Source organism: Halobacillus halophilus, from assembly GCF_020171985.1.
Lineage (GTDB): Bacteria > Bacillota > Bacilli > Bacillales > Halobacillaceae > Halobacillus > Halobacillus halophilus_A.
This window is the reverse complement of sequence record NZ_JAIVAL010000012.1, coordinates 115,343-168,412: the sequence shown is the minus strand read 5'-3', so window position 1 is coordinate 168,412 and position 53,070 is coordinate 115,343. Positions and strand designations below refer to the sequence as shown.

Sequence of the window (53,070 nt, the reverse complement as noted above, 5' to 3'; positions counted from 1 at the left end):
TTGATTATGTGCATTGGTTTAATAATATCCGAACTCATAGTACTCTGGGCTACTTAAGTCCAGTAGAATACAAATCTTACCACCTTAATTAAGTTGTCCAATCAAGTGTTGACATTCCAGGAGCTAGGCGAGACCCCACAAGGAGTGTTAACGACTGAGGAGGCTTGCCAGTTCCCCCGCAGGAAAGTGTTCAAATGTGGAATCACCCCGAAAGACACGACCAGCATAAGCCGACCATCAAAAGGATGGCGATTTTTCAATCCGTTGATGAGCGGCTTATGTCTCGAGTGTCTGGGTGGTGGAACAAGACGAGTTGTTTCCGTAGCCATCCCTCCTCTGTATTAAGTATCGGGCCAAAGATATCTCGAAACTGAGTCTTCAACTATCCGGCCCTATTCTTTAATAAGCTGCTTATGAAAACAACAACATACAAGAAGATTATAAAAAAAGCAAGGCCCGCTTCATAAGGGCCTTGCTTTTATTGTTATTCTATCGGCAGGTAGAGAGAATATTTCGTTTTAGACCCTGTATAAGGATGATAAACTTCAAAACCAAAACCCTCTATGGGAGTATATCCTTTTTCCTTTATCCATTTATGCAGGTAAGGATAAGGATCAAAGTCATGGACGGACGGGTCGTATTCTATAACCGCATAGGTGTGAGCCGGGATCGTTTTCGTAATCATATCCTGCGGAATCTTCTCATAGCTATCCACTTCTACAGCAGCAATCCAATAAAAACACTCAGTGTCTTCATTCCAATTAGGAGGATCTACAAACATACCGATGGAAGAAGGACGGTTAATGCGGTTCTTTACTTCATGAAGCTTAGAAGTATGAAAACGCTCCATCAATCTGGGAATTTTAACATTCCTTTCGTCCATCATCGTCTGACAATACGTACCGACTACCTTGAAGTTGGACTTTTTCACGACCTTTGGTTCTACAGCCGTTGAAATTTGTTCACTCATTCTATGAGCCACTCCTTTATGATTTTAGTCACTCTCCCTGACTACTTCCACACGAATGATCGTATTCCTTGTTGAAATGTTGGATTCGATTTTATTCGTAGTATTTCGCTAAAATCCTTCCCAGACACAGGATACAGGAGTAGAAATTCCTCATTGACTATCATAGTATAGGACCCTGGCATTTTATGACGAGTTTATTAACTTTTTTTATTGGAAACCAATAACTGCCTGAAGAATAGCTTTCTGAACATGCATACGGTTCTCTGCCTGTGTGAAGACTTTGGAGTGTTTCCCGTCGATTACCGGAGCCGTCACCTCCTCGCCGCGATGAGCTGGAAGACAGTGAAGGAAGGTCACGTCAGTTTGTGCTTTACTCAAAAGCTTTTCGTTAACTTGATAGTCTTGAAAAGCCTTATAACGATCATCAAATTCTTCTTCCTGTCCCATACTTGTCCAAACGTCTGTATAAATAACATCTGCATCTACTACAGCTTTCGAAGGCTCATTCACTAAGGTAACTGAACCGTTATGCTGCTTGGCTATTTCCTTCGATTTTTCTACAATTTCCTGGTCCGGTTCATAACCTTCCGGGGTAACGATGACAAATTCCATTCCCATCATTGCCGCTATAATCATCAGAGAATGGGCCACATTATTTCCATCTCCAATATAAACTAATTTCACCCCGCAGAGACGCCCTTTCTCCTCAAGAATGGTAAATACATCTGCTAACGCCTGGCAAGGATGATAAACATCACAAAGTCCATTGATTACTGGGACAGAGGCATGTTCCCCAAGCTCTTTAAGTTTTTCATGAGAGGTTGTGCGGAACATGATCGCATCTACATAGCCGGAAAGCACTTTAGCTGTGTCAGCAATCGTTTCCCCGCGTCCGATTTGAATATCTCTTGAGTTTAAATATAAAGCATGTCCCCCCATCTGAACCATTCCTACTTCAAAGGAAACGCGCGTACGGGTTGATGACTTTTCAAACACCATTGCCAGGGTTTTCCCAGCTAATGACTTGGAGTGCGGATTTTCTTTAAGGTATTGAGCCTGGGCAAGAAGATTAGAAATTTCCGATTGATTAAAATCAAGCCAGGTCAATACGTTTTTCCCTACAAGCGATTCATTTGTAAACGTCATTTGTTCCATTAAATTCATCTTATCGTACTCCTTCTGTTATATTGCCGGGCAATGGGGTCGGCTCAGCATTCTTAATGGTCAAGGATTCTAAATAAGCTTCAAAAGTGGAGGGTTCACTGAATACCGTAATCCCATACTTTAAAGCTTGAATCCTTTTTTCTTTAGCAGCAGGAGTTACTTGGTCATTTACATAAATGGCTGCCTCATCAGTCTGGATCCACTCTTCAAACGTTAGGTTCTTCTGGTCTTCATAATCATGATCGGCCTCTATAAAACAGGACTCCGGATGTAACTGAATATCAGGAAGGTGTGAAAAGACTTTAGCCAAAGCCTCTGCAACTGTACTTCCAAGACACATCCCTTCTCCTGTTGACTGCATGTTCGCACCTAGCTTATGGTCAATTTCCGGAAGAGCATGAGAAGAGAATAACGGATATTTGACAGCAACATGACTCCACGAAGGAGCAGGAACAGCGGCAAGGTCACATGCTGGATCTTCAATTAACAGGCGTACCGCCAAATCGACCAGCGAAATGCCTGAAACTTTACTAATAATAGGAACGGTTCGGCTGGAGCGTGGATTTACTTCCAGTACATATACATTCTCACCGCTCCATAAAAATTGAATGTTCATAATTCCTTTGTATTTGGAGTGACGAACAATCTTCTCGCTATACTCTGTTACAGCTTCCTTCACATAGGCAGGCAGTGAAGACGGAAAAATCGCCATACTGTCTCCAGAGTGTACCCCTGCCGGTTCAATGTGCTCCATAACTTCTGGAATGAAGATACGTTCTCCATCAGCAACCAAATCAACCTCTACTTCTTTTCCAGTCATAAATTGATCCAGCACGATCGGATAATGGCGATCATCCGTCTCCTGAAGCGCTTGTTTAAGTTCTTTTTCATTCATGACCTTAACCATACCCTGACCACCGATTACATAGGATGGACGGCACAGAATAGGATATGAATAATGACTGGCAGCTTCTAGAGCCTCGTTTTTTGTGTGACAGGTACTCCCTTCAACATGAGGGATGTTCAATTCTTTTAAACTGGAGTAAAAGCGGTCCCGGTCTTCTAGTCCATCGAGCATATCCGTACTTACCCCCGCCAGTGGTATGCCGGCCTCTTCAAGTTCTTCTGCCATATTGATCGCTGTCTGCCCTCCAAATTGAGTAAAAACGAGATCAATGTTCTCGTGCTCCACTATAGAAGCGATCACTTCTTTCTGGATGGGATCAAAGTAAAGCCGATCGGCTGTTTCATAATCGGTACTTACCGTTTCAGGGTTGTTATTAATCATGATCGTAGTCCAGCCAGCGGCCTGAAGGCTTTCAATAGCTTTAACAGCGCTATAATCAAACTCTACTCCCTGTCCGATACGAATTGGACCTGAGCCAATAATCAATGCCTTTTTGCTGCCTTTCAAAGGCTCGATCTCATTGACACCTGCATACGTGCTATAAACGTAATTCGTAGCTGCTTCAAATTCAGCTGCACAGGTATCGACCATTTTGAAGGCAGGGACAATCCCGTAGCTTTTTCTTACCTCTGCCAAACTATTCTCCTCGCATCCCAGCAGGTCAGCTATGGATTGATCAGTAAAGCTGTACAGTTTAGCAAGCTTGAGAACACCTTCTGGCACAGACTCAACAGTATGACTGGCTAAAGTATTTTCCATCTCCACCAGGTTGTTTACTACATTCAAGAAAAATAAATCTATATGAGTGCTTTGGTGAATCTCTTCAATACTCTTACCCTGACGCAGGAGTTCTACTATAGCGAAATAACGCAGGTCTGTAGGCAGAGTGAGATGTTTATGGAGATCAGTAAGAGGCGGAATCACTGTATCCAACGACTGCACCGCTTTTTGGAAGGCCCCCTCCAGCGTGCGATCTATCGCCATGACTTCTCCCGTTGCTCTCATTTTAGTGCCAAGCTTCCGATCAGCTTCCGAAAACTTATCGAACGGCCATCTTGGAAATTTAACCACTGTATAATCCAGTGCTGGTTCAAAGCTCGCGTACGTATGACCGGTAAGTGGATTTTGCAGCTGATCCAGCGTGTACCCGAGCGCCACTTTGGTTGCAAGTTTGGCGATTGGGTAGCCCGTAGCTTTAGAAGCAAGTGCGGAGGACCGGCTGACTCGAGGGTTAACCTCAATCACATAGTACTTCTTACTATGGGGATCTAATGCGAGCTGCACGTTACATCCTCCAATTACATCTAAAGCTGAAACAATATCAAATGAGGCCGTCCGGAGCATTTGATATTCTTGATCTGATAGCGTCTGTGATGGAGCTGTGACAATCGAATCACCCGTGTGAACGCCTACTGGATCAAAGTTCTCCATATTGCAAACGGAAATACAGGTGCCATTCGTGTCTCTCATAATCTCATATTCGATTTCTTTGAATCCGGCGATGCTCTTTTCAATGATTACCTGATGAATGGGGGAAGCTTTCAACCCGTTGTGAATCAACTCTTTCAATTCTTCCTCCGTCTCAGCAATTCCGCCCCCTCTGCCACCGAGCGTATAAGCTGGACGACTAATGACCGGGTATCCTACACGATCCGCAAATTGTTTCGCTTCTGATACAGTTACGATCACCTGACTCTCAGGTACCGGTTGGTTAAGTTCGCTCATTAATTCTCGAAAGAGTTCACGATCTTCTCCCTTTTGAATCGATTCCACACTGGTTCCTAGCAGTTCCACATTGTATTTTTTAAGGATCTCTGCTTTATGCAGCTCTACGGCTAAGTTCAGTGCAGTCTGACCGCCAAGACCTGCCAGCAGTGCTTCTGGTCTTTCTTTCTCGATGATCGCGGTAAGGCTTGGAACAGTTAATGGTTCACAATAAACGGTGTCTGCCACTGTGTGATCTGTCATAATTGTGGCAGGATTGTTGTTTACAAGAACCACATCATATCCTTCTTCCCGGAGAGCAAGACATCCCTGTGTGCCTGAATAGTCAAACTCTGCCGCCTGCCCAATTATGATAGGCCCTGATCCAACCACTAATATTTTTTTAGACATGGACTTCCTCTCCCTTCTTGTTCGTTATGAGTGATATAAAGTGTTCAAATAACCATTCGGCATCGGCAGGTCCCGGATGGGCTTCTGGATGGAATTGCACCGAAAGGATCGGTTTCTGAGAATGCTCCAGACCTTCAATGGAACCATCATTCACATTGAGAAAACGCTTGGATAACGGAGTAGACAGTAAGCTTTCTTCAGCGACCACATAATTATGGTTTTGCGAAGACATAAAAACTTTTCCTGTTACGGCATCCTTAACCGGATGATTCGCACCGCGGTGGCCGAAGGACAATTTATGAGTATCTGCTCCATAAGCAAGAGCAATAATCTGATGCCCCATACATATGCCAAAGGAAGGCAGCGATTCCAGGAGGCTTTTAATATCTGAAAGATGTTCTTGTGCATCCTTTGGATCTCCCGGACCATTCGAAAGAACAAGTCCATCAAGAGATAAGTTCTTTAGTTGATGGGCTTTTGAAAAAGGCACCGCGGTGACTTTAATGCCCCTGTTAACAAATGAGGTTAGTATGGATTTTTTCCACCCAAAGTCTATTAATCCAATATGCATATCCCCTTCACCAAATTCCTCGATCTCTATGTTTTCAGTTTGATAGATTTGTCCGGCCTTTGGTTTAAGAAAATGAACTTCTTTTTTGTCTGAAACCACTGCCTGTCTTGTGCCATCCTTTCTTATCGCCTTTGTAACTTCTCTAGTATCCACTTCTGTTATAAATGGCACCTGATTGGCATTTAAATAATCGCTTAAGGAAACCGATGCTTCGTGATGAGAAGCTTGGTGTGCACAGTGGAACATAACTACACCACTTACCTGTATCTCCTTACTCTCCGAATCTATGTCGTTGATCCCATAATTGCCGATTAAGGGGTAAGTAAAGACAACGATCTGATCTTTATAAGAAGGATCAGTTAGTACTTCTTGATAACCTGTCATACCCGTAAAAAATACGATTTCGCCCTGTACATCTCCCCCCCAATTGCTGGAGACTTTTCCTTTGAACGATTGACCATTTTGTAAATGAAGATAACCCTGCATACTCTCACCCCATCATTATGAATAATTATAATATACGTTGTATTTTTATACAAGAATGAGTTGAAAAAGACGGTGTTCCCCATTTGGGCTTCACCGCACTTTAACAAATTAAGCGTTTTGTAAATCTTTAAACTGCTCTTGCAGTACCTTGCTGAGTATTTGTATAGCTGATGACATCTCATCATACGTTACATTCAGCGGCGGAAGCAGTCGTATAACTTGCGGACCGGCCAGGACAGCAAGCATACCTTCCTCTCTCAATGCATGAATGACCGGCATGGCTTCCTTCTGAAGCTCTATTCCTATCATCATTCCCCTGCCTCTGACTTCTTTAACAACGTTCAGCGGCTTCAAGGAGTTGGTAAGCTCCTCTTTTAAATAATGACCTTTCTCTTCTACTTCACTTAAAAACGAATCGTTGAAGATCTTTTCCAGAGTGGCATTAACCGCTGCGGCAGCGAGTGGATTTCCTCCGAATGTGGTTCCGTGAGAGCCTGCCGAGAAAGTTTCAGCAAGCTTACCTTTACCCAGCATAGCCCCAACTGGGAATCCACTGCCAAGGCCCTTTGCGGAAGAAACAATATCAGGGTTCAAATTAAAATGCTGATAAGCAAATGGTTTTCCTGTTCTTCCAATCCCTGTCTGTACTTCATCGATGATCAGCAAAGCCCCAAGGTCGCGGCACTTACCTTCAACAGCCTCAAGGAATTCAGCTGTGCCTGGAACTACCCCGCCTTCTCCCTGGATAACCTCCACCATGATCGCCGCTACCTGGTCATCTTTCAGCTGTTCCACAGCCTCCTTGTCGTTATAAGGAAGATATTCAAAAGTAGGAAGCAGCGCACCGAATCCTTTCTGGATCTTTTCCTGTCCAGTCGCACTCATCGTAGCAAATGTCCTCCCATGAAAGGACTGCTTAAATGTAATAATTTTTTCCTTACCCGTGTACTTACGAGCTATTTTAATAGCCGCTTCATTAGCTTCAGCTCCGCTGTTACAAAAGAAAACATGGTCGAGGTCAGTAGGTGCAACCAGCTGTTCAGCAGCTTCTTCCTGAGAAGGAAGCTGATAGAGGTTGGAGACATGCCAGAGTTGATCCAGCTGTTTTTGTAAAGCGCTTTGTACTTCTTCAGGTCTGTGTCCGAGATTGCACACGGCAATACCTGAGACAAAATCTAAATAGTCCTTGCCTTGATCGTCTTTTACCGTCGTGCCTGACCCGGAAACCAGTGTCAGTGGAAACCGGTTATAAGTTGGAAATAGACTCATTCCGCTCTCTCCTTTACTGTGGCCCGGATCTTCGTACCTTTCATACGATCTCCCTGTATGAGGACGTCTTCACCACTAACAATCATGACTTCTTGTAGATGTTCAGATAAAGCCGCCATGGCTGATTGCACTTTTGGAATCATTCCGCCATAAATACATCCGCCATTGATCAAGGATTCGATTTCTTCCGGGCTTGTTTCTTCTATTACTTCATCCTCACTGATAATACCTGGTACATCAGTAACAAATAACAGTTTTTCTGCTTGCATAGCTTTGGCAATTGCTGCTGCTGCAAGATCAGCATTAATATTTACAGTCTGTCCGCTCTCTGTCTTTCCTAATGGAGCCACTACAGGAAGATAACCTGCCTGCATACAATTATAAAGAAGGTCCGTTTTCACATCTTCCACTTGTCCAACAAACCCTAAGTCTTCCTGGTTTACGTAACTGGCGGTAAGTAAGGAAGCGTCACAGCCTTTTAATCCAACAGGAAGGATATTCTGCCTGGCTAAAGCGGATGTAATCTGGGCGTTAACCTTTCCACCAAGTACCATCTCCACCACTTCGAGGGTTTCCTTCGTCGTCTTTCTAAGACCTTCGTGAAATTCTCCTTCGATTTCCATTCGGCCTAATAAGGTGGTAATAGCTGGCCCCCCTCCATGAACGATTAGACAATGGTAATGTTTAAGGAGTCCGTGAAAACTTTCATAAAACTCTTCAGTTAAGCGTTCGATCATACTTCCACCAAGCTTAATTACAATAACCGGCTTGTCGTTACGTACGATAGCTTGCGTTGATTCTGACATAGTCATAGGTCAAGTCACACCCCCAGGCCGTGCCTTTGCCATCCCCTTCATTCAGATGGATGGACAGTGTTACTTCTTCATTATCCAGATCCTCAACGGCCTGTTCTTCTGAAAAAGGACAAGGAGTGCCGTTACTAAATACGAGCTGCTCTTCAATATAAATATCACACGCATCTGCATCAACCTGAGCTTCACTATGACCAATAGCACCAACAATACGTCCCCAGTTGGCATCTAAACCATATACCGCTGTTTTCACCAGACTGGAGCCCACTACTTTTTTCGCAATGATACGTGCTTCCTTATCTGAGTTCGCACCAGAAACGTTTACTTCAATCAGCTTCGTAGCTCCTTCACCGTCTTTAGCAATTTGTTTAGCTAAATCTTCACAGACAAGCTGGAGTCCGTACTGAAATCCCTCCCAGTCGGGATGTTGTTCACTTAGCGATTCATGATCTACATACCCATTAGCCATAGCAAGTACCATGTCGTTGGTTGATGTTTCCCCGTCTACGGTAATTTGGTTAAACGAGCGCTCGATCGATTGGCTGAGCGCTTTTTGCAGTAAATCAGGCTCAATTGTGGCATCAGTGGTAATAAAACCAAGCATGGTAGCCATATTAGGGTGAATCATCCCTGAACCTTTGGCTGCACCCCCGATGGTGACCGTTTTTCCTTCTACTTCTACTTGATAGCAAGCCGTTTTCTCACATTTATCGGTTGTAAGAATGGATCTTTGAAAATCAGATGCTCCATCCTTTGTGACTTCAACGGTTTCGCACCCGTAAGTTATTTTCTCCATTGGAAGTTGTTCTCCAATTACCCCTGTAGAAGCTACAGCTACATATTCTTCTGGAAATTGGAATCGATCAGCAATCATTTTTCTCATTTCATAAGCATTTTTCAAGCCTTCTTGGCCAGTACAGGCATTGGCTACAGCACTGTTTATCACGAGGGCCTGAATCTTCCCTTCCTTTTCAATACTCTCTTGTGTCACTTTTAATGGAGGTGCTTGAAAATGGCTCTGCGTATAGACAGCTGCTGCAGAAGCAGGAATATCACTGACTAGTAATCCAAAATCTTTCTTCTTGTAACGCAGTCCGCTGTGGATGCCGCCTGATTGAAACCCTCCTGGTGTCAGCAGTGTGCCGCTTTCTACTTTCTCAACCTTTTGATGCAAATTCGTAGTCTGGACCAAACCAACTCTCCCTTTCTTCTTTATGGGTAAACAGGTAAATCAGGAAGCCCTGTTTTTTCCTCATATTGAAATAATAGATTCATATTTTGTACGGCTTGACTGGCAGCACCTTTCATAAGGTTATCAATGACAGCTACAATCGTTACCCGATTGGTTCTTGGATCCAGGGTGATCCCAATATCACAGTAATTTGAACCGTACACACCTTTAGTGCCCGGGAACTGTCCTTCCTTTCTTAACCTTACAAAAGGCTTTTCAGCGTAGCAGCTCTCATAATAGCTTTTCAGTTCCTCAAGCGTCTGGTTCTCTTTTAAAGTTACATAAATAGTAGCCATGATTCCTCTCGTCATGGGAACAAGATGAGAGGAGAATGTAACTGGAACTGTTTCAGGGCTCCATTCTGTCAGCTGTTGTTCAATTTCAGGTATGTGCTGATGCTGATTTACTTTATAAATCTGAAAGTTTTCTTGGAGATGAGCAAAATGAGAAATGGCCCCGGGGTTCTTACCAGCACCCGATACCCCTGTTTTCGCATCAATAATAATCGAAGATGGATCAACTACTCCCTCAGATACAAGGGGACCCAGACCTAATAAAACCGCTGTTGGAAAACAACCTGGGTTCGCAATTAAATCAGCCGACTGGATGGCTTCTTTGTTCCATTCGGGAAGTCCGTAAGCAGATTTCTCCAGAATAGCGGAGGATGCAGCCTCCTTCTTATACCATTTCGCATATACGGAGCCATTCTTTAAGCGTAAATCTCCGGATAAGTCGATTACTTTTGCCTTACCTCCAAGCAGTTCAGGAGTTAATTGTGTAGATACTCCTGCTGGAGTTGCTAAGAAAATAACGTCTAGGTCTTCCTTCATTTCCTCGGGTTTCAGCTCTTCCAATCTATGATTTTGTTCTGTACTCATTTGTGGGTAAATAGAAGTGAATTCTTCTCCTGCGTTAGAAGAAGAATATAAGATTACTTGTTTAACGTGGGGATGTGAGTTAAGCAGGCGAAATAGTTCAACTCCGCCATAACCGGTAGCCCCTATGATTCCTGCTTTCAATTGAAAACCACCCTTATGTATATTTATGTTTAACTCTGTATATTTACAATATTATTAACCCTTATAAAGCATATGTCAATAGATTTATACGATATATTGTATATTTATCAAAATTATAATCTTCATTTATGATTATGCGAAGGTTATAATTGACATATAAAATCCCTGAACGATGCGTTATGAATTCATCTCCCTGCTTTTTTGGAATTACATGATTTTGCATCTTTATGAACGGCTTAGTTTTTCTAATAAGATATTTTCCTGCTCAGGATTTAACCCCGCATGGTTCAAAGTTCCTCTATGGTTCCTGTACCATTCATAAGTGTCACGGATGGTTTCTTCAACAGCACGAAAACGCAAACCCCTCTCAATTGCTTTTGTACAATCTATTCCGAAATCACCCTTTGTTGGTACCCAGAGCGGAAGCTCGATCCAAGGTTTGACGTTTTCTTTCAGAAGGAACGACTCAGCTGCCCATACAGGTCTTGCCTGAGGGTTAAGCACCGTTTGGCAAGAATGGATAAGACCTTCCATCGTCAGTTTTTCTCGTGGACCGTTTGTATTAAAGACTCCAGCTTCCTGATGCTCAATCATCTGGACAATCCATTTAGATAAATCACGTACATCAATGAATTGAACTTTTTTATCTTTTGGCTCCGGTACGATAAAAGCCTCTCCTGCTTCTACACGAACCGGCCAATACGTAAATCGGTCTGTCGGGTCGTCCGGACCTACAATCAAACCCGGTCTGATAATAAGAGAACGGCTTTCACTCATTATTTCTTTCACAGACATTTCACAATGGAACTTTAAAGGTCCATAATACTCATTGGCCGCCCTGCCTTTTACGCCCTTAGTGACACGTTCCAGTTCTTTATCTGTTAAGGTAGATACTTCCCCGCTCTCATCAAGATGATCCTGGTCCGTCAGTTGTTTGTAAACGGACATGCTGGATATGTAAGCATACAGATGAACATGATCTTTTAATACTTTGGCAGATTGCTTAACAATTTCAGGCAAATATCCACATGTATCGATAACAGCGTCCCAATGCTGACCTTTTAACTTCTTTAAATCATCCAGGTTTTCGCGATCACCTATTATTTTTTCTGTCTCTTTAAAGAAGTCTGGATTAGTTTTGCCTCTATTAAATAATGTAACTTCATGATTACGTTCTAATGCGCTTTCGACAATGGACTTTCCAACAAATTGCGTTCCTCCGATAACTAACAGTTTCATAAAATGGACTCCCTTACTATTTAACTTTGTCACCTTAATCATTACTGCTGATATTTCCCATGAGGATTATTCCGCTAAAGGGCCAATTAGTTGAAGACTCAGTTTCGAGACTTTTATGAGAATGAGACCCTGCGGGGGACGATTTCGCTTTCCGGCCCTGCACGATGCAGGAAAGCGAGTTGTTTCCGCAGCCAACCCTTCTCTATATTAAGTAACGAACCCAAAATATCTCGGAATCGAGTCTTCAAGTAATGGGAGCTTACAAGAAGATCACTTTTTAGTTATTTCAGATGATATTACTTTAATAATGATTCCATATTTATTTGTAAAATCCTTCATAAAATTAATCTATTACAAAAATTATAAAGTTAAACTAGCTAAGGTTTATAAAAAAACTCTTGAACAGCTGATGTTCAAGAGTTTTGAGATCTGTTAAATATTATATTTAAACACTTCCGGTAAATGACTGGAAAATCCCATTATCATCAATCGAGTACACTTCGCGTCCCGCTAAATGGTTGATAATTACTTTGTTACGATGAACGGATAAGCCCAAATTAGTAGAACCAACGCCATGGGTATGGGAAATACCGCTGTGTACATAAATTTCATTTTCCGTATTCTTATTCAAAAGCATGCGATAATCAGAACTTACTTTATAACGCCCGTGCTTGTCCCACTGAAGAAAGTCTTCGAGCTGATGAATGAAATCAGGAACATAAGGCTTATACCCGGTAGCAGCAATAACAACGTCTGTCTCATGCGTAAATTCCTCGTTTTTCTGCCAGTGCAGACAATCAAGCTCATAGCCTCCATTAGCTTTTTCACGAATACCTTTTACTTCACTGAGGACTCGAATACCAACATCAAGCTCTTCCTGTCCAACAGAATACTCATAAAGCAAATTATAAATGTCATTAATCGTATGGTTACTGATTCCTTTATAATACAGTCCTTGTTCAGCAAAGATCTCGTCTTTCTGATCCTGAGGAAGTTGGTAGAAGTAATTCACATAGTCAGGGGAAAAGTGCTCTAAGCTGAGCTTTGACTCTTCCATAGATTCAAAGCCCGGGGAACGTGTAATCCAGTCCAATCGAAAGCCGCAGTCGCGCTGTTCCTTAAGTAATTCTCTGAAAGTTTCAGCCGCACTTTGTCCAGATCCAACTACTGTAATTGAACCGGCCTTGCGACAACGCTCCTGATTTGCCAGAAATTCAGAAGTGTGGAACACATCTTCTGATGGAAGGTTTTGGAATGATTTCGGTAAAACGGGCACACTCCCGGTTCCAAGTACGAGGTTTCTCGAACGATAAACTTCCTGTTCTCCCGTTTTAAGATTCTTAACAGCCACTTCGTAATATTCTTCATTTTCTTTCACATGACGAATGTTAGACACCCGTCTGCCAAATCTGCAGCTGTCCAGCTGATGAGCAACCCATTGACAGTAATCATTGTACTCTCTTCTTGGGATATCCAAACGCTGCAGGAAATAAAACTGATACATTCGATCATTTTTACTGATGTAATTTAAAAAACTGTATTGGCTAGTAGGGTCTGCCATCGTTACCAGGTCAGCTATAAAAGGAACCTGCATCTTCGTCCCCTCAATAAGCATTCCAGGGTGCCAATCGAATTTCTCATTTTGTTCAAAAAACAAGGGGTCTATGGTATCGATATCATCCAGTAAAGCTGCCAAGCTTAAATTGAATGGTCCAACGCCTACCCCTATTAAGTCATACATTTTCTCTGGTTGCTCCATCATCTCACTACTCCTTTTTCTGAAAAGACCTGCATTTCAGAAATTATTACATTACTTTTATGTTACCATAATCCCACCATAATATAATAGCTGTCTCCAAATGAGAGCTACGAAAAAAAGGAATGATTTAATGAATTCTGTAACCCTGGAAGAAGTTCTGAATCGAAACGATTACATGTCTTATCTATTATTAGCAGATGAAAGCGAAGATATCATTAATGGATACATTAATGAAGGTGAACTGTATGTCATTCAGTTCGACAATAAAGAAGCGGGTGTAGTTCTTTTCACTTTCCCATCGCACGATACAGTAGAAATTAAAAATATAGCCATAACTGAAGAAGCAAGAGGCCAAGGAATCGGCAAACAGGCTATTCAGCAGGCTGTCCATATTTTTTCTAACCAGCACTATGAACGTTTAATTGTAGGAACAGCGAATTCAAGTCTGGGCAACCTGGCCTTTTATCAAAAAGTGGGATTTCGATTTTATGAAATTAGAAGAGATTTTTTCGCCCATTATCCCTATCCTGTTTTCGAAAACGGCATCCAGGCTTTCGATATGGTGGTGTTTGAAAGACCGTTACTGAGTTAATGACTAAGTCTACATAAACGAGGAAAACGCAGACTCCGTTCGCCCGCGGAAAGCGAGTTATTCCCTCACCACCCCTTGTCCATCTAACCTAAAGGACCCATTTACCTCAAAACTGAATCTTCAAGTAACGGAAACTTATCTTTAATAATTCTCATGAGAATTTAACAAATTATAAAAGTTAATAAAATCCAAACTTTGGTGCATGCTATTTATAAACTTCTAAAGGAGCGTGCGCTATGAATCAGGGGAATGATCAAAATCCAAACCAAAGTCCCAATAAAGAATCTAACTCCTTCCCCCTCCTTCCTCCTTTAGAAGACAGTTTAAGCCACATTGAAACAGTACTCGGTAAAAGTACAGATCTTGTAATTAGACGATTTGCGATCTATAAGACTCGCTGTGCGGTTCTATACATAGACGGTCTTGTCGATAAAAATACGATTCAAAACTTCATTATGGAAGCCTTAATGCTGGAAATGCCCCACAAACGTGTTTCCGTTAAAGAACTGTACCATACGATTAAACAAGCTTCCCTTCCGATTGGAGAGCTGACTGAATTCACCGATTACGAAGCACTTTTTAAGCGATTGTTATCAGGTGAAACGATCCTTCTTATAGATAAAGAGAAAAAAGCATTAGCTGCCAGCACCAGGGGGTGGAGAGACCGCGGGGTCCAGGAAAGTACTTCGGAAAGTGTCATACGAGGTCCTAAAGAGGCGTTCACAGAAACACTTAGAACAAATACAGCTTTGTTGCGACGTAAAATAAAAGATCCCAAGCTTCGGATTGAAAGTAAAGCCATTGGTGAGGTAACTAGAACGGACGTAGCTGTCGTCTACTTGCAGGATGTAGCTGAAGACAACATCGTAAAGGAAGTTCACCGGCGCCTTGATAAAATCGAAATCGACGGGATTTTAGAGAGTGGCTACATTGAAGAATATATTCAAGATGCTCAGTATTCCCCTTTTCCCACTGTTTATTATTCTGAAAAACCGGATGCAATTGCAGGTGGATTACTAGAGGGGCGAGTCGCCATTATTACAGATGGGACACCGGATGTTCTCTTAGTTCCTGCTTTATTCGTAAACTTCTTTCAATCAAGTGAAGATTATTATCAGAGAGCGGATATAAGTACATTCCTGCGGATACTGAGACTGGTCTGTTTTAATATTGCTTTATTTATGCCCTCCTTATATATAGCTTTTACGACCTTTCATCAGGAAATGATTCCAGCACCTTTACTAATCAGCCTCGCCGCCCAGCGTGAAGGAGTTCCCTTCCCTGCCTTTATTGAAGCATTGCTTATGGAACTTACGTTTGAAATCCTCCGGGAGGCTGGTGTCCGGCTGCCGAAACCAGTAGGATCAGCGGTATCCATTGTAGGAGCTCTCGTATTAGGGCAGTCCGCTGTACAGGCAGGTCTTGTATCACCTGCGATGGTAATTGTGGTAGCACTTACAGCCATTTCAAGCTTTGTTTTTCCTGCTTATAACATAGCGATTCCTATACGTATGCTTCGTTTTCTATTTATGATCCTTGCTGCAACGTTTGGATTATACGGCATTATCCTCGCGCTGATTGCTATGGTCCTGCATTTATGCAGCCTGAAGTCTTTTGGTGTTCCTTATATGTCACCGTTTGCACCAATTCAACCAAAAGATCAAAAAGATGTGTTAATCCGCTTTCCCCACTGGGGGCTATTTTCCCGGCCTAGTTCTCTAACTAAGAAGAATGAAAAACGGACTAATCCATCATCCAAGGAGAATTGAGGATGAAAACATACAATTTTCCCTTTAGAAAACTCTTGCTAATATTGATCTGCCTTCTGCTGCTAACGGGATGCTGGAACAGCCGGGAGCTGGATGAGCTTGGCATTGTTGTTACATTAGGGATTGATAAAACAGATGAAGGAGATTACATTCTATCGGTTCAGGTGATCAATCCTTCAGAGATTGCCACGGACGCTCCAACTTCACGACCGCCTGTTTCCACTTATACAACAACCGGTCGTACGCTTATGGAGGCGTTCCGAAGACTTACTGCAAAAAATCCGAGGACTACCTATTTATCTCAGCTCCGCTTAGTTATACTTGGAAAAACTGTTGCGGAAGAAGGAGTGATGCCGGTTCTTGACTTACTCTACCGCGATCACGAATTCAGAACTTCTTTTTATGTGACCGTGGCGAAGAACGCTCCGGTTGAAAGCATGCTCAGCATCATTACACCTTATGAAAAAATCCCAGCCAATAAAATCATGAGTTCCATAGAAAATGTAGAGCGTCATTGGGCTGCCACAAAAGGAGTTTCCATTGATAAGGTTATCGCAAGCATTAGAAATCCGGGGGAAGACCCCGTGATGAGTGGAATCCTCCTTTTAGGTGAAGAAGATATAGGGACAAACATAAGTAACGTGGAAAATGTAGATGCTCCTACAAAGTTAGAAATCGATGAAATCGGCGTTTTTAAAGGAGACAAACTCGTAGGGTGGCTAAACGAATTGGAAAGCCAGGGGCTTAACTATGCGACTGGAAATGTACACTCTACAGTGATTACACACCCTTGCCAAGATGAAGGATCGCTGAGTGTGGAGCTGCTTCGCACAAGTGGGGCAATGAAAGGAAAAATCAAAAATAATCAGCCTGTCATTGATATAAAGGTTGAAGCAGAAGGTAATGTAGGAGAAGTGGATTGTAAAGTCGACTTGAGTAAGCCAGAAGCATTAGAAAAAGTAAACAAACAGGCAGAGAAAGCGATTAAAGAGAGTATCGAGGCTACTCTTGCTAAGGCTCAGAAGGAATATGGAAGTGATGTTTTTGGGTTCGGAGGAGTTATCCACCGTGATCAGCCCAAGTATTGGAAAAAAGTTGAGAAGGAATGGTCTTCCTATTATCAAGATGTGGAAGTCAACATTGATGCTACTGTGAAAATTAGAAGAAAAGGTAATTCAACTCAGCCCATCAACAAAGAAAGCTAGGTGATAACGATGTGGGCAACTATAGCCGTCATAGCCGTTTCCATTCTGATCTTTTTCTTAGAGTTCCCGCGATTGAAGCGAAAAAAAAAGACGAAGGAAATGTGGTGGTTTTCTACTCTTCTGCTCATTGCCACGACAGTCAGTGTACTTGAAAGCAGAAATGTACAGCTTCCGAATCCATTAGATTACATTCAATCCTTTTATACCACTATACATTCTTGGATTGGTTTATAGGAAGGAGATAGGAAAGTATGGATAATCAAACCATAAGCGCCAGGCAGTATATGTTCCTTGTCATTTTCTTTATTATTGGCAGTTCAATCCTAATTGTCCCTACCCCCCTCGCAGCCCAGGGAAAACAGGATGCCTGGATGTCGGTCATTCTTTCCATCCTTTTCGGGGTTGTACTTGTCATGTTTTTAAATAAAATTGGAAGTTTATCCTCTGGGAAAACATTTGTCCAGGCAGCTATTTTCGTATTTGGGAACTGGGCGGGACGCTTATTCTGCATCTTTTATTTAAGCTTCTTATATATCTTAGCTTCTCTTGTTCTCAGAAATATTGGAGATTTCATGACCACTCAGATTATCCCAGAAACCCCCTTACAATTTACTCATACTTTATTTCTGCTTGTCATCATTGGGGGAACCTATCTAGGTATTGAAGCGATTGCACGCTCCTCTGAAATTTTCATGCCCTGGATGGTTATCCTGCTCATTTTTCTAACCATATCCATGATGCCTCAAATTAACGTGGACCAATTAAAGCCTATATTAGGGAACGGAGTTCTTCCAGTAATCAACAGCTCATCTATAGTTATTGGCACTCCTTTGCTTGAGATGGCCGCTTTATTAATGATTTTTCCTTATGTAAAAGAGGAAAGAAAAGCCAAGCACGCCTGGATACTGGGAACCATCATCGGGGGAGGGGTCCTCTTTCTTATTACCACTTTGTGCCTCCTGGTTCTTGGCAGTGATTTGACAGCCTTAAACGCTTACCCTACTTATCGAATTGGGCAGAAGATCAACATAGCTGGTTTCCTTGAAGGATTAGAAATTATCATCGCGATCATCTGGATGCTTACCATATTCTTCAAACTAATCATCCTGTACTACGCTACTTCCGTGGGAATCGCCCAGTTCTTAACCATGAAAGATCACCGCCCACTGTTACTGCCGTTAGGAATGGGAATGGTCGTCCTTTCTATTATTGCTTATCCCGATGTAGCTTATTTTGAGACCTTCGTAGGAGAAGTATGGCTTTCTTATTCCTTAACTCACGGGTTGATACTGCCTGCGATCCTAATGATTGGTCTGCTGATTAAAAAACGGGTCAGTGGAAGTTAACAACACACTAATGAGCTCCTCTATTGGTGTGTTGCTTTGTTTCCATCCATCCACCTTTCCCCCTCTATTGCCTCCACACTCCGCTCCCTGCACCGCAAGAGTCCATTGAAACCGGATACATTCTCCTAACCCTCATTTTTGCAAGCTATTATTTAAACAATGAGTATTCAAAAATTTCATTCAGTAGTAGAAAAATCTTCTTAATTACAGTCCACCCACCACCTATTTGATTTGTGAATGTGTTTTTTTCTTATTTTTAAATAGTAATTTCGTTGAAATGATTAATTGTATACCATAATATAATCCTTAATAGGAAAATATGACTAACCATTTTCATAACGAGGAGTCTGCTTATGCCATTCACCGTAAAAACAACCAACCTTCAACCAGATCATCTGCTTCAACAAGATGTTTTTAAGAACGAGCGACTCGTCCTCTCTAAAGGAACGCTTTTAAACAGCAGACATATACAAAAACTAAGGAAGTGGGACATTCAAGAAGTAGCTATTTCTCCAAGTCTACCCGAAGAGAGTCATTCAGAGCCAGAGTCTACCAACCACATGGACACTCCTCATTCTAAAGGAGAACGTGAAATCCAATACCTCACCACTTTATTTAATACGGTTATTACTAAAATCGTCAATGAAATGCGCTATGGAGAACTATTAAAGCCAACAGATACCCTTCATGAAGTTCGTAGCCTTTTCATACGTTTACTTACGGAACCTATGAACAAGAAGCTTCTATCCGATCTTTTGGAGCATGACGAATATAGTTTTTCTCATTCTGTAGATGTGTTCATTCTGGGGTATCTATTAGGAAAAAAATTAGACGTTGACGATATAGAGAGTTTCGCTACAGCCTGCCTTCTGCATGATATAGGTAAAATAAGTATTCCTCGTGAAATTATATCAAAGACAACGAAGCTTACCTCCTTTGAATACGAAATGATTCAACGTCATACCATCGAAGGAGAAAGCACACTGCTTGCCCAAGGCTATAAGAAGACTACGGCGAGCCTAGCAAGATCCCACCACGAAAAATCAGATGGTTCAGGTTACCCTGATCAAACAGAAGCCGAATCAAACCAATTCTCTACGGAACTTCACATATTAACCATAATAGACATTTACTCTGCCCTTACGTTGGACCGTTCTTATCGAAAAGCCTTTCCTGCGTCAAAGGCTCTATCCATTCTCTTAAATGAACAGCACCTCTATAATCCATCAATTCTTTTTGAATTTGTAGATACTCTTAAAATATATCCTGAAACTTCCCTGGTCCAATTAAGTACAGGAGAGCTGGCTAAAGTAACTAAGGTCATTGAAGAATTACCAACTCTAAGTATGGTAACCATTGTGCAAAATAAAGAGGAATTCCTTCTTCCTATCAACAAATCCATTTACATCGAGAGAATCGTTGAATGGAATAATGATCAATATGCTAAAGAACTCTTCCTATGGATGCAATTTATTCAAAGTTTAAGGAATAAGGACGAAAAACTGGCGTTGCAGTACTTAAGTGAACTGGAAGATAAATATTCAATCGAGAAAGTTTTCACTCATCTATTTGAACCAGCAATGAAGGAACTATATCATGTAAAAAACTCAGAAGGATGGATGGATAATTTCACAGCTATCACTACTTTGAAACACATTATCGATTATAAGCGCTTCGAGTACACATCTGCTGTTACTGCAACTATAGGGAATGTTCTATTAATCGACTCTGGAAAAAAGAAGTGGATGCTTAAGCATCATATACTTTACTCTCTGCTTTCATCTATTGGATTTCGGATACATAATATTCCTTTAGATGAGTCCATACGTGGTCGCCCAAGTGAGGAAGTCTTAAACTATCTAGTTGATCATTCGATTGAAGAAGTGGTCATTATAGGTTCATTTAATGAGATAAGTGCTTTAACCTTCTTATTAGAGCCAATTAAACAGTCCTACCCTCATATACATACCGTTTTTGTTGAAGAAGAGGCTACTGCCCCTGCCGATAGTCATTCTCTTATTGATCTGACAACTAGTACAATTGAAAAATGCCTGCAATACTTAAGAAAAGTAAATAAATGAAAAAGCAAAAGGAGACTAAACTTGTCCCTTTTGCTTTTTCATTCTAATCGACCACAATATAGGCAATCATTGGTCCATTCGAGTTAATGTCCGAGTGCGTCGTGCAAATTAAGCGGTAGACTCCTTCTTTATCAAATTTCAAATCTACAATTGTTTCTTTACCCTGCTGAACCACACCTTTTATTTCGGTATCTTCAATAAAGAATGGATGCTCTTTGCCGTTTACACCGTATATGCTTAATTTAATTGGTTCTCCTTTTTCTACAAAAATCGTACCTGGGTCCCAGCGATACGCTTCAATTTCTTTTCCATCAGCTGTTTCAGCTTTAAACTCCCCTGTTACAAGATTAATGACACGGGGCTCTCCATTTACTGGCTGGGATGAAGTCGCAATAGCACCCTGCCAAAAATAGCTGCCTATAAAATAGGCAGAAAAGGCTACCAGAACAGCCGCTGCGATCACAGCTACCTTCTTAGCTGATAAAATTAATGCACCCATTTAATCCCTCCTAAGGCTTGTTTACTTATTTATATGCAAACAGCCTTAGGAAACTTGCCTTCTTTATTCAATAAATACCTGTTCCTTATTTCTGTAAATCTGTTAAATATCCATACTAGTTTAAAGTAAAGCTCCCATTACTTGAAGACTCGATTTCGAGTTATTGGGTTATGAAGAAGGTCCTTCGGGGGACGATTACGCTTTCCGGCCCTGCACGACGCAGGAAAGTGTTCAAATGTGGAATCCCCCCGAAAGACACGACCGGCATAAGCCGACCATCAAAAGGATGGCGGTTTTTCAATCCGTTGATGAGCGGCTTATGTCTCGAGTGTCTGGGTGATGGAACAAGAGGAGTTGTTTCCGTAGCCATCCTTCTCTCTTTCTTAGAAACGGACCAAATATATCTCAAAACTGATTCTTCAACTAATCGGCCCTATTGCGTAATAAGATTCTTATGAAAAATCGTCATAAACTATAACAGAGCCATTATCTTGAACTGGATAGAAAGGGTTTAGGAATGGGGGATTCAAACCGCATTACTTTCTTGTTACCAGGGTGTTGAAAAGCAAGAACATGGGCGTGAAGACCTAACCTTTTAATTGGATTTGTGCGTGCTCCATATTTTTTATCACCGGCAATTGGATGCCCTATTTCCTGCATATGCACACGAATTTGATTTTTCCTGCCGGTCTCCAGTTGGACCTCAAGTAAAGTTAAATTAGTATTCCCCTGCACTTTTTTATAATGTGTGATCGCGTGCTGAGCTCCCTTAGGATTTTTAGTCGTAAACATTTTCAGGGTTTTACTTTCTTTTACATACGATTCGACAGTGCCTTCGGGCTGCTTAGGCGAGCCTTCCACTAATGCCGCATACTTACGCTCTTTAACCATTTTCTTCCATGATTGCTGGAGTTTTAATTTGGCTTCTTCGTTTTTAGCGAACAACATGACTCCTGATGTATCACGGTCCAAACGATGTACAACAAAAATTCGATGGTTGGGATTTTTACTTTTCACATAATTCATCAGCTGACGATGGGCGGTCTCCTGCTTTTCTTTCGGGGAACCTATCGATAATAGCCCCGCACTCTTATCAATGACAATCAAGTCTTCATCTTCGTGTAAAATCGATAGTCCTGTTAATGCCGTTTTCCGTTTAAAGGTTTTATTTTTTACGATTGTGATCTTCTGCCCTGGCTGTAATTTATGGTCATGCCTGGTTTGAACTTCATCCTCTACCAGAACTTGTCCTCGCTTAAGAACAGACTTTACTGAATTCCGCCCTGTTTCGGGGAGCATTCTTAGCAAAAAAGGTAACAGCTCATCAGACTTCTCTACGGTAAAGCTATTTTTTGGTGCATTATTCTTTCTTCGAGCCACATGACTTCCTCCTTATTTCTTGTGCTATTGTCTAGTTTACCATCTCCATGGCTCCTCTACCCCGCAAATGGAAAAAGAGCAGCAAAAGAGGCTGCTCTTTTCTTTTATACATCTCTTTTTTAAATAAATAATTTAGGATCGATCCAATCATAGGTAGACGAATGTCCATTCGATTCATCTTCTCGAAGTAAGAGGGAATCACATTTTTCATCAAAGTCAAATGGGATAGCCTGCTCATATGTTCGAGGAATGATGTCTGCGTTTCTGTATTCGCGTGAAGAGCGGTCAACCGGCAATCCATCCACATTATCTTTCTTAAGCTCTTCAACCACAATCCTGCCAATTTGCCTTCCTAATCGAAGTCCTTCAGAATTATCTACAGGATAATGAACACCTGCGTATAACCTGGATTGAGCATTTTCTTCAGCAAGATAATGAAGTTTCTGACGTTCTGCAGGAAAGAAGTAACTTAGAATGACCTCAGCCGCTCCTGAAATTGTAGCATGACCTGAAGGATAAGAAGGATGCATAGGTGTACAAATGTAAGTTGCCAAGTGTTGATCCAATTGGTTAGGTCTTGGCACCAGCCATTTGTATTTCAATGTCCAGGCTACGACAAAAGCATCATTCATACCGCCGAACAGCGCACTTAAAATTCGGGCTGCTCTCGGCGCCTCTATCCCATATGTGTCAACTAGCCGATCTACAATGGGGATCCATTGTTTGGAAGCTGGACCAGTACCCCAATACTCGGCAATAGTTTTTTCTCGTTCGGATAAATTAGCGACTGTACGCTGTACGACTTTTAATTGAGCGTACCAGTCAATGGTATCCGGGTCTTTAATCGCTAAACGGATCGGGCGCCCATCTAATTTCTTGAAGCCGTGGCGCCGGCTATGCTGAATAAAGTACGTCTTCCACTTTCCGGCATCTGGTTCCACCCCTCCTGCAATCGTAGGGGAATGGTCTGCCCCTGCATATGGAAGTTCGGTCCAAAGTGGATAAGCTCTTTTTTCATGAGCCATATCTTCACCCCCCTTCCATATTAGAATATGGAAGGACAACTTTAGGGGTGTAAACGTTCCAACTCTACAGACTGGTATCCCGACTTCCTGCCTGCTGGGTTTTAACCAGGTCAGCATAGAAGCCCTTTTGCCCGACCAGCTCTTGGTGACTGCCCTTCTCCACAATTTTTCCTTCTTCCAGGACAATAATTAAGTCAGCTGAACGAATTGTATTAAGACGGTGAGCAATGACAAAGCTTGTACGCCCCTTCATCAGTCTGGATAAAGCATCATTTATTTTCATTTCTGTCACAGTATCAATGCTACTCGTCGCTTCATCTAATATTAATAAAGCTGGGGACGCGATCATCGCTCGAGCAATAGATAACAATTGACGCTGTCCGTGACTAACTCCTCCTCCATCCGAATCAAGCCAAGTATCATATCCTTTTGGCAGCCTTGTAATAAAATCGTGAGCATGGGCTGCCTTGGCTGCAGCCTCTACCTCTTCATCCGAAGCTTCCAGCCATCCATATCGAATATTCTCCCGAATGGTGGTATGGAACATAGTGGCATCCTGTAATACAACTCCCATCTGATTCCTCAAACTATCTCGTGTAATAGATTTTATATTTTTTCCATCTATTAAAATTTCGCCCCGATCAGGGTCATAAAAACGGGAGAGCAAAGATATGATCGTTGTTTTTCCAGCACCTGTTGGGCCTACCAGAGCTACTGTCTGGCCACGTTCGGCCTGAAATGAAATATTGGCTAAAGTCTGCTGCTCATCTTCATATGAAAAATCCACAGCTTTGAATTCAACATCCCCCATTAGAGTCCCGACCGCTTCTGCATGTTCTTCATCCGATTTCTCTTCTGATTCATCTATAATCTGGAAAACCCGTTCAGCTCCTGCAACAGCTGAAAGAATCATGTTGAACTGATTAGCAAGGTCATTTAAAGGTCTTGTAAATTGACGAGAGTAAGTGGTGAACGTAACGATAATTCCAATAGAAATAAAGCCGTTTAAAGCGAGCAGACCGCCCGCTCCGACGATAATAGCAAAGCTCGCGTTGTTAAGCATATTCATCAGTTTGGGAATAAATCCTGTGTAAACTTGCGCCCAGTAACCTGAATGCTTTAAGGCAGCGTTTTTCGATTCAAAATCCTTGATCACTCTTTCTTCTCTAGAAAACATTGAAATAATATTCTGCCCTGAAAACATTTCCTCGACGTACCCGTTAACGTCGCCAAGATCCTTTTGCTGTTTCTTAAAAAACTCCCCTGTCCGCTTCGTGATCCATTTCATACCAAAGTACATAACAGGAACGATCGTTAAGGTCATAAGAGTCAGCATGGGACTTAACCAGACCATAATAACCACTGTCCCTATAATCGTAAGGACACTCGTAAAAAATTGGACCACGGCTGTATTTAAAGTACGGCTCACGTTTTCCATATCATTGGTTAAGCGACTCATTAATTCTCCCTGCTGACGCTGCTGAAAAAAGATTACGGGAAGCCGCTGCAAATGAGAAAACAAGTGATTACGCATCGAGTACACGGTGTCCTGCGCTATACCAATCATCCAATAATTCTGAAGCCATAAAAACAATGAATGGAAAGCGTAAATAAGCAGCAGCCATCCAAGCATGATGATCACGTCACTTGAACTTGGTTCAGCGATCGCTAAATCTACCGTGACTCCGAGCAAATACGGACCGAGAAGAGATAAGGAAGAACTTAAGAGAATGACGGCAAGAACGGTATAAAAACGCTTTTTCTTATCTTCCATGTAATGCCAGATCCTTTTTAAAGTGGAACGAATATCATCAACCTTCGGCGGTGCTGTACCGATGCCTTGATGGCGTCTTATGGGAGGACGCCCTGATTTTTCTGCCATTATTCCGCCTCCTCTTGCTGGGACATGTAAACTTCACGGTAGTAAGGACTGCGTGCGAGAAGCGTTTCATGAGTACCATCGGCGATTAAATGCCCATCCTCCAGAAGAAGGATCTTTTGGGCTTGCTTTAAAGAACTGATTTTCTGAGCCACCATGAACACGGTGCAGGCCTCTTTTTCAAGGGCACGAAGCAACTCGGTCTCTGTATGGGCATCAAGCGCGCTTGTGCTGTCATCCAGAATTAAGATCGCTGGTTTACGAATTAGGGCTCTGGCGATAGATAAGCGTTGTTTTTGGCCCCCGGACAGGCTCAGCCCTTTTTGACCAAGCATGGTATCATATCCCTCTGAAAGAGTCAGAATGAAAGAATGAATTTGTGCTTTCTGTGCCGCCTCGATGACTTCTTCCATATCAGCATCTTCTTTTCCCCAAAGAATGTTATCACGGATACTCCCTGAAAACAGATGAATGTCCTGAGGGACCAAACTAATCTGCGATCTAAGGTGCTTCACATCCAGTTCGCTTATTTCATTATCATCTAAATAGAGTTGCCCTGATTGTTTTTCATATAATCGGGGTATAAGTCTTAATAAGGAACTCTTACCTGAACCTGTCTCGCCCAGTATCCCTACGGTTTCCCCGGATCTTACACGGAAGCTCATCTGATGGAGAACTTCTTCACCACCTTGGCTATAGGAGACCTGGTCAAATAAGAGACTCCCTTTTAACTCAAGTTTTTTGCCGTTCGTTTCAGCCAGGTAGGAAGGTGTGCTTTCTTCCAGCACTTCACCTAACCTGTGAGCAGAAGCATTTCCTCGGGAAAAAACCATAATAAGGAAGGTGAAAATGGAAAAAGTAAACATAATTCGGGTAGCATAATTAATCAGGGCAACCAGTTCCCCTGCCTGCACATTTCCTGCTCGGATATTTTCTGCCCCCAGCCAGATGATGAGAAGAATCGTAATATTCATCCCCAACATCACGACCGGCATGGTGGTTTCCATCAGCCAGAGCGCCCGTTTGTTTTTATCAACTAAAGAATCATTCACTTCTTTAAATCGGGTTTCTTCATGATCACCACGGTTAAACCCTTTAATAAGGCGGATGCCAGTTAGGTTTTCACGAATCACTGTATTGACACGATCCAACTTATTTTGAACAAACTTAAAAAGTTTCACTCCTTTGAATAAAACCCAGAAGAGAAACAGGAGAAATACTGGGACGGCAACGACAATTAGAAGGGCTAGTCCTGCATGAATACTGAATGCCATGATCACGGCAAAAACAATAAACAGCGGGGCTCTTAGCGCTATTCGAACAAACATAAAAAGAAAGTTCTGAATTTGAGTGACGTCGTTAGTCATTCTAGTAATTAATCCAGGAGTGGAAAAAGATTGAAAGTTTTCATTTGTAAAATGCTGGACTTTCGTAAAGAGATCTCGTCGTAAATCATAGCCTACACCCTGGCTGAGCTTAGCTGCAAAAAAAGAATTTGTAATTCCGGCTGCGAAAGCTAATAAGGAAAGACCTAATAGCAGCCCTCCCCACCCAGAAACGATCGAGAAATCTTCCTTAAGAATTCCTTCATCGATAATTTGTGCCATTAGTAAAGGCTGAACTAATTCCACAACAAGCTCAATCCCCATAAGAGCTAAAGCTATCAATGCTGGGGCTTTATAATTTTTGGCATAGGAAAGAATCTTGCGCATAAAGGAGCCTCCGATTATGTAATAAATTGTTTACTATTATACAGGAGTAATGAAAGACAGCCCACTATCTAACTCACCTTACCACGTTTTCTTTTAGAAGAATGATTATGCCGCAACTCTTCAATTGTACTTTGTTTGTCACTCGTTTATGAAAGCATAGCCAGAATAGAATAGTAACAAAATTGTAAGTACTTGTCGTCTAACGAAAAACAAAATAAAATTACAGTACCAGTGTCTCGGAGGAAAGAGTAGGTGAATGAGTGAGGAATAATGTTAAGCCAATATTCCCAGTTACGGATGAGCTGCTTGAGCTTATAGACTTGCTTGACCGGATTTCAGAGATCGATAAAGATCAATTTGTCCCCCATACCATGAATGTGCTGAATAAGGTCTATGCCCAGGGGATCATAGCCGGATATCATAAAGCACGTGAACAGAATAACCACGAAAATAATTTGAGACGAGGTGAAAAGGGTGAAAGAAACTGAAACAGGTATTGAGATCACCCTGGAGATTGTCTGCGGTAAATGGAAAGGACTCATTTTATGGAAGCTCCTTCACGAAAATCCCATGAGATTTAACCAGTTAAGACGAGAGATCGATGGTGAAATTTCTTCTCGCATTCTATCCCGTGAACTAAGAAAACTTACAGACGATGGATTAATCGAACGTATAGACTATGAAATGGTCCCCCCCAAAGTAGAATACCGCATCACCCCCTACGGTAAAACAACAGCTTCATTTTTAGCCAGCATGAACGAATGGGGACTTGAGCACAAGCGGATGTCAACATCTAAAAAAGAGATGGCTCGTCTTATTAATAAGAAAACTCAGGATGAACTTTGTTAATTTTGCCTATCCAAAAAATCAGCTTCCTGACCCGGTCAGGAAGCTGATCTTATTATTTATAGAGTTTCTTTTTCTTTAACGGGCGAGTTGTTTGATAGAGCTGATAATCATCTTTCTTCTCCTCCACGATCCAGTCCCTTAGAATTTTAGCAAGGAGCATACTGTAAACCGTACCGTTATCACCGTATCCTAACAAGAAGAAGCTGTTTGGATACTCTTTATACTCTCCGATCACTGGAAGACCATCTACCATACCACCATAAAAAGCAGCTGAATAATAAGCCGGGCTCGTGTTGATCTGTGGAAAAAGTTTATTTAACTCTTCCATAAGCTTCTTTCTCTTATGCACAAGCTTTCCATCCCGTTCTTCCGGGTGCTCTGTTTCTTCATCGAGTCCTCCGATAATAACGCGGTTATCTTTCGTCGTCCTGATAAATACATACGGCCGGGCAGTCTCCCAAATCAACGTGCGGTCATACCAGCCGCTAAAATGGTCTACGGGATTGGTCGTTAGCGTGTACGTACTTACAAAACGTGCTTTCTTTTCTTTTTTTATGTCCATATCGTGATAGCCTGCAGCGTAGATCACTTGTTTAGCACGAATTTGAGGACCACGGTTTGTGGTGATGACAGGTAGTTCTTCCTCATAATGTTCTCCCGTCCTCTTTGTATGTTCAAAAACTCTTACGCCTTTAGTGGATGCATAGTGTAAAAGTCCATGAGTGAAGATAAAAGGATTCATTTCTCCATCATTTTTAGAGAAAATACCTCCTTGCTTGGTAAAGGAATAATGCTGGCTGATCCATTCTTCTGTTACCCATCTAGCCGGTGTGCCTCGTCCCTGAAGCCACTCGCACTCTCGCTGCAAAGGAAGCAAGTCAACATCCTTACTTACATAATAAAGAGTATCCCTTCGTTTGAATTCAGCATCAAAATTAATTAGACTGCAAGCTTTCTCTATTTCATCAATTGCTTCCTGGCATAACTGCAAGTGTCTTGTTACATAGTCATCTCCAAAAACATGAACGAGATCCGTAAATAATTTCTCTCCCGATGATTGAAGTAAGCATGTATTCGAACTTGTGCTCCCAAGTCCGATTTCTTCACTTTCAATAACGACAACATCCATCCCCTGATCGGCGAAATAATAGGCACATTGAGCTCCTGAACTGCCCCCTCCTACGATCAGTACATCACAAGTAATGTCTTCTTCTAGAGCTGGATAAGTTGGTTTATCGCTAAAGGTGTCCGGCCAATAATAGGTTCCTGACTGTATATTCATAATTCCGCTCCTTACCCATTTTTTATAGTATTAGTATGGGTATGAAACGGGGAAGCTATGTTGTTGAATTTCAATTTAAATATAATTCGCTCAGATTATTCTTTACGCTAATTTGAAAGATAAGCTCTCGTTTGTTGAAGACTCAGTTTCGAGATATTTAGGTTGAGAGGACAGTCCTTCGGGGGACGATTTCGCTTTCCGGCCCTGCACGACGCAGGGTCGTTCGACGTTGCCACAGGACGTGGCGATCTTAGTCGAACTTCCTATATGTGGTAAGCCTCCTCAGGCTTCGCCATCCGGGGTCTCCCCTGTCATTTTCAACCCACAGGAGTCTACATCCTCCCCCTCCGGACCTTGCGATATATGGAGCTCGAAATCTTATTCGAAACGCACCGGTTTATGGTGAAGAATAACTATTAAAAATAAGCGTACATGGGTGGATAATTCCCTTTATAGAAGCATTTGCGGCAGATCCAAGACCTCTCCATCGCCTATAGAAGGGTCCGTTCACCAGATATTGTTGGGGTGGCGGAGGAAACAGCGAGACTCCCGCGGGAGAAGGAGCTAGGCGAGACCCCACAGGAAGTGAAACGAGCGAGGAGGCTTGCCAGTTCCCCCGCAGGAAAGCGAGTTGTTTCCGTAGCCATCCTTCTCTCTTTCTTAGCAACGGACCAAATATATCTCGAAACTGAGTCTTCAACTAATCGGCCCTTTAGTGCAATAAGTAGATATCCACAATAATGTATAACATTAATAGTCGTCTGCTTTAAATGAGAGGCCCATTTGCTTTCTGGATTCGCCCAACACGTCAGCCGCGATTAGAGAATGTTCGAAGGAATTGATTCTGGATTGCTGTTTACCTTGTTCGACGAGATGAATGAATTCTTCGATCTCATAAAACATGGGATCCTTATCAGCTCTCCCCGGCAATGTCTCTGTTGTGCCGTCATTGTATCGAATAAGAAGATCTTCAGGTTCAGATATATCTGGAATAACGATTACCCCTTTTTCCCCTTGAATTTCAGATGATGCATAGGTATTAGTGATTTTCGAATGAGTGATCACCGCTTCCAGCCCATCATAACTGGCAATTATACTTCCTTGACCATCTACTCCCGAGGCAAGCTTGACTCCATTTGCTTTGATGGAAAGAGGAGCCCCAAAAAGTACCACCATAGGATAAACCCCATAAATCCCTAAGTCCATATGAGAGCCATTCGAGAACTCTGGATTAAATGCATTTAACACTGTTCCTTCTTTATAGGCATCATAACGAGAAGAATACTTACCATAATTACCAAAATAGCGGCGGACTCGTCCAATTTTGGGCAAGTGATCCTGCAGAGCTTTAAATCCTGGCATAAGCGTAGATTTAACAGCTTCCATTAAAACTATCCCTTCTTCCTGAGCCACTTTAATCATTTTCGCTACCTCTTGCTGGTTCGAAGCCATAGGTTTCTCGCAAAGTACATGTTTTCCTTGTTTCATGCAGGTAATGGCATGTTCTGCATGAAAAGAATTAGGGCTTGCTATGTATACGGCATCGACTTCTGTACTTGAAGCAAAGCTTTCAAGTGAATGGTACGAATGTGTCGCTCCATGCTCAGAAGCAAACTCCCGTGCTCTCTCTTCGGTCCTGGAGTACACGGCCGTTACTTCAAAACGATTATGCTGTCCCCCGGCCTTCAGAAACTTTTCCGTAATAGTATTTGTTCCAATAACTCCGAAACGGATCATTGAAAACCCTCCTCTTTTGAATTATTTACTAGTATACAAGAGGATAGGGTTATCCGTGTAGCCGTTTATTTATTCATCTGCTTAAGAGCCAGCTTAGCGAGAACCCGTTGTCCCTTTTCAGTGGGATGGACATCTCCTTTAATAATATATTCCGGGTGCCCTTTAAAAGCTTTATTGGCATTCAGCAGACTCACTGAAGTAAAGTGACTGAGAAGCTTAATTAGAGCAGCATACTGTTGGTTAATGTAAGCTAATGGTGTATTAAGCTGGTCTCCCGCAGAGGGATAAGGATTGTAAATGTTATACACAAGAATCTGGCCATCTGTGAGATGATCAATTAGAACGATTGTAGAATATACGTTATATATGAGATCTCTGATCACAGGAGCAGCTTCATCAATCCGAATACCGTCCAATCCTTTATTCTTTTTCACTAAGTTAAGAAGATCGTTCCCCCCAATATAAAGAATGACATAGTCCGCTCCCTGTATAGATTGTCTGAACATATCATTGGAATGAACAGCCCTTAACAGTTCCCCGGATGTTAAACCTGGCACGCTCAGATTAGTGACTTCCAAACCTGTTTCTTTCCCAATAAGATAAGGAAAAGCTTTACTAGGTGGCATGTGGTTATCTTTTGACAAATTATACCCAAACGGAATAGAATCACCTATCGCTACTACCCGTTCTTCTTGCTTGGAATAAACATTGGACAGGGGCAGCAAACTGAAGATAATAAACATGAATACCATTACTTTTTTCATCATATGCCCTGTCCTTTCACCTATTATGTAAAAAGCAGGACGCCGGACGAACCGTGACGTCTTGCTTTATTATTTTTTCCCGATAAACATTTGCGTCCAGTAATTTCCGTCCTGGTCATATCCAATTCCAATATGGGTTAAATTCTTGTTCATAATATTTTTACGGTGTCCTGGGCTATTCAACCAGCCTTTTACAACTTGATCAGCCGTTTCTTGACCGGCAGCGATATTTTCCGCTGCTGTACGATAATCCACTCCGAATTCTTTCAGCATATCGAATGGTGTTCCGTAGGTTGGAGATGTATGAGAGAAGTAGTCATTAGCCGACATATCCTCTGATTTTTTCTGAGCAACCTTTGCTACTTGTCCATCGATTTTCAGTGGCTTTAGACCGTTTTTCTCTCTCGCCTGGTTGGTTAACTTCACTACTTCTTCCTGAAGAGCTCCATTTACCTGCCCAAAACGTTCATCCTTTGCATTCCCCTGATCTCTGTCAGGTTCAGCTTTGTTTTCTTCGTTATTCATGTCTGGTGCATCCATCATTCCGTTTGGTCCATTTGGATTTAATCCTTCAAAGTGTATGTTAGGGTCGAACCTGTTTTGTCCTGGTGCGGCACCTGGATCCACTGCATTTTGACCCTTCTGCTGAATTCCTTGATCTTCAGGCCCAAAACTTACTTCATTAAAGTTATTTCGTTGTTGTTCTCTAGCGGCTTCATTTGTGTTACAAGCTGTAAGCACAAAAGACATAATGAAGGCTGTAAACAATACAATTAAACCTTTTTTCATCTTTTATCCTCCTCAGGATTTCTTACGCTTACTATTCTCACTTAGATGGTTTTTATCCTGAGACAAGCATTCCAATTTCCACTAAAAAAACCGCTATGTAGAAACATAGCGGCACGAAAACAGGTCATAATAACCCTGTTAAATATTTGATTGTAAGCGGAAGCATACGACCTTCTGTTCTGTCATGGATTCGATCGCGAATCGGACTCCTTCTCTTCCGATTCCAGATCCCTTGGTGCCTCCAAATGGCATTTCATCAATACGATAGTCACTGCTGTCATTAATCATTAAACCGCCAACGTCCATATGTTTGATCGCATAAAAAGCGTGTTGAAGGTTATTCGTGAAAACACCTGCCTGAAGTCCATAGTTGACATTGTTGGACTTTTCAATCCCTTCCTGCAGATTCTTCACCGGCTGGATGATGACGACCGGTCCGAATATTTCTTCTTGAGCAATTCGAGCGTTATCAGAAACATCCGTTAACACGGTGGGATAATAATAGGCCCCGTCCCTTTTACCTCCCGCTTCTATTTTCGCCCCTTCCTGAACAGCTTCTTCCACCCACGTCTCCACGCGAATGGCTTCTTTCTCTTCAATCATAGGACCTACATCTGTATGCTCATCCGTTTTATCGCCCACTCTTAAATCACGAGTTACATTCACAAAATCCTTTACAAAATTCGGATAGATTTCGTCTTCTACGTAAATCCGCTGAACCCCTATACAATTTTGGCCGGCCGCTGAAAAAGCTCCTGATACACAAGATGAAACCGCATCTTCAAGATCTGCATCCTTTAAAACGATGACCGGAGAATTCGATCCTAATTCCATGCTCACTTTTTTTGTCCCCGCCAAGCTGGAAATTCGTTCTCCTGCATCACCGCCTCCTGTAAAAGAAATCATTTTTACAGCTGGATGCGTAACAAGAGGATCTCCTATCTGCTTACCGGATCCTGTAATAACGGAAAGCATACCTTTTGGGAGACCTGCTTCTACTAAAGCTTCCGCTAATTTCAGCGCACTTAAAGGTGTTACCGAGGCAGGCTTTAAGACAATTGCGTTCCCAGCTGCTATCGCAGGACCGATTTTATGAGCTACCAGATTTAACGGATCGTTAAACGGCGTGATTGCACCGACGACCCCTACTGGAAAACGGTAGTAGTAACCGGTCCGATGTTCACTTCCTTCATTTTGGTCAAAATTAATCGTTTCTCCCTTAATTCTTCGTGCTTCTTCTGCACTAATCCGAATCGTCTGAGTAGCTCTTTTTACTTCCCCACGGGCTTCGGTAATGGTTTTGCTTCCTTCTGATGAGAGAATTTGAGCATATTCTTCTGCGTGGGTTTCCATATAGTCAGCCGCTTTAGTTAATACACTGATTCGTTCGTGCACAGGCCATGGATCAACAGATTTGTAAGTGCGATCTGCTATTTCAATGGCAGCAAGCATATCCTCTTTAGAAGCAGCAGGAACATAGGCAATAAGTCTGTTATTCTGGGGATTAAGAACTTCAAATGTCTGATCGGCATCAACCCATTCCCCGCCAAGTAACATTTTCATCGCTTTCACTTTTGTCTGCATGGCACGCTGCCCTCCTTATATTTTCGTTGGTGTACGCTGCTTATGATAGTGAATTAAATCAATCAATAATGAGTAACCTGTTTCCGTAAGACCAGCACCCGCTCCAGTAAGCATAATCGATCCGGCTAAATCGCATTCATAGACAATCGCATTTGTAGCCCCTGTTACTCCAGCTAACGGATCATCCATAGGGATTCTTTCCGGTTTAACACTTGCCTTCACGCGTCCACTACTTTTTTCTACACGAGCAATTAACCTATACTTTTCTCCGTCTTTCCATGCGTCTTTTATTTTTTCCAAGTTAAGTCCACTGATTCCTTCACACTCTACTTCATGTGGGGGGATAGGGGATCTCATTACATGACTGGATAAAATCGATACTTTATACCGCGCATCATAACCTTCCACATCACTGGTGGGATCAGCTTCGGCGTAGCCTAGTTTTTGAGCTTTTTCCAGTGCCTCCTTGTAAGAAAGCCCTCTTTCCATTTCCGTTATCATATAGTTTGTTGTTCCATTTAATATGCCTTTAATTTCAGTAATCTGATTGCCCGCAAGAGTTGTTTCAGGCATCCTTAAAGCTGGTGTTCCACTCATCACAGTCCCTTCGAACCCAAAGAACACACCCTGATCTTCGGCCAGTTGGACCAGTTCTTCGTAAGCAAGTGCGACCGGACCCTTATTGGTCGTTACTACACTCTTTCCATGGGCAAATGCTGTCCGGCAATGGGAGATGGCAGGCTCTCCTGTTTTAACATCGGTAAACGTTACTTCAACAATAACGTCAGCATTGGAGTGCCTAATGGTTTCCAGACTGCTCCACCCTTTAACCGTCTGATGATCCTCCGGGTAGGTTTCGACTGTGGCATGTTCAGTTATACCTTCAAGTAATAGATCCAAGTTCAGCCCTTCTGGATGATAAACAGCTCCGAGCCGCATATCGGCTACAGCTACGACTGAAAAATCAAGACCGTGTTCTGCTTTAAGGTTCTCCTGGCGTTCTTTTATAATTTTAGCCAGCGACTGACCGACTCCTCCAAAACCAATAAAAGCTATTTTCATGGTCATCGAATGCCTCCCTGCTTTAGTAATTCATACGTACTTTCCGTAAGTACACTGACTCCATCACACATAGCAGCTTCGTCTATATTGAAATCAGATTGATGGAGATTGGTCACCTTTTCTGTTGCACACCCTAAAAAAAACATAGCACCGGGAATCTTTTGGGTATAATGACTAAAATCTTCACTGCCCATCCCAAAAGGTTCATTATATATCGTCATTGGATAAGCTGCTTTTCTGAAAACCGCATTAATTTCAGGAGCGTTATAGAGCGCGGGCTCTCCTTTTTGAACCACTAGATCACACTCTCCGCCCAGGGATGCCACGAGAGAAGGGATCCTATTTATTTCGTGAATAAGCATATACCGAACCTCATTAGAGTACGAACGCATCGTGCCTCGGATCTCTACTTCATGTGGAATAATATTGTTTGCTTCTCCTGCTTGAATTTTTCCAATACTAATCGTCCCCACGTCCAAAGGATCCACTTTACGCCCGTTTAAACTGTACAAATTCTGCAGTACAAATGTACTGATCCACACGGGATCGACGGTTTGATGAGGGTAGCCGGCATGACCACCGTCTCCTTTAATCGTAATATGGAACTCATCATTATTTGCCATACTCGGTCCATCGTGGATTTGCACCTCTCCACGTTTTCTCCAAGGACACATATGAAGGGCCAGTATCGAATCGAGTTCTTCCAGTTTATTGGAGCTCAGCATTTTGACAGCCCCGGTTTCACCTTGTTCATCACATTTCTCTTCAGCTGGTTGGAAGACAAGCTTAACCGTCCCCTGAAATCGATTGGCCTTCGCATCTTCGATAAGCAGGTGAGCTACACCAAGCAGAATGGCTGTATGAGCGTCGTGACCACAGGCATGCATAACCCCAGGATTTCTAGAAGCCCAGGTGAAACCTGTTTCTTCTTCAATAGGAAGGGCATCCATATCAGCCCGCACTCCAATCACAGCCCCCGGGCCATTGCTTATCGTTGCAATGAGCCCGTAGCCGCCTACGTTTGTTTCAATATCCTCAATCCCTGCTTCGCGCAGGATTTCTTCCACTTTTCTGCTTGTGCGTTGTTCTTGAAAACTTAGTTCTGGATGTTGATGAAAATCTCTTCTCCATTTGACTAAAGAAGAATGAAGTTCTTGAGAGCGTTTGACTAAGTCCGCGTTTTTGGTTCTCACAAGCTACACTTCCTCAGCTTTTGACATAAGCTTCAATAGCTTTAAAGGCTTGAGCAAGATCCTGTTTTAAGTCATCAATATCCTCTATGCCAGCGGAATAACGAATGAGTCCCTCCGGAATCCCCATAGCTAGTCTTTCAGCCGGAGTACATTCAACGTGGCTGGTGGTTCTTGAAGGTCCGACTACTGTTTCGACAGACCCTAAGTTAGCCGCCCGGTTCGCATATTTTAGTTTAGGTAGGAGTTGTCTTACGGTATCCACTCCCCCGCGAACTGCAAAACTCAGCATACCTCCAAAACCAGTCATTTGCTCTTTCGCTATATCATGGTGAGGGTGGTCCTCAAGACCTGGATAAAATACCCCTTCGACCATATCAAACGTTTTCAGGTATTCCGCGATACTTGCTGCGTTTTTATTTTGCTGATCGACTCGAAGTTTAAGCGTTTTCATACCGCGCAGAATCAGGTATGCCGCCATTGGATCCATTGTTGCACCGTTAATCTCACGATAATGATAAATAGCTTCCACAAGAGCTCGATCGCCGCATACAGCCCCGCCAAGTGCGTCAGCATGACCACCCAGAAATTTCGTGGCACTATGGATCACAAGGTCAGCTCCAAGCTCCAAAGGATTCTGATTTACTGGTGTAGCAAAAGTATTATCTACAATGACAGTAGCCCCTACGGCTTTACCAGCTGCAGCCATTCTTTTAATATCTGTAATTTTAACGGTCGGGTTGGTCGGGCTTTCGAGATAAAGTACTTTACATCCTCTGGCCACTTCCCTTTCGATGGCTTCATGATCTCCTGTATCACACAAAATCACTTCTACTTGCTGTCTCGGAAGAAATTCGGTGAAAATCTTATTGGTGCCGCCATACGTATCTTTAATCGATACCACGCGGTCTCCGGGGAACAGTAAAGTACTCAGAGTATTACTAATTGCAGCCATCCCCGTTGAAAAACTGGTAGAAGCATCTGCACCTTCGAGAATACGAATTTTTTCTTCAAATGCCTGCACCGTTGGATTGGTATTCCGGCCATAAATATGACCCGGTTTATTTCCAATCGCTACTTCATACCATTCATCCATGTCGTCATAACCAAAAGATACACTATGAACGACCGGTACCTGTGTAGCTCCAAAAGCCAACTGTTCTTTTTCTCCGGCCCAAATCGATTTTGTACTGAATTTAGCTTTTTCCATTTATAATCTCCTCCTGAGGTACAAGTAATGAATAGACGTGACGGGCTATAACCGTATCTTGCACACCCGTCCCTGTAAGATCGCAAACCGTAACTTCATCGGCTGACTGCCTTCCTGGCTTGCGTCCGCTTGTTATTTCTCCGAGCTCAATAGCCCTGCTCACCGTTTCCTGTTGACCATTCCTTAGTTCTCCCAGCCGCACAGACTGCGCTTTCACATCACAAACTAACTGATCCGCCCGTTCTAACACCGACGTTTCGAGTTCCTGTTTATGTTCGGCATCAGAGCCCATAGCAGTAATATGAACACCTGGTTTTAACCACTCCCCTTTTACAAGAGGTTCAGAGGACGGGGTGGTCGTTACCACTATATCGCTATTCTCTGCGACTTCCTTCGGGTGAGCGCACACCTCTACCGGCAGGCTTAATCGTTCTTCGATGTCTTCTTTATAGGCTTCAGCCTTCTTACTATCTCTACCGTAAACCAGCACCCTCTCTATGGGACGAACAAGCGAAAGAGCTTCCAACTGTAGTCTCGCTTGAGCGCCGGTCCCTATAATTCCAGCTGTTCGACTATCCTGCCGACTGAGATGACGGGCAGCTACTGCACCCGCAGCAGCGGTACGTAAGTCGGTCAACAGACCCTGATCTGCAAGAATCGACATTGGTCTGCCTGTTTCCGCACTCAGGAGAATCATCAGGCCGTTCGCGCTTGGCAGTCCGATTTGAGGATTATTAAAAAATCCAGAAGAAAGCTTGATAGCGAAACTATCATACCCTCTAATATAAGCGGATTTAATATCGACTTCTCCGTTATGTTCGGGGACATCAATTCGCATGATGGGAGGCATTTGCACTTTGTTTTCACTTAGGGCATTAAAACCTTCTTCCACCAAATCGACTACCTTCTTATCTAAATGAACTACATGATTAATTTCACTACGTTGAAATAATTGGATGATCGTCACCTCCTAGCTGATTTGTCCGCTAAGGTCCATATGATCCCTTATAATTAATTCTTGGGGATAAGTGGTAAACCGTTCAGAACCTTCTTCCGTGATCCGGAATGTTTCACTGATTTCAATTCCATCCGTATCAAACCATAAGGCCGGTATAAGGTGAAAAGTCATATTAGGTTGTAAAACTGTAGAATCCCCTTTTCGAATACTTGCGGTATGCTCTCCCCAATCCGGCGGATAATTCAGCCCAACGGAATAGCCGAGCCGTGCCTCTTTCTCGAAACCATGCTTCTTAATTGTCTTTCTCCAGACTTCCTCAAGTTCTCCGCAGGTTACGCCCGGTTTAGCTGCGTAAAGTACCTCCTGGATCCCTTCAAGGACGACCGGTGCTACCACTTGAAGCTTTTCATTCGGCTGTCCAACCGTTACGGTTCTTGCGAGTGGTACATGATAACGCTTGTAGCAACCCGCCAGTTCAATAATGACGGCATTCCCTTCTACAAAAGGACGGTCGCTCCACGTTAAGTGTGGAATTGAGGTGCGATCACCGGTCGGAAGTAGAGGCACAATTGCTGGATACTCTCCCCCGAATTCTGGTGTTCCTTTGACCATTTGATAATAAATTTCAGCAGCTGTATCACATTCACGCACTCCCGGGCTGATACTTTCAACCCCTTTTCGCATGGCCAAATCTGCGATCTTCGCTGCTTTTTTCATATATTCAATTTCCTGGTCTGATTTAATCATTCTTACCCGGTTAACCAGCAGAGTAGCATCTTGAAAAACGGCGTCCGGCATTCCTTTTTTCAATCTCTCAAGCGCCATACCGGTAAAGTAGTATTGATCCATCTCAACACCAACTCTTCGATTTCCATGACCAATTTGGGTTAAAATTTCAGAGATGAAATCCATTGGGTGATAAACTTCAGAGTGTACATAATAATCCGGATAAGCAATTACATTTTCATCATAAATCCAAGTCGTAACCCGGGCCCCATTTGCGTCCTGGTAACGTCCAATCCATAAAGGCTGTGGTTCATCAATGATAATCACAAGCATCTGATGTACATAAAAGGACCAAGCGTCATACCCGGATAGGTAATTCATATTTGCCGGATTGGATATTAGCAGGACTTCGATTCCTTTCGCTTCCATACTCTTTTTTGTCTCTTGTAATCGCTGGTGATACTCAAGAATGTCAAAAGGAAGCACCATTTGAACCCCTCCACTTTTTCTGAATATTTAAATATTGATTAATTATATTTTATTCAACCCGCTTTTTTTTTGTAATGTAAAAAGTGTATGAAGTTTCAAAACCAGATTTACTACAAACTTAAAAATCGACATTCTCTGTATAAGCCTCCCTGAGTAAGCTGCAGCGATATGGTGTGTTACCATGAAGCTAATACTTATAAGGAGGCTCCTAAAAATGAATTACAGTTACATATCTCACTTGTACTGCCCGAAATGTTCAAAAACTTATTCAAGCGAAGAAACTCAGCATTTATGCTCATGCGGATCCCCTCTATTGGTCGAATACCGTCTTAATGAGTTAGCTCACGATTGGAAGAAAGACCACTTGGCGAACCGCTCTCCTGATTTATGGCGCTATCATGAACTTCTTCCACTTGAAGATGAACAATACAAAACCACTTTAGGAGAAGGAATGAGTCCATTATTATCAATGAACAGAATCGGAGAGGAAATGGGTATTGATGATTTACTCATGAAGGACGAAGGAACGATTCCAACGGGGTCATTTAAAGCTCGTGGAGCCGCTGTAGGAGTTTCAAAAGCGAAAGAACTTGGTGTGGAAGAATTGGGTATGCCTACGAACGGCAATGCAGGCGCAGCGTGGTCTCTATATGCCGCTCGCGCATCCATGAAATCTACTATCGTCATGCCGATTGATGCTCCCAAAATTACCAGAAACGAATGTGCTATATCTGGAGCAAACTTATACTTAGTCGATGGATTAATTAGTGATGCGGGTCAAATTGTTGGAAATGCCGTAAAAGAGAAAGGAATGTACAATGTTTCTACATTAAAAGAGCCCTATCGAATCGAAGGCAAAAAAACCATGGGGCTGGAGATCGCCGAACAGTTGAATTGGGAGGTTCCTGATGTCATTCTTTATCCCACCGGAGGCGGTGTCGGATTGATTGGCATTCACAAGGCATTAAAGGAGCTTCAACAACTGGGATGGATCCAGAAAGATAAATTGCCGAGACTTGTAGCTGTACAATCAGAGGGGTGTGCTCCGATTGTTCAGGCATGGGAAAAAGGAGAAACAGAGGCTCCTTTTTGGGAAGGTTCTGAAACGGTAGCATTTGGAATTAATGTACCTAAAGCTCTTGGAGATTTTCTAGTACTTGAAGCTCTTTATGAGACAGATGGTTGCGCCATAGCGATCAGTGACGATGCTCTTCTTGAAGAACAAAAGAAAGTGGCTCAAAAGGAAGGGGCTTTCGTATGCCCTGAAGGAGCTGCGGCATTCTCGGCAGCCCGCCGCCTTCGCAAGCAAGGATGGATTCAGGACAAGGAAAAAGTGGTGGTTTTAAATACAGGAGCTGGCATTAAATATCCAGATACCGTAAATGTAGATTTGCCGATCCTTAACCCTGGAGACAGAATTGGATAAACGAAAGGACCAAAAGAAAAAGACGGGCTAGCCCGTCTTTTTTACGTTTCTTATTAATTTATAGAAAGAATTTCGACTCTTTATTGACTTAGTCGCAAGGATGTTGGGCCTGCTTTTACAATTACTCAAATCAAAAACCTGGTCTAATATCGAATGGTGCAAGTCCGTTCTAAAATTTACGGAAGAGTGATAAAAACCATTCCCAGCCGCCTTTCGGCTGTTCCGTTTTTTTCATAGCGCTCTCTAAACGTGTGTTGAAATCGTTTTGTAGTCTCCACTCTTTATTTTGCTCAGCGCGCATATTCTTTATTTCTTCTTGCAATGCTTCCGTCTTTTCTTTTTCCTGCTGAAGCAATGTTTCATAAAGCTCTTCCTGCTGAGTAGACAACTTTTCAATTTTGGCATTCGTTTTTTGAGCAGAATTGCTAATACCCGCACTTATATGATGGTGGTCCTGCTGCAGACGTGAAACGGTGGTTTTTAACTCTGAAATATCGCTGGTTAACTGTACATTCATCTCACGGGTAGCTGCGAGTTCGCTGGATAGAGCCCGGAAAAATTCTTTTAACTGATCGTTGCTCTGGAGTGAAGGATTGTATGTATCGGGCACCGATATACCAGCTTCCTTATACCCTTTTAAGCGTTCTGTCTGCTGTTCCACCAGTTCCTGAGCTATAACGTCCAATGGTTTCTCCGTATCGCGTATCGATATAAGGGCTTCGATATCAGATTGTACAAAGATTCGCCGGTCACGATTTTTGAAAAACTCATATCCATTGCGTTCTAAGATTTGAGCGTATTTACGAACAGTTGGTGTCGCAATTCCCACTTCTTCGGCTACCTCTTTAGAAGAGAAAGCCTGTTCATTTGGTTGAATATCGCTTCGCATATCGCACCTCTTTCTATTAAATACCAAGGCTTCCTGAGACCTCTCCAGGTTATATCGCGTTGCGATATACCTGACTATCAAAAAAGTGCTTATAAAAATAAAATAATAAAAATTCCCTTTGGCTATACTCAGTCTTTATTCAATACAAGCTATTATATCGGCTGCCGATACTAGCAATATGATGCCCACTTGAAAATAAAGAATAGATTTTAATAAAACTACTGTATCTTAGTTATTATAAAATATATCGCTTTGCGATACAACTAGATTCTAAAGACATAATCTTCTATAAACAGAGTCTATTAGGCCACATTTTCACCTATGACCGTGCTTTTCTTATATACAGTAAATTCAGAAAGTTCATATCGTGTCGAGATAGGCGATATGCTCTCAGCTGCCCTCCTAAAAAACAATAGTCTTACCATAAAATGTTTCTGTGAAACATTTTCACGGTATGTTGTTTCTATTTACTGCTAGTAAAACCAAAAAGAGTCTTAGAGAATGGTACTTTCAAGTTTTTTGACTATCTTTAAATGATCAGCTAGTACCAGGATTATGGATAATCCCGTCTATAGTAGGCGGCCATTACAAAGATAAATGCAGGTCCGGTGATTCTGATCTGTCTTATATGAGATATCGAGAGTCCTGCACAGGGGCTGAGTTAAAACCTTCGTTTATACTCTTGCACAAATAATTTTCAAGCAATAGAAAACCCTCTCTCCATAATGATCGGAAAGAGGGTTTTCTCCTTAACTACTACTTCGAACGTTATGCTTCCAAGCTTTATCTTCATCAATCATACGTTTTGCAGCGTATATTAGGATAAACTGCAGGAAGATAATTGGCAGACCCATAAGTCCTGATATAACTTCAAGAGGCGGCAATCCACCGATACGCATAAGTACTAAAGCCAAACCAGTTATAACAGCTGCAATAATAATACGCAGCGTTTTCGGCGGCTCGTATTTACTCATATCTCTTGTGCTTGTATAAGCAGCTACGGTATAAGTGGTAGAATCAAGCGTTGTCGTTAAGAACACAAGTGCCACAATCATAAAGATGACGATAGAAATTTCTCCAAATGGAAGAGTTGACAATATCTCTGGGATAGCTGCCATTCTTGCGTTATTTTCAACCATCTGCAAAATAGACATATCTCCCATAAGATATCTATGAACCCCTAATCCTCCGAGTACTCCTGTCGCAATCCATGAGATAAGGGTAGGCGCCAGCAAGTAAGTCAGGATCATTTCCTTAATCGTTCTGCCTTTTGAAATTTTAGCAGCAAATACACTGTGGAGCATGGCCCATGTTGCACTGTAAGCATACCAAAACACGGTATTACTTTGGATGTGTGAGGTTGCTCCCTGATGAACAGACTGTGTATTTAATGAAATATTAAGGTAATTAGCTAATAGGAAAGATACACTATCGGAGAAGTAATTTAATATAAATACTCCCGGTCCTCCTATTAAAATAAACAAAGCAAATATGGCAGCTAAATACATGTTAAATGTACTCAATCGTTTAATTCCTTTTTCAATACCTAAATACGCACTAAGTGAAAATAAGAACACCCATATGATCGTAACTGTTATGGTCAGACCAAAGTTAACTTCGATGCCAAAAAGGTGAGATAAGTTCTGAGTAATAATAGGCGCTCCTAATCCAAGCGTTACAGCTGCGCCTGCTAGTATACTAATAAGGAATAATACATCAAGCACTTTACCGCCTAATCCATCAGTAAATTTATCACCAAAAAGGACACGACAGGCTTCAGATATCCTCATTAGGGGACGCTTTCTTACGTGAAGAATGTACCCCATCGCCGGAGCAATCAACACGAAGATGGCGAAGACCTGGAACCCCCATAGAAACATACTGTAGGCATTTCCCCATAAAAGAGCTTCCGGTGATCCAGCTTCTACACCTGCTGGTGGGTCATTCGCAACAGAAGTCCACTGAAGCATTCCGGTTCTCATAATGGTCGAACCTACGCCCATAGCAATGAGGATCGATGCGTATTCAAATAAAGTGAATCGCGGCTTCTCATTAGGTTTTCCCAGTACCACTTGGCCGTATTTTGAAAATGATAAATACAATCCTGCTATAACTAAAATAATTCCATACCAAAGATAACCCCAGCTGAATACCTCGACAATATAATCAAATATAGAATTCAATACTTCCAATGACTCTTTCTCGTACATAGCAAATGGGATGCTAATCCCCAGTATGATTAATAGTGAGGGTATAAAAATCTTGTAATCGATGAGTTTTTTCCTATCCATCTAAATCCTCCTCAATCCTTTCTTAATAATTGGTCTATATCCCTGCTTACCCGCTCATTACAAAAAAAAACTAAAATTAATATATTAAAATACCTTTTTTATTATTTTCTTTACTCTGGAAGAAGCTCATAAAAAAGCCTAAGCCTTAAAAGGCTTAGGCAGTCATTCTATTAAACAGGGAACTTCACACCTGTTAATCGCTCGGACTCTTTCCAGAGGAAGTCCGCGTCCATTACATCGTAAGCATGAGTTTTAGGAGCAACTACTACAGGATCTCCTTTCATTTCCATAAAACCGGAAGGACCTAAATAGCGTCCGCCTTCTAATGAAGAATCGGTAGCAGCACGAATACCCGGGAGCGCTCCATCATAGGCGCTTTGTGTAACGCGGATAAGCACCCCTTCCAGCATTTTATAAAGAAACTTGTCTTCTACATGGCGTGCTAAGTTGGTTTGAGCACCTCCTGGATGAGCTGCTTCGCTTTTGATAGACAGACCAGCTTTATCAATACGACGCTGCAATTCAAATGTAAACAGTAAATTAGCCAGTTTAGATTGGGAATAAGCTTTCATTGGTTTGTAACCCTTACCGCCCTCAAACATCAGATTATCAAAATCGATCGCTCCTGATTTATGGGCATTACTACTGATGTTAACTACTCTAGAGTCGTTTGTTTCTTTTAAGCGTTCGAAAAGAAGAGCAGTCAACGCAAAATGGCCCAGATGATTAATACCGAGCTGCTGTTCAAAACCGTCTTTCGTTTTACCGTAAGGCGTCGTCATTACTCCTGCGTTATTCAGAAGGATATCGAGCCTAAAGTATTTGGCTTTAAATATACGTGCGAATTCTTTCACAGAGTCCAAATCCTGAAGGTCTAAAGGCATCACATCAATAATGGCATTCGGGTTTTCCTTCCTTATTGCTTCATATGCCTCTTCTCCACGTTCTAAAGATCTTGAAGCAAGGACAACAGTGGCCCCTTTTTCAGCGAACACTTTTACCGCTTCAAATCCAAGACCTCCGTTTCCGCCTGTTACAATAGCTACTTTGTCTTTTAATGAAGGGATTTGATCTACAGACCAAGTTTGTTGACTCATTTTCTGTTCACTTCCTCTATTGATATATTGAATGGATATCTTCTCATTTTGTAATGTCTTACATTAATTCTTCCTATTCTTTTACCCTTCACCCTCTTAATTAAACCGATCTGAAATAAGGAAGCAACCCCTGACGGAAATGACCAATAAAAAACAGTGCCTTTAATGAAGACACTGTTAAAACAAACGATCAATAACTATTAAAGATAAGCTCCCATTCCTTGAAGACTCGATTTCGAGATATTGGGTTATGAAGAAGGTCCTCCGGGGGACGATTTCGCTTTACGGCCCTGCACGATGCAGGGTCGTTCGACGTTGCCACAGGACGTAGCGATCTTAGTCGAACTTCTTATATGTGCTGAGCTTCCTCGGGCTTAACAGCCCTGCGGGATCTCACCTATCATGTTCATCCCGCAGAAGTCTTCATCGTCCCCCTTCGGACCTTGCCGAATTAGATGCTCGAAACCATTTAAGACGTCGACGGATTGATGAGAAAAAAGCATGTGATTATGAGGCTATTTCATGCTATAACGTTGTGGAATAGCATGTCTTAAAAGGATTTAGGACCGATAAGAAGGAGTACAATCTTTCCTATAAAAGCGTCCGTTATTCTTACTCGGCTGGGCTGGTGGGGAAATGGCGAGACTCCCATGGGAGAAGGGACTAGGTGAGATCCCGCAGCGAGTGAAACGAGCGAGGAAGCTCACCGTTCCCCCATAGGAAAGTGTTCAAATGTGGCATCACCCCGCAAGACACGACCAGCATAAGCCGAGCATCAAAAGGATGGTGGTCTTTCCGTCCGTTGATGAACGGCTTATGTCTCGAGTGTCTGGGTGATAGAACAAGACGAGTTATTTCCCCACCAGCCCTTCTTCACATACCGTAACGGACCCGAATTATCTCGAAACTGAGTCTTCAACTAATCGGCCCTACTGTTGAATAAGTGTGCATCGGTATTGTTTGACCAACGTCTGGTAAAATCCGGCACTCCAAGTTTCGTTATAGACGCTTGACCGCTTCGGCTATTGATTCGGCGTGCGTGATGGCTGAAACGACGGCAACACCAGCAGCACCTGCTTCTATAACCGATGAGGCATTTTCCGTATTAATCCCTCCGATCCCAACGATCGGTAAATCCGGATACGATTCTTTCAGCTGCTTAATCCACACCGTTCCAACAACAGGCTTGGCGTCTTCCTTCGTACTCGTTTGAAAGACAGGGCCAGCTCCAAGATAGTCGACTTTTTCCAAAGAACTTTGGATTACTTCCTGCTCTGTAGAAACGGACAGGCCGAGGATTTTGTCTGGAAATTGCGACCTTATGACTTCCACACTTATGTCTTCCTGACCTACATGAATTCCGTCTGCCTCAAGCGGTTCAACCATATCTAAATCATCATTAACTATGAAGAGGATCCCCTTCTCCCGGCACAGTCCTCTTAACTTCCGGCCAAGCTCAAGCTTAGTGTCTCCTTCAAGTGATCCTCTTCCCTTTTCTCTATATTGAAAAGCGGTTATCCCTGCTTCAATGGCTTCTTCCAGAACAGCTTCAGGATCCCTGTCCGTGTCCTGGCTGCCCATTACGAAATACTTCCTTAACTGCTTAGATAATGTCACTATTCTCCTCTCCTTAATTGCTCAGGATCCATAGCCAATGCATCGAGAAAATGAGGAGAAAATGTTCCCGGTCCCTGTACTTCATCTTGGGAGGCTGCATGTTCAGCGGCCGCTCCAAAAAATTCCAAAGCTGTATGAATCTTGGTTACACTTGTTCCAGATGCAGCCATGCATGCAGTAAGAATCGATCCAAGCAGGCATCCGGTCCCAGTCACCTTCGCTAACAGAGGATGCCCTGTTGAATTAGTCCGGGTTTCGGACCCATCAGATACTACGTCAATCTTTCCCGTGACAACAGCAGTGGTCTCATAGGTTTGTGCTACTCTTTCCGCAATTGATTTTTCGTTCCCTTTACCGGTCGATTCTACCCCTTTTGTCTCTACTTCTTCTCCTATTAGATGGGCAAGTTCTCCGGCATTTCCTTTAATTACGGAAGGTTTTACCTTTTCTAAAATGTTCTGCATACTTTTCGAGCGGAATTTAGTAGCAGGTGCTCCAACCGGATCCAATACTACAGGAACTCCTGCCTCATTCGCCGCCTGGCCAGCTATAATCATGGAATTCACCTGATTTTCTGTTAATGTCCCTATATTAAGAAGAACACCATCGGCAAGACGTGATACATCCTCAACCTCTTCTTTGGCGTGTGCCATGATAGGAGAACCTCCAAAAGAGAGTAAACCGTTGGCACTGAAATTCATCACCACTCCATTCGTTATATGGTGAATCAACGGCTGATTTTGTCGCACTTCTTTAATAATGTTTATATCCATTTGTCAGAAACCTCCTCACGAATAGCAAAATGATTGGTCGGACCGCTGCCATTTCCTAGTTCGAAGGAATATCGAATTGCCTCTGTTACAAAATATTTAGCTTTTTTGACAGCTTCCACCAGGGAGAGCCCTTGTGCCAGATAAGCAGTAATCGCTGCCGAATACGTACAGCCGGTCCCATGAGTATTTTTTGTTTGAATACGTTCTGATTCGAAGGTATGGATCTCATTTCCATCAAATAAATAATCGATGGCTGCCCCTTCTCTGTGTCCGCCTTTGACTAAGGCTGCACCTGCTCCGAAGTCCTTAACGATAGCTTCAGCCGCTTCTTTCATATCCTCCTCCGTTTCAATCCTTTTCCCGGTTATCTCTTCCGCTTCCGGGATGTTAGGAGTTACTAAAGTGGTTAGAGGTAGCAGTTGTTTTCGTAATACTTCACGGGACTCTTCTTCACTTAATGAATCACCACTTTGAGAAATCATAACAGGATCCATTACATAATAAGCGTCGACTTTCGTGATCCACTCGGCTATTATTTTCATCATATCTTTTTGAGCGACCATTCCTGTTTTTACAGCGTGGACCGGCATGTCCTCAGAAATTGAGTGAAGCTGTTTTTCCAGGAAATCAAGGGGAAGATGGTGAACATCCTTTACTCCCGTTGTATTTTGGGCCACAGCAGAGGTGATCACGGACATCCCGTAGCATTTTAATTCCTGGAATGTTTTTAAATCTGCCTGGATACCTGCTCCTCCGCTTGGGTCTGTACCCGCAATAGTCAATGCACATGGAACGTGGTTCATTTAACATCCACCGCCTTTCCTTCAATCCATTCTTCACATGTATAAGCCATTTCCCAAAAAGACCATTCCAGCTGACAGCTTTTGCGAAATGCATCTCTAATACGACGGAGTTCTTTTTCTGAAGCTTGCTCAGCTAAATGATCGAGCCGGCTTCGCAAATGGTCCGTCAGAATTTGCATCTCACTTTCGGCATAGAATTTTATCCAGGGATAAAAAGGATGATCCTGGTCAGGCTCATACTCCTTCATCAAATATCTTCCTATTTCTAAATAAGTCCAAGGACAAGGAAGCAGTGCGGCAATAATTTCACCAAGACCTCCCATTTGAGCATGGTACATCATATGCTTTACATAATGATCAGCCGTTGGAGGAAGCGCGTAACCCTGAAGATCCTCGTAACGAATGCCGATATACTCGCACAAATTATGATGGGGATGTACTTCACTATGAAGAACAAAATTAACTTGTTCGTTAAAATATTGGATATCTTCACGCTCAGAAGACTTGGAGATTGCAATTCCATAAATGTGCATAAATGCATTTAAATATTCGTAATCTGCTTTTATATAATGAGCAATAGATTCTGAGGGAAGTCGGCCATTTCCAATCCCTTCGACGAAAGGATGATGAAAAATTCTTTCAAATATATCATGGTTTTCCTGTCTTAACTGTTCTGTAAATGACATGAATTTGCCTCCTGATTTTTGCGGAAGCTACTAAGAGAGGGAGAGTGGGGCTGCTTACTACTTCCCTCCGCTGGCATGATCCAGATCAGGTGCTAAGGGACCAAGGAATTTTCTTCCTTATCTCAGCGAACACTCGCGCCCCTAGTAGTTTCCGTGTATTATGGTTGTAAGATATATTTTTCCAATTTAACTCTTGAGACGATGATCCATCCTATCATAGCGCCCGATATACTGCTGACTAAGAAGGATGGAAGAAATACCAGCGCTCCAGATGAACTGCCCATGAGCAGTTTGGCATATGGAACAGCGAATAAGGCTCCAATAACTCCGGTACCAAGCACTTCACCGGCAACGGCGGCACATTTATTCTGAATCCATTTGTATAAGATGCCCGCAAGAAACGCACCGATCATTCCTCCAGGAAACGCGAGCAAGGTGCCTAACCCCAGGAGGAGGCGTAATAGACCGATCATAAAAGCTATGGCTACAGCCGGTAAAGGACCAAGTGTAACAGCTGCCATCACATTTACCGCATGCTGGACTGGATAAGCCTTTGCTACGCCTGCTGGAAACCAAAGCAGCTGAGCCCCAAGTGTTCCAATCGCAACAAATGCAGCCATAGTCGTGAGTAGTCTTGTTTTGTTCATGTCTGTCCTCCCTTCCATAGGGGAAAATAAAAAAGCCAGATCCTGGGAGGGACCTGACTTAAAAGGGTAATGTCTAATAAAATAGTAGACTACTTCCCTCCGCTGGTCTTAACCAGATCAGGTTCTTAAGAGTCGGAATGCTTAGTTGCTTTCCTCTCAGCCTATTCAGGCTCCCCTAGTAGTAATAATCATAGATTCACTTGGTTGTTTTATACTATAACAAAGTTAAAGATGGATGTCATGGAAAATTATTCAAAAATCCAAAAAGAAAGGCAGGCAAGTCTATGAAAGCCTGGGGATGCATATTTTTCATAGCTATGATTCTGACCGGGTGCGGCTCTGCACCAACTTCTAATTCTGATAGTGATTCCAAAAAATCGCCCGAACAAGAAAACCCTGCGCCTCCTGAAATTACGGGATATGTTATGGAGCAGAAAAAGGACCAAATTCTAGTGGTGTCCCCCCTGGACTCTAATTCTGACAATCCTGCGAATGCCATGTGGGTCTCAGGCGCTCCTAAAAACCGCTGGGTAGGTAAACAGGTCGAAGTGTGGGTGAAAAATGGAGTCCGTGAATCCTTCCCCTCTCAGGCCGAAGCAGAAGAAGTGTCGACTCTCGAAATGAGCCATGTGGAGGGTGCAGATTTAGAAGCTTCTGAGGCTCTGTCTAAATCTCTTATGGAGATTCCGGGAGACAAACTTTTAGCCGTAAAGATGATTTCTTACGTTGAGGAAGAGGATGTATGGGAGATTCAATTAACTAGAATTGGTTCAAGTGACGAGGACTTAGAAACAACCGTCGCCGACAGATAATAAATAAAAATGAGCGGCTCCTTTGCAGAAGAAGCGCTCATTTTTCTATTTTTTTCAACATCCATAATCGTACACTGAGCTCCAAAAGGAAAAGATCATCTGCATCCAACAAAGAAAGCCCTGTTAATTGTTCAATATTCCTTAAGCGATGCAGCAACGACTGTCGGTGAAGATTTAAGGCGCGGGCCGTCTGGCTTACGTTACTGTTGTATTTGTTATACACAATGAACGTATGAATTAAGTCGGTCTGTCTTCGTTGATCATATTCGATTAGTTTTTCCAAGGTATTCTGGACAATAAACTCAATTTCCTTTTCGTGTGATAGGGCCATTAACAAGCGATTCATTCGTGTATCACTGAAAAAAGTGCGGTCACCATCTTCATGTTTCTGGCGTCCAATATTTAAAGCGGTAGCGGCCTCTTCATAGCTCTGGTGGAAGTTGTACAAGCCATCTTTATGGCAGGAGACTCCCCAGGAAATCGTAATACCGGCAAGTAACTCGTGAAGGCGCCGCTCCACAAGATCAAGAAATTGATTGGCTGTCTCCGGATATGTCTTGGCATCCGCTTCTATATAAACGATAACTTCCCCTTCATCAAACGTGGTCATCGTCTGACGCTTCAGCACATCGCCTGCATGTGTAACTTCCTTTTGGATATAGTAGTTCCGGCTGTGCATGGAGGAAGATTGGACCGAATGTTCCTCTGAGCCTACAGGACCATCAATCTGCTTTTTAAATCGAATATCCCCTACGAGACATACATAAGGTTTATCTAAATCATAGCCAAGCAGATGAGCTTTTGCCAAGAGCGCCTTATCGATATCGACTTCGGTTTTGGCAAGTTCAAGTAAAAAATTATCCTTCAAGCGGATTTCGGTCATTTCGATTGCGTTTTCTTTGACAAAATACAAAGCGCAGGCCGTTAATGTGTGCTCTAAAATCGATAAATCCACCCACGACAACTCATGGTCCTCCTCTGGCTTAAACAGCAGATATCCTTGCTTTTTATAATTCGAAAGGATCGTCAGCTGATAGCAAAAATGCGGACCAATCTCATATTTTTCAATGTAATGGACTAGTGGATGATCACTAAAAGGTTCTGGAGAAACGAGTTGAAACGCTTCGTTTTCTTTCCCGTTCAGTACGTCCAGAAAATAGCGGTCGAATTGCTGATTAGCCCTGATTTGTTTATTATGGTCACTGATTGCAGCAGGAATATGGGTATTATCGTAAAGAATCGTGGTGATTTCCTGCAATCCTTTCCCGTTCAATACACAATTAATCAATTCCTGGCGGATGGTTTCGGCTCGCTGTTGTCCGGTCTGCTTTTCCTCACTTATTAAACGAAGAACATCCTGCAGAATATCTCCGAACCTGACCTCCCATGGAATTTCCATAATCATAAAATTGTGTTCCTCTGCTATTTTCAGAATACGGTCCGGGATTTTGTAAAGGTGTCGTCCTGTAGCAAAAGCGAGAGCTGAAGCATCTGCACGAATAACATCCTTCACATATTCCTCAAGTGCAGTTATATCGTCTCCGCATCCCACCCCTGTGCTCAGCACAAACTCATTATTTCTCACAAAATTTTCAACAGGTGTCTCAATTACAGATATCCATTGTACGGGCTTATCTGTAATCGTAGTTAACACTTTGGCTTGTTCAAAAATAGGTAACCGCAGCACTCTTTCCACTGTAACTCCCATTCGCTTCACTCCTGCCCTATTGATTCTTAATTAAGTGATCGATGGTGTGTTGGTCAATGTTGTTTCCGCTGACCACCAGTACGACATGGTTACCTTTAGCACTCTTTTCGTTCAGCAGCCACCCTATACCTGCTGCAGCAGCGCCTTCCACCGCCATTTTGTGATGGTTCAGCATAAATAATATTCCGTTACCAATCGATGATTCAGAAACCAATTTAGCTTCGTCTAAAAAAGTCTGGGTTAAAGAAAAGGTATACTCATTATTAGGACCAAGACCGCCAAGCAGACTATCCGCAAGCGTGTCTTCTTCTTTCAGGATAACCGGCTCGCCCTTTAGCAGACTCTCATACATGACCGCTGACCTTTCCATTGAGACCCCGGTGATTTGAATATCAGAATCAATACTCTTTAAAGAAGCACCAATACCTGATAGTAACCCTCCACCTGATAAAGGAATAATGACCTGATCCACATCCGGACACTGCTCCATAATTTCGAGTCCAATCGTCCCTTGACCTGCGATCACTTCCCGGTCGTCAAATGGTTTGATAACGGTCATACCGGCTTCTTTCTGGAGTTCGTAGCAGCGGGCTTCAGCATCATCCTGACTTTCCCCCACCACTTCTACCTGAGCTCCCAGACGCTTCAAAC

The 53,070-nt window shown here is 42.5% G+C and carries 46 protein-coding genes and 2 riboswitches (1 of these 48 running past the window's edge); of the genes, 11 read left to right on the top strand and 35 right to left on the bottom strand.

The window, feature by feature from the left end:
- Positions 1-8: 8 nt before the first annotated feature.
- Positions 9-92, top strand: coding sequence for an IS3 family transposase (locus LCM11_RS20575; protein ID WP_224895450.1), 84 nt, complete (start codon positions 9-11; stop codon positions 90-92).
- Positions 93-484: 392 nt separating this feature from the next.
- Here the strand turns inward: LCM11_RS20575 and LCM11_RS16785 are convergent, their stop codons facing one another.
- The 10 genes from LCM11_RS16785 to LCM11_RS16740 all read right to left on the bottom strand — a co-directional run bounded on the left by LCM11_RS16785 (position 485) and on the right by LCM11_RS16740 (position 13,545).
- Positions 485-970 carry a GyrI-like domain-containing protein gene (locus LCM11_RS16785; protein WP_224895444.1) on the bottom strand — a complete coding sequence of 162 codons (486 nt, stop codon included), beginning with the start codon at positions 968-970 and terminating at the stop codon, positions 485-487.
- A 207-nt stretch (positions 971-1,177) separates the two neighbouring features.
- Positions 1,178-2,134, bottom strand: a complete 957-nt coding sequence (gene argF, locus LCM11_RS16780; protein WP_224895443.1) for an ornithine carbamoyltransferase — start codon at positions 2,132-2,134, stop codon at positions 1,178-1,180.
- Between the two features lies 1 nt (position 2,135).
- Entirely contained in the window at positions 2,136-5,156 is a 3,021-nt protein-coding gene (gene carB, locus LCM11_RS16775) for a carbamoyl-phosphate synthase (glutamine-hydrolyzing) large subunit (protein ID WP_224895442.1), read from the bottom strand.
- The gene (locus LCM11_RS16770; RefSeq protein WP_224895441.1) at positions 5,149-6,213 is read right to left on the bottom strand and encodes a carbamoyl phosphate synthase small subunit; all 1,065 of its coding nucleotides are present in this window, start codon (positions 6,211-6,213) and stop codon (positions 5,149-5,151) included. Before LCM11_RS16770 ends, carB begins: the two co-directional genes overlap by 8 nt.
- Positions 6,214-6,321: 108 nt before the next feature.
- Positions 6,322-7,482 (bottom strand): acetylornithine transaminase, encoded by a 1,161-nt coding sequence (locus LCM11_RS16765; protein ID WP_224895440.1) that lies wholly within the window; start codon positions 7,480-7,482, stop codon positions 6,322-6,324.
- On the bottom strand, positions 7,479-8,294 hold the full coding sequence (gene argB / locus LCM11_RS16760) for an acetylglutamate kinase (protein WP_224895439.1): 816 nt from the start codon (positions 8,292-8,294) through the stop codon (positions 7,479-7,481). Before argB ends, LCM11_RS16765 begins: the two co-directional genes overlap by 4 nt.
- On the bottom strand, positions 8,257-9,486 hold the full coding sequence (gene argJ / locus LCM11_RS16755; protein ID WP_224895438.1) for a bifunctional ornithine acetyltransferase/N-acetylglutamate synthase: 1,230 nt from the start codon (positions 9,484-9,486) through the stop codon (positions 8,257-8,259). Before argJ ends, argB begins: the two co-directional genes overlap by 38 nt.
- Positions 9,487-9,506: 20 nt before the next feature.
- Positions 9,507-10,544 (bottom strand): N-acetyl-gamma-glutamyl-phosphate reductase, encoded by a 1,038-nt coding sequence (gene argC, locus LCM11_RS16750; RefSeq protein WP_224895437.1) that lies wholly within the window; start codon positions 10,542-10,544, stop codon positions 9,507-9,509.
- 225 nt (positions 10,545-10,769) lie between these two features.
- The gene (locus tag LCM11_RS16745; RefSeq protein ID WP_224895436.1) at positions 10,770-11,783 is read right to left on the bottom strand and encodes an NAD-dependent epimerase/dehydratase family protein; all 1,014 of its coding nucleotides are present in this window, start codon (positions 11,781-11,783) and stop codon (positions 10,770-10,772) included.
- 445 nt (positions 11,784-12,228) lie between these two features.
- Positions 12,229-13,545: a lysine N(6)-hydroxylase/L-ornithine N(5)-oxygenase family protein gene (locus LCM11_RS16740; RefSeq protein ID WP_224895435.1), complete on the bottom strand. Its 1,317-nt coding sequence runs from the start codon at positions 13,543-13,545 to the stop codon at positions 12,229-12,231.
- A 127-nt stretch (positions 13,546-13,672) separates the two neighbouring features.
- On the opposite strand from LCM11_RS16740, the gene LCM11_RS16735 reads away from it, so the two are divergent.
- The 6 genes from LCM11_RS16735 to LCM11_RS16710 all read left to right on the top strand — a co-directional run bounded on the left by LCM11_RS16735 (position 13,673) and on the right by LCM11_RS16710 (position 20,535).
- Complete coding sequence (locus LCM11_RS16735) at positions 13,673-14,134, top strand: GNAT family N-acetyltransferase (RefSeq protein ID WP_224895434.1); 462 nt, start codon at positions 13,673-13,675, stop codon at positions 14,132-14,134.
- Between the two features lie 236 nt (positions 14,135-14,370).
- Positions 14,371-15,903 (top strand): spore germination protein, encoded by a 1,533-nt coding sequence (locus LCM11_RS16730; RefSeq protein ID WP_224895433.1) that lies wholly within the window; start codon positions 14,371-14,373, stop codon positions 15,901-15,903.
- A 2-nt stretch (positions 15,904-15,905) separates the two neighbouring features.
- Entirely contained in the window at positions 15,906-17,108 is a 1,203-nt protein-coding gene (locus LCM11_RS16725) for a Ger(x)C family spore germination protein (RefSeq protein WP_224895432.1), read from the top strand.
- 9 nt (positions 17,109-17,117) lie between these two features.
- The gene (locus tag LCM11_RS16720; RefSeq protein ID WP_224895431.1) at positions 17,118-17,342 is read left to right on the top strand and encodes a hypothetical protein; all 225 of its coding nucleotides are present in this window, start codon (positions 17,118-17,120) and stop codon (positions 17,340-17,342) included.
- A 17-nt stretch (positions 17,343-17,359) separates the two neighbouring features.
- Complete coding sequence (locus LCM11_RS16715; protein WP_224895430.1) at positions 17,360-18,454, top strand: GerAB/ArcD/ProY family transporter; 1,095 nt, start codon at positions 17,360-17,362, stop codon at positions 18,452-18,454.
- A 353-nt stretch (positions 18,455-18,807) separates the two neighbouring features.
- The gene (locus LCM11_RS16710) at positions 18,808-20,535 is read left to right on the top strand and encodes an HD-GYP domain-containing protein (RefSeq protein WP_224895429.1); all 1,728 of its coding nucleotides are present in this window, start codon (positions 18,808-18,810) and stop codon (positions 20,533-20,535) included.
- A gap of 43 nt (positions 20,536-20,578) precedes the next feature.
- Here LCM11_RS16710 and LCM11_RS16705 read toward each other — a convergent pair whose 3' ends face one another.
- The 5 genes from LCM11_RS16705 to LCM11_RS16685 all read right to left on the bottom strand — a co-directional run bounded on the left by LCM11_RS16705 (position 20,579) and on the right by LCM11_RS16685 (position 27,030).
- Positions 20,579-21,034 carry a cupredoxin domain-containing protein gene (locus tag LCM11_RS16705; RefSeq protein WP_224895428.1) on the bottom strand — a complete coding sequence of 152 codons (456 nt, stop codon included), beginning with the start codon at positions 21,032-21,034 and terminating at the stop codon, positions 20,579-20,581.
- 486 nt (positions 21,035-21,520) lie between these two features.
- On the bottom strand, positions 21,521-22,414 hold the full coding sequence (locus LCM11_RS16700; RefSeq protein ID WP_224895427.1) for an RluA family pseudouridine synthase: 894 nt from the start codon (positions 22,412-22,414) through the stop codon (positions 21,521-21,523).
- 119 nt (positions 22,415-22,533) lie between these two features.
- Complete coding sequence (locus tag LCM11_RS16695; RefSeq protein WP_224895426.1) at positions 22,534-23,439, bottom strand: vanadium-dependent haloperoxidase; 906 nt, start codon at positions 23,437-23,439, stop codon at positions 22,534-22,536.
- Positions 23,440-23,503: 64 nt separating this feature from the next.
- Positions 23,504-25,321 (bottom strand): ABC transporter ATP-binding protein, encoded by a 1,818-nt coding sequence (locus tag LCM11_RS16690; protein ID WP_224895425.1) that lies wholly within the window; start codon positions 25,319-25,321, stop codon positions 23,504-23,506.
- The gene (locus tag LCM11_RS16685; protein ID WP_224895424.1) at positions 25,321-27,030 is read right to left on the bottom strand and encodes an ABC transporter ATP-binding protein; all 1,710 of its coding nucleotides are present in this window, start codon (positions 27,028-27,030) and stop codon (positions 25,321-25,323) included. Before LCM11_RS16685 ends, LCM11_RS16690 begins: the two co-directional genes overlap by 1 nt.
- 260 nt (positions 27,031-27,290) lie before the next feature.
- On the opposite strand from LCM11_RS16685, the gene LCM11_RS16680 reads away from it, so the two are divergent.
- Together LCM11_RS16680 and LCM11_RS16675 are read left to right on the top strand one after the other, a co-directional pair.
- The gene (locus tag LCM11_RS16680) at positions 27,291-27,518 is read left to right on the top strand and encodes a hypothetical protein (protein ID WP_224895423.1); all 228 of its coding nucleotides are present in this window, start codon (positions 27,291-27,293) and stop codon (positions 27,516-27,518) included.
- Positions 27,505-27,879 (top strand): winged helix-turn-helix transcriptional regulator, encoded by a 375-nt coding sequence (locus LCM11_RS16675; RefSeq protein ID WP_224895422.1) that lies wholly within the window; start codon positions 27,505-27,507, stop codon positions 27,877-27,879. The genes LCM11_RS16680 and LCM11_RS16675 overlap by 14 nt, the downstream gene beginning before the upstream one ends.
- Positions 27,880-27,931: 52 nt before the next feature.
- Here the strand turns inward: LCM11_RS16675 and LCM11_RS16670 are convergent, their stop codons facing one another.
- The 10 genes from LCM11_RS16670 to LCM11_RS16625 form a co-directional block, all read right to left on the bottom strand.
- Entirely contained in the window at positions 27,932-29,161 is a 1,230-nt protein-coding gene (locus LCM11_RS16670) for an NAD(P)/FAD-dependent oxidoreductase (RefSeq protein WP_224895421.1), read from the bottom strand.
- Positions 29,162-29,911: 750 nt separating this feature from the next.
- On the bottom strand, positions 29,912-30,898 hold the full coding sequence (locus LCM11_RS16665; RefSeq protein ID WP_224895420.1) for a Gfo/Idh/MocA family protein: 987 nt from the start codon (positions 30,896-30,898) through the stop codon (positions 29,912-29,914).
- 65 nt (positions 30,899-30,963) lie between these two features.
- Positions 30,964-31,662 carry an SGNH/GDSL hydrolase family protein gene (locus LCM11_RS16660; RefSeq protein WP_224895419.1) on the bottom strand — a complete coding sequence of 233 codons (699 nt, stop codon included), beginning with the start codon at positions 31,660-31,662 and terminating at the stop codon, positions 30,964-30,966.
- Positions 31,663-31,731: 69 nt separating this feature from the next.
- Positions 31,732-32,451, bottom strand: coding sequence for a CAP domain-containing protein (locus LCM11_RS16655; RefSeq protein ID WP_224895418.1), 720 nt, complete (start codon positions 32,449-32,451; stop codon positions 31,732-31,734).
- 138 nt (positions 32,452-32,589) lie between these two features.
- A complete protein-coding gene (locus tag LCM11_RS16650) occupies positions 32,590-34,035 on the bottom strand; it encodes an aldehyde dehydrogenase family protein (RefSeq protein ID WP_224895417.1) in 1,446 nt (481 codons plus the stop codon).
- Positions 34,036-34,050: 15 nt separating this feature from the next.
- Complete coding sequence (locus LCM11_RS16645; protein ID WP_224895416.1) at positions 34,051-35,103, bottom strand: homoserine dehydrogenase; 1,053 nt, start codon at positions 35,101-35,103, stop codon at positions 34,051-34,053.
- Positions 35,100-36,290: a M20 metallopeptidase family protein gene (locus tag LCM11_RS16640; RefSeq protein ID WP_224895415.1), complete on the bottom strand. Its 1,191-nt coding sequence runs from the start codon at positions 36,288-36,290 to the stop codon at positions 35,100-35,102. The genes LCM11_RS16645 and LCM11_RS16640 overlap by 4 nt, the downstream gene beginning before the upstream one ends.
- 13 nt (positions 36,291-36,303) lie before the next feature.
- Positions 36,304-37,497 (bottom strand): cystathionine gamma-synthase family protein, encoded by a 1,194-nt coding sequence (locus LCM11_RS16635; RefSeq protein WP_224895414.1) that lies wholly within the window; start codon positions 37,495-37,497, stop codon positions 36,304-36,306.
- On the bottom strand, positions 37,484-38,464 hold the full coding sequence (locus LCM11_RS16630) for a cyclodeaminase (RefSeq protein ID WP_224895413.1): 981 nt from the start codon (positions 38,462-38,464) through the stop codon (positions 37,484-37,486). Before LCM11_RS16630 ends, LCM11_RS16635 begins: the two co-directional genes overlap by 14 nt.
- Positions 38,465-38,467: 3 nt before the next feature.
- Positions 38,468-39,670: a M24 family metallopeptidase gene (locus tag LCM11_RS16625; RefSeq protein ID WP_224895412.1), complete on the bottom strand. Its 1,203-nt coding sequence runs from the start codon at positions 39,668-39,670 to the stop codon at positions 38,468-38,470.
- Between the two features lie 214 nt (positions 39,671-39,884).
- On the opposite strand from LCM11_RS16625, the gene LCM11_RS16620 reads away from it, so the two are divergent.
- Positions 39,885-41,096: a threonine synthase gene (locus LCM11_RS16620; RefSeq protein WP_224895411.1), complete on the top strand. Its 1,212-nt coding sequence runs from the start codon at positions 39,885-39,887 to the stop codon at positions 41,094-41,096.
- 169 nt (positions 41,097-41,265) lie between these two features.
- Here the strand turns inward: LCM11_RS16620 and LCM11_RS16615 are convergent, their stop codons facing one another.
- The 8 genes from LCM11_RS16615 to thiW form a co-directional block, all read right to left on the bottom strand.
- Positions 41,266-41,985: a hypothetical protein gene (locus LCM11_RS16615; RefSeq protein ID WP_224895410.1), complete on the bottom strand. Its 720-nt coding sequence runs from the start codon at positions 41,983-41,985 to the stop codon at positions 41,266-41,268.
- Positions 41,986-42,734: 749 nt separating this feature from the next.
- Entirely contained in the window at positions 42,735-44,276 is a 1,542-nt protein-coding gene (locus tag LCM11_RS16610) for a BCCT family transporter (protein WP_224895409.1), read from the bottom strand.
- A 170-nt stretch (positions 44,277-44,446) separates the two neighbouring features.
- A complete protein-coding gene (locus LCM11_RS16605) occupies positions 44,447-45,373 on the bottom strand; it encodes an oxidoreductase (RefSeq protein WP_224895408.1) in 927 nt (308 codons plus the stop codon).
- Positions 45,374-46,372: 999 nt separating this feature from the next.
- Positions 46,373-46,990: a thiamine phosphate synthase gene (thiE, locus tag LCM11_RS16600; RefSeq protein WP_224895407.1), complete on the bottom strand. Its 618-nt coding sequence runs from the start codon at positions 46,988-46,990 to the stop codon at positions 46,373-46,375.
- Entirely contained in the window at positions 46,990-47,763 is a 774-nt protein-coding gene (thiM, locus tag LCM11_RS16595) for a hydroxyethylthiazole kinase (protein WP_224895406.1), read from the bottom strand. Before thiM ends, thiE begins: the two co-directional genes overlap by 1 nt.
- Positions 47,754-48,566, bottom strand: coding sequence for a bifunctional hydroxymethylpyrimidine kinase/phosphomethylpyrimidine kinase (gene thiD / locus LCM11_RS16590; RefSeq protein WP_224895405.1), 813 nt, complete (start codon positions 48,564-48,566; stop codon positions 47,754-47,756). The genes thiM and thiD overlap by 10 nt, the downstream gene beginning before the upstream one ends.
- Positions 48,563-49,252, bottom strand: a complete 690-nt coding sequence (gene tenA / locus LCM11_RS16585; protein ID WP_224895404.1) for a thiaminase II — start codon at positions 49,250-49,252, stop codon at positions 48,563-48,565. Before tenA ends, thiD begins: the two co-directional genes overlap by 4 nt.
- Positions 49,253-49,297: 45 nt before the next feature.
- Positions 49,298-49,405: riboswitch (TPP riboswitch) on the bottom strand.
- A gap of 5 nt (positions 49,406-49,410) precedes the next feature.
- Complete coding sequence (thiW, locus tag LCM11_RS16580; RefSeq protein ID WP_224895403.1) at positions 49,411-49,899, bottom strand: energy coupling factor transporter S component ThiW; 489 nt, start codon at positions 49,897-49,899, stop codon at positions 49,411-49,413.
- Between the two features lie 77 nt (positions 49,900-49,976).
- Positions 49,977-50,086, bottom strand: a riboswitch (TPP riboswitch).
- Between the two features lie 97 nt (positions 50,087-50,183).
- Between thiW and LCM11_RS16575 the strand changes: the two genes are divergently transcribed.
- A complete protein-coding gene (locus LCM11_RS16575) occupies positions 50,184-50,711 on the top strand; it encodes a DUF3221 domain-containing protein (RefSeq protein WP_224895402.1) in 528 nt (175 codons plus the stop codon).
- Positions 50,712-50,748: 37 nt separating this feature from the next.
- Here the strand turns inward: LCM11_RS16575 and LCM11_RS16570 are convergent, their stop codons facing one another.
- Entirely contained in the window at positions 50,749-52,419 is a 1,671-nt protein-coding gene (locus LCM11_RS16570; protein ID WP_224895400.1) for a PucR family transcriptional regulator, read from the bottom strand.
- Between the two features lie 16 nt (positions 52,420-52,435).
- Positions 52,436-53,070, bottom strand: the 3' portion of a protein-coding gene (locus LCM11_RS16565) for a pyridoxal-phosphate dependent enzyme (protein ID WP_224895398.1). It continues 340 nt past the right edge of the window; only the last 635 of its 975 coding nucleotides appear in the window; the start codon falls outside the window, past its right edge; its stop codon occupies positions 52,436-52,438.

Excerpts from the sequence above, each read along its gene's own strand:
- LCM11_RS16785 (WP_224895444.1), bottom strand. The coding sequence starts at position 970 with ATGAGTGAACAAATTTCAACGGCTGTAGAACCAAAGGTCGTGAAAAAG.
- argF (WP_224895443.1), bottom strand. The coding sequence starts at position 2,134 with ATGAATTTAATGGAACAAATGACGTTTACAAATGAATCGCTTGTAGGG.
- carB (WP_224895442.1), bottom strand. The coding sequence starts at position 5,156 with ATGTCTAAAAAAATATTAGTGGTTGGATCAGGGCCTATCATAATTGGG.
- LCM11_RS16770 (WP_224895441.1), bottom strand. The coding sequence starts at position 6,213 with ATGCAGGGTTATCTTCATTTACAAAATGGTCAATCGTTCAAAGGAAAA.
- LCM11_RS16765 (WP_224895440.1), bottom strand. The coding sequence starts at position 7,482 with ATGAGTCTATTTCCAACTTATAACCGGTTTCCACTGACACTGGTTTCC.
- argB (WP_224895439.1), bottom strand. The coding sequence starts at position 8,294 with ATGACTATGTCAGAATCAACGCAAGCTATCGTACGTAACGACAAGCCG.
- LCM11_RS16745 (WP_224895436.1), bottom strand. The coding sequence starts at position 11,783 with ATGAAACTGTTAGTTATCGGAGGAACGCAATTTGTTGGAAAGTCCATT.
- LCM11_RS16740 (WP_224895435.1), bottom strand. The coding sequence starts at position 13,545 with ATGATGGAGCAACCAGAGAAAATGTATGACTTAATAGGGGTAGGCGTT.
- LCM11_RS16735 (WP_224895434.1), top strand. The coding sequence starts at position 13,673 with ATGAATTCTGTAACCCTGGAAGAAGTTCTGAATCGAAACGATTACATG.
- LCM11_RS16730 (WP_224895433.1), top strand. The coding sequence starts at position 14,371 with ATGAATCAGGGGAATGATCAAAATCCAAACCAAAGTCCCAATAAAGAA.
- LCM11_RS16725 (WP_224895432.1), top strand. The coding sequence starts at position 15,906 with ATGAAAACATACAATTTTCCCTTTAGAAAACTCTTGCTAATATTGATC.
- LCM11_RS16720 (WP_224895431.1), top strand. The coding sequence starts at position 17,118 with ATGTGGGCAACTATAGCCGTCATAGCCGTTTCCATTCTGATCTTTTTC.
- LCM11_RS16715 (WP_224895430.1), top strand. The coding sequence starts at position 17,360 with ATGGATAATCAAACCATAAGCGCCAGGCAGTATATGTTCCTTGTCATT.
- LCM11_RS16710 (WP_224895429.1), top strand. The coding sequence starts at position 18,808 with ATGCCATTCACCGTAAAAACAACCAACCTTCAACCAGATCATCTGCTT.
- LCM11_RS16705 (WP_224895428.1), bottom strand. The coding sequence starts at position 21,034 with ATGGGTGCATTAATTTTATCAGCTAAGAAGGTAGCTGTGATCGCAGCG.
- LCM11_RS16695 (WP_224895426.1), bottom strand. The coding sequence starts at position 23,439 with ATGGCTCATGAAAAAAGAGCTTATCCACTTTGGACCGAACTTCCATAT.
- LCM11_RS16690 (WP_224895425.1), bottom strand. The coding sequence starts at position 25,321 with ATGGCAGAAAAATCAGGGCGTCCTCCCATAAGACGCCATCAAGGCATC.
- LCM11_RS16685 (WP_224895424.1), bottom strand. The coding sequence starts at position 27,030 with ATGCGCAAGATTCTTTCCTATGCCAAAAATTATAAAGCCCCAGCATTG.
- LCM11_RS16670 (WP_224895421.1), bottom strand. The coding sequence starts at position 29,161 with ATGAATATACAGTCAGGAACCTATTATTGGCCGGACACCTTTAGCGAT.
- LCM11_RS16665 (WP_224895420.1), bottom strand. The coding sequence starts at position 30,898 with ATGATCCGTTTCGGAGTTATTGGAACAAATACTATTACGGAAAAGTTT.
- LCM11_RS16660 (WP_224895419.1), bottom strand. The coding sequence starts at position 31,662 with ATGAAAAAAGTAATGGTATTCATGTTTATTATCTTCAGTTTGCTGCCC.
- LCM11_RS16655 (WP_224895418.1), bottom strand. The coding sequence starts at position 32,451 with ATGAAAAAAGGTTTAATTGTATTGTTTACAGCCTTCATTATGTCTTTT.
- LCM11_RS16650 (WP_224895417.1), bottom strand. The coding sequence starts at position 34,035 with ATGCAGACAAAAGTGAAAGCGATGAAAATGTTACTTGGCGGGGAATGG.
- LCM11_RS16645 (WP_224895416.1), bottom strand. The coding sequence starts at position 35,103 with ATGACCATGAAAATAGCTTTTATTGGTTTTGGAGGAGTCGGTCAGTCG.
- LCM11_RS16635 (WP_224895414.1), bottom strand. The coding sequence starts at position 37,497 with ATGGAAAAAGCTAAATTCAGTACAAAATCGATTTGGGCCGGAGAAAAA.
- LCM11_RS16625 (WP_224895412.1), bottom strand. The coding sequence starts at position 39,670 with ATGGTGCTTCCTTTTGACATTCTTGAGTATCACCAGCGATTACAAGAG.
- LCM11_RS16620 (WP_224895411.1), top strand. The coding sequence starts at position 39,885 with ATGAATTACAGTTACATATCTCACTTGTACTGCCCGAAATGTTCAAAA.
- LCM11_RS16615 (WP_224895410.1), bottom strand. The coding sequence starts at position 41,985 with ATGCGAAGCGATATTCAACCAAATGAACAGGCTTTCTCTTCTAAAGAG.
- LCM11_RS16610 (WP_224895409.1), bottom strand. The coding sequence starts at position 44,276 with ATGGATAGGAAAAAACTCATCGATTACAAGATTTTTATACCCTCACTA.
- LCM11_RS16605 (WP_224895408.1), bottom strand. The coding sequence starts at position 45,373 with ATGAGTCAACAAACTTGGTCTGTAGATCAAATCCCTTCATTAAAAGAC.
- thiM (WP_224895406.1), bottom strand. The coding sequence starts at position 47,763 with ATGGATATAAACATTATTAAAGAAGTGCGACAAAATCAGCCGTTGATT.
- thiD (WP_224895405.1), bottom strand. The coding sequence starts at position 48,566 with ATGAACCACGTTCCATGTGCATTGACTATTGCGGGTACAGACCCAAGC.
- tenA (WP_224895404.1), bottom strand. The coding sequence starts at position 49,252 with ATGTCATTTACAGAACAGTTAAGACAGGAAAACCATGATATATTTGAA.
- thiW (WP_224895403.1), bottom strand. The coding sequence starts at position 49,899 with ATGAACAAAACAAGACTACTCACGACTATGGCTGCATTTGTTGCGATT.
- LCM11_RS16575 (WP_224895402.1), top strand. The coding sequence starts at position 50,184 with ATGAAAGCCTGGGGATGCATATTTTTCATAGCTATGATTCTGACCGGG.
- LCM11_RS16570 (WP_224895400.1), bottom strand. The coding sequence starts at position 52,419 with ATGGGAGTTACAGTGGAAAGAGTGCTGCGGTTACCTATTTTTGAACAA.